The sequence below is a fragment of the Paenibacillus xylanexedens genome, assembly GCF_007680605.1.
Lineage (GTDB): Bacteria > Bacillota > Bacilli > Paenibacillales > Paenibacillaceae > Paenibacillus > Paenibacillus xylanexedens_B.
On record NZ_VEIO01000005.1, the window covers coordinates 173,015 to 230,685 of the forward strand.

General features: G+C 47.2%; 47 protein-coding genes and 1 pseudogene (1 of these 48 cut by a window edge). 36 read left to right on the forward strand and 12 right to left on the reverse strand.

Annotated features, from left to right (window positions below; translation table 11 throughout):
* Window positions 1–596 precede the first annotated feature (596 nt).
* The 20 genes and pseudogenes from FS818_RS29595 to FS818_RS21470 all read left to right on the forward strand — a co-directional run.
* A pseudogene (locus FS818_RS29595) lies at window positions 597–2,087 on the forward strand (helicase-related protein); the annotation flags it as partial.
* A gap of 453 nt (window positions 2,088–2,540) precedes the next feature.
* Complete coding sequence (locus tag FS818_RS21380) at window positions 2,541–3,128, forward strand: ComF family protein (protein WP_260989940.1); 588 nt, start codon at window positions 2,541–2,543, stop codon at window positions 3,126–3,128.
* Between the two features lie 228 nt (window positions 3,129–3,356).
* Entirely contained in the window at window positions 3,357–3,764 is a 408-nt protein-coding gene (locus FS818_RS21385; protein ID WP_123065335.1) for a TIGR03826 family flagellar region protein, read from the forward strand.
* A gap of 171 nt (window positions 3,765–3,935) precedes the next feature.
* Window positions 3,936–4,220: a flagellar biosynthesis anti-sigma factor FlgM gene (gene flgM / locus FS818_RS21390; RefSeq protein ID WP_123065336.1), complete on the forward strand. Its 285-nt coding sequence runs from the start codon at window positions 3,936–3,938 to the stop codon at window positions 4,218–4,220.
* An 11-nt stretch (window positions 4,221–4,231) separates the two neighbouring features.
* Window positions 4,232–4,735, forward strand: a complete 504-nt coding sequence (locus tag FS818_RS21395) for a flagellar protein FlgN (protein WP_145334503.1) — start codon at window positions 4,232–4,234, stop codon at window positions 4,733–4,735.
* Window positions 4,736–4,754: 19 nt separating this feature from the next.
* The gene (gene flgK / locus FS818_RS21400; RefSeq protein ID WP_145334505.1) at window positions 4,755–6,311 is read left to right on the forward strand and encodes a flagellar hook-associated protein FlgK; all 1,557 of its coding nucleotides are present in this window, start codon (window positions 4,755–4,757) and stop codon (window positions 6,309–6,311) included.
* A 24-nt stretch (window positions 6,312–6,335) separates the two neighbouring features.
* Window positions 6,336–7,256: a flagellar hook-associated protein FlgL gene (gene flgL, locus FS818_RS21405; RefSeq protein ID WP_145334507.1), complete on the forward strand. Its 921-nt coding sequence runs from the start codon at window positions 6,336–6,338 to the stop codon at window positions 7,254–7,256.
* A gap of 14 nt (window positions 7,257–7,270) precedes the next feature.
* The gene (locus FS818_RS21410) at window positions 7,271–7,840 is read left to right on the forward strand and encodes a DUF6470 family protein (protein WP_145334510.1); all 570 of its coding nucleotides are present in this window, start codon (window positions 7,271–7,273) and stop codon (window positions 7,838–7,840) included.
* A 104-nt stretch (window positions 7,841–7,944) separates the two neighbouring features.
* Complete coding sequence (gene fliW / locus FS818_RS21415; protein WP_145334512.1) at window positions 7,945–8,373, forward strand: flagellar assembly protein FliW; 429 nt, start codon at window positions 7,945–7,947, stop codon at window positions 8,371–8,373.
* Window positions 8,374–8,619, forward strand: a complete 246-nt coding sequence (csrA, locus tag FS818_RS21420) for a carbon storage regulator CsrA (protein ID WP_145334514.1) — start codon at window positions 8,374–8,376, stop codon at window positions 8,617–8,619.
* A 144-nt stretch (window positions 8,620–8,763) separates the two neighbouring features.
* Window positions 8,764–10,395 (forward strand): flagellin N-terminal helical domain-containing protein, encoded by a 1,632-nt coding sequence (locus FS818_RS21425; protein ID WP_145334516.1) that lies wholly within the window; start codon window positions 8,764–8,766, stop codon window positions 10,393–10,395.
* A gap of 130 nt (window positions 10,396–10,525) precedes the next feature.
* Window positions 10,526–10,912, forward strand: a complete 387-nt coding sequence (locus FS818_RS21430; protein WP_145334518.1) for a flagellar protein FlaG — start codon at window positions 10,526–10,528, stop codon at window positions 10,910–10,912.
* 17 nt (window positions 10,913–10,929) lie between these two features.
* Window positions 10,930–12,507, forward strand: coding sequence for a flagellar filament capping protein FliD (gene fliD, locus FS818_RS21435; RefSeq protein WP_145334520.1), 1,578 nt, complete (start codon window positions 10,930–10,932; stop codon window positions 12,505–12,507).
* A 32-nt stretch (window positions 12,508–12,539) separates the two neighbouring features.
* On the forward strand, window positions 12,540–12,932 hold the full coding sequence (gene fliS, locus FS818_RS21440; protein ID WP_145334522.1) for a flagellar export chaperone FliS: 393 nt from the start codon (window positions 12,540–12,542) through the stop codon (window positions 12,930–12,932).
* Window positions 12,925–13,260 (forward strand): flagellar protein FliT, encoded by a 336-nt coding sequence (gene fliT, locus FS818_RS21445; RefSeq protein WP_145414114.1) that lies wholly within the window; start codon window positions 12,925–12,927, stop codon window positions 13,258–13,260. The genes fliS and fliT overlap by 8 nt, the downstream gene beginning before the upstream one ends.
* Before the next feature lie 251 nt (window positions 13,261–13,511).
* Entirely contained in the window at window positions 13,512–13,709 is a 198-nt protein-coding gene (locus FS818_RS21450; RefSeq protein WP_024631599.1) for a cold shock domain-containing protein, read from the forward strand.
* A 417-nt stretch (window positions 13,710–14,126) separates the two neighbouring features.
* Window positions 14,127–14,690: a ribosome hibernation-promoting factor, HPF/YfiA family gene (hpf, locus tag FS818_RS21455; RefSeq protein WP_145334526.1), complete on the forward strand. Its 564-nt coding sequence runs from the start codon at window positions 14,127–14,129 to the stop codon at window positions 14,688–14,690.
* A 739-nt stretch (window positions 14,691–15,429) separates the two neighbouring features.
* Window positions 15,430–17,934: a preprotein translocase subunit SecA gene (secA, locus tag FS818_RS21460; protein WP_145334528.1), complete on the forward strand. Its 2,505-nt coding sequence runs from the start codon at window positions 15,430–15,432 to the stop codon at window positions 17,932–17,934.
* A gap of 331 nt (window positions 17,935–18,265) precedes the next feature.
* A protein-coding gene (gene prfB / locus FS818_RS21465; protein ID WP_145334530.1) for a peptide chain release factor 2 occupies window positions 18,266–19,379 on the forward strand; the annotation gives its coding sequence in 2 pieces (ribosomal slippage) (window positions 18,266–18,337 and window positions 18,339–19,379; 1,113 coding nt in all).
* Window positions 19,380–19,505: 126 nt separating this feature from the next.
* Window positions 19,506–20,414: a YitT family protein gene (locus FS818_RS21470; RefSeq protein ID WP_145334532.1), complete on the forward strand. Its 909-nt coding sequence runs from the start codon at window positions 19,506–19,508 to the stop codon at window positions 20,412–20,414.
* Window positions 20,415–20,754: 340 nt separating this feature from the next.
* Here the strand turns inward: FS818_RS21470 and cls are convergent, their stop codons facing one another.
* Entirely contained in the window at window positions 20,755–22,203 is a 1,449-nt protein-coding gene (gene cls, locus FS818_RS21475; RefSeq protein WP_145334534.1) for a cardiolipin synthase, read from the reverse strand.
* A gap of 377 nt (window positions 22,204–22,580) precedes the next feature.
* On the opposite strand from cls, the gene argC reads away from it, so the two are divergent.
* The 7 genes from argC (at window position 22,581) to argH (ending at window position 31,818) form a co-directional block, all read left to right on the forward strand.
* Window positions 22,581–23,630: an N-acetyl-gamma-glutamyl-phosphate reductase gene (gene argC / locus FS818_RS21480; RefSeq protein WP_145334536.1), complete on the forward strand. Its 1,050-nt coding sequence runs from the start codon at window positions 22,581–22,583 to the stop codon at window positions 23,628–23,630.
* Window positions 23,631–23,774: 144 nt separating this feature from the next.
* Entirely contained in the window at window positions 23,775–25,013 is a 1,239-nt protein-coding gene (gene argJ, locus FS818_RS21485) for a bifunctional glutamate N-acetyltransferase/amino-acid acetyltransferase ArgJ (RefSeq protein WP_145334538.1), read from the forward strand.
* Window positions 25,014–25,457: 444 nt separating this feature from the next.
* The gene (gene argB / locus FS818_RS21490; RefSeq protein WP_145334639.1) at window positions 25,458–26,240 is read left to right on the forward strand and encodes an acetylglutamate kinase; all 783 of its coding nucleotides are present in this window, start codon (window positions 25,458–25,460) and stop codon (window positions 26,238–26,240) included.
* Window positions 26,241–26,601: 361 nt separating this feature from the next.
* Entirely contained in the window at window positions 26,602–27,855 is a 1,254-nt protein-coding gene (locus FS818_RS21495) for an aspartate aminotransferase family protein (RefSeq protein ID WP_145334540.1), read from the forward strand.
* 161 nt (window positions 27,856–28,016) lie between these two features.
* Window positions 28,017–28,982 carry an ornithine carbamoyltransferase gene (gene argF / locus FS818_RS21500; RefSeq protein WP_145334542.1) on the forward strand — a complete coding sequence of 322 codons (966 nt, stop codon included), beginning with the start codon at window positions 28,017–28,019 and terminating at the stop codon, window positions 28,980–28,982.
* Window positions 28,983–29,072: 90 nt separating this feature from the next.
* Window positions 29,073–30,308: an argininosuccinate synthase gene (locus FS818_RS21505; protein ID WP_090922968.1), complete on the forward strand. Its 1,236-nt coding sequence runs from the start codon at window positions 29,073–29,075 to the stop codon at window positions 30,306–30,308.
* Window positions 30,309–30,414: 106 nt separating this feature from the next.
* Window positions 30,415–31,818 (forward strand): argininosuccinate lyase, encoded by a 1,404-nt coding sequence (gene argH / locus FS818_RS21510; RefSeq protein WP_111269132.1) that lies wholly within the window; start codon window positions 30,415–30,417, stop codon window positions 31,816–31,818.
* 116 nt (window positions 31,819–31,934) lie between these two features.
* Here the strand turns inward: argH and FS818_RS21515 are convergent, their stop codons facing one another.
* The 7 genes from FS818_RS21515 to allC all read right to left on the reverse strand — a co-directional run bounded on the left by FS818_RS21515 (window position 31,935) and on the right by allC (window position 41,300).
* Window positions 31,935–33,290, reverse strand: a complete 1,356-nt coding sequence (locus FS818_RS21515; RefSeq protein ID WP_145334545.1) for an allantoinase — start codon at window positions 33,288–33,290, stop codon at window positions 31,935–31,937.
* A gap of 65 nt (window positions 33,291–33,355) precedes the next feature.
* Window positions 33,356–34,750 (reverse strand): NCS1 family transporter, encoded by a 1,395-nt coding sequence (locus FS818_RS21520; RefSeq protein ID WP_145334547.1) that lies wholly within the window; start codon window positions 34,748–34,750, stop codon window positions 33,356–33,358.
* 325 nt (window positions 34,751–35,075) lie between these two features.
* Window positions 35,076–35,933, reverse strand: coding sequence for a fumarylacetoacetate hydrolase family protein (locus tag FS818_RS21525; protein ID WP_145334549.1), 858 nt, complete (start codon window positions 35,931–35,933; stop codon window positions 35,076–35,078).
* On the reverse strand, window positions 35,930–37,195 hold the full coding sequence (locus tag FS818_RS21530; RefSeq protein WP_145334641.1) for an amidase: 1,266 nt from the start codon (window positions 37,193–37,195) through the stop codon (window positions 35,930–35,932). Before FS818_RS21530 ends, FS818_RS21525 begins: the two co-directional genes overlap by 4 nt.
* Window positions 37,196–37,237: 42 nt before the next feature.
* Window positions 37,238–38,575: a uracil/xanthine transporter gene (locus FS818_RS21535; RefSeq protein ID WP_145334551.1), complete on the reverse strand. Its 1,338-nt coding sequence runs from the start codon at window positions 38,573–38,575 to the stop codon at window positions 37,238–37,240.
* Between the two features lie 217 nt (window positions 38,576–38,792).
* Window positions 38,793–40,022, reverse strand: coding sequence for a pyridoxal-phosphate-dependent aminotransferase family protein (locus tag FS818_RS21540; RefSeq protein ID WP_145334643.1), 1,230 nt, complete (start codon window positions 40,020–40,022; stop codon window positions 38,793–38,795).
* A gap of 33 nt (window positions 40,023–40,055) precedes the next feature.
* On the reverse strand, window positions 40,056–41,300 hold the full coding sequence (allC, locus tag FS818_RS21545; protein WP_145334553.1) for an allantoate deiminase: 1,245 nt from the start codon (window positions 41,298–41,300) through the stop codon (window positions 40,056–40,058).
* Window positions 41,301–41,471: 171 nt separating this feature from the next.
* On the opposite strand from allC, the gene FS818_RS21550 reads away from it, so the two are divergent.
* Window positions 41,472–43,103: a PucR family transcriptional regulator gene (locus FS818_RS21550; protein ID WP_145334555.1), complete on the forward strand. Its 1,632-nt coding sequence runs from the start codon at window positions 41,472–41,474 to the stop codon at window positions 43,101–43,103.
* 155 nt (window positions 43,104–43,258) lie between these two features.
* On the opposite strand, the gene FS818_RS21555 is transcribed toward FS818_RS21550, so the two are convergent.
* Window positions 43,259–44,047 (reverse strand): alpha/beta hydrolase, encoded by a 789-nt coding sequence (locus tag FS818_RS21555; RefSeq protein ID WP_145334557.1) that lies wholly within the window; start codon window positions 44,045–44,047, stop codon window positions 43,259–43,261.
* A gap of 304 nt (window positions 44,048–44,351) precedes the next feature.
* On the opposite strand from FS818_RS21555, the gene FS818_RS21560 reads away from it, so the two are divergent.
* The 3 genes from FS818_RS21560 (at window position 44,352) to FS818_RS21570 (ending at window position 47,574) form a co-directional block, all read left to right on the forward strand.
* The gene (locus FS818_RS21560) at window positions 44,352–44,975 is read left to right on the forward strand and encodes a YhbD family protein (RefSeq protein ID WP_145334559.1); all 624 of its coding nucleotides are present in this window, start codon (window positions 44,352–44,354) and stop codon (window positions 44,973–44,975) included.
* A gap of 14 nt (window positions 44,976–44,989) precedes the next feature.
* Complete coding sequence (locus FS818_RS21565; RefSeq protein WP_145334561.1) at window positions 44,990–45,817, forward strand: polymer-forming cytoskeletal protein; 828 nt, start codon at window positions 44,990–44,992, stop codon at window positions 45,815–45,817.
* A gap of 194 nt (window positions 45,818–46,011) precedes the next feature.
* On the forward strand, window positions 46,012–47,574 hold the full coding sequence (locus FS818_RS21570) for an MDR family MFS transporter (protein WP_145334645.1): 1,563 nt from the start codon (window positions 46,012–46,014) through the stop codon (window positions 47,572–47,574).
* Window positions 47,575–48,006: 432 nt separating this feature from the next.
* On the opposite strand, the gene FS818_RS21575 is transcribed toward FS818_RS21570, so the two are convergent.
* Complete coding sequence (locus tag FS818_RS21575) at window positions 48,007–49,440, reverse strand: VanW family protein (protein ID WP_145334563.1); 1,434 nt, start codon at window positions 49,438–49,440, stop codon at window positions 48,007–48,009.
* Window positions 49,441–49,693: 253 nt separating this feature from the next.
* Between FS818_RS21575 and ftsE the strand changes: the two genes are divergently transcribed.
* The 5 genes from ftsE to FS818_RS21600 all read left to right on the forward strand — a co-directional run bounded on the left by ftsE (window position 49,694) and on the right by FS818_RS21600 (window position 55,866).
* Window positions 49,694–50,380: a cell division ATP-binding protein FtsE gene (gene ftsE, locus FS818_RS21580; RefSeq protein WP_090922994.1), complete on the forward strand. Its 687-nt coding sequence runs from the start codon at window positions 49,694–49,696 to the stop codon at window positions 50,378–50,380.
* Window positions 50,370–51,287 (forward strand): permease-like cell division protein FtsX, encoded by a 918-nt coding sequence (gene ftsX, locus FS818_RS21585; RefSeq protein ID WP_145334565.1) that lies wholly within the window; start codon window positions 50,370–50,372, stop codon window positions 51,285–51,287. The genes ftsE and ftsX overlap by 11 nt, the downstream gene beginning before the upstream one ends.
* Before the next feature lie 163 nt (window positions 51,288–51,450).
* Window positions 51,451–52,731 carry a murein hydrolase activator EnvC family protein gene (locus FS818_RS21590; protein ID WP_145334647.1) on the forward strand — a complete coding sequence of 427 codons (1,281 nt, stop codon included), beginning with the start codon at window positions 51,451–51,453 and terminating at the stop codon, window positions 52,729–52,731.
* Between the two features lie 269 nt (window positions 52,732–53,000).
* Window positions 53,001–54,473 carry a S41 family peptidase gene (locus FS818_RS21595; RefSeq protein WP_145334568.1) on the forward strand — a complete coding sequence of 491 codons (1,473 nt, stop codon included), beginning with the start codon at window positions 53,001–53,003 and terminating at the stop codon, window positions 54,471–54,473.
* A 64-nt stretch (window positions 54,474–54,537) separates the two neighbouring features.
* A complete protein-coding gene (locus FS818_RS21600; RefSeq protein WP_145334571.1) occupies window positions 54,538–55,866 on the forward strand; it encodes a PDZ domain-containing protein in 1,329 nt (442 codons plus the stop codon).
* Window positions 55,867–55,918: 52 nt separating this feature from the next.
* On the opposite strand, the gene FS818_RS21605 is transcribed toward FS818_RS21600, so the two are convergent.
* Window positions 55,919–56,614: a response regulator transcription factor gene (locus tag FS818_RS21605; RefSeq protein ID WP_145334573.1), complete on the reverse strand. Its 696-nt coding sequence runs from the start codon at window positions 56,612–56,614 to the stop codon at window positions 55,919–55,921.
* A 19-nt stretch (window positions 56,615–56,633) separates the two neighbouring features.
* Window positions 56,634–57,671, reverse strand: partial view of a sensor histidine kinase gene (locus FS818_RS21610; protein ID WP_145334575.1) — the 3' portion only. It continues 180 nt past the right edge of the window; the window shows 1,038 of its 1,218 coding nt (coding positions 181–1,218); its start codon lies beyond the right edge, outside the window; it ends in the stop codon at window positions 56,634–56,636.

Consider the following 57,671-nt stretch of genomic DNA (forward strand, 5'->3'; position numbering starts at 1 on the left):
GGGTTTACGTGTACCGGGCGGAGGAAAAGTGGGATATGGTCATGTCTCTCGACATTCAGGTTGATGTCATGTGGTGGCTTGAGGGCATGAGTGGACGGCATGTGAAACAATGGTTGGTATTAAGCATGCTTCTTCCGTTAAGTCAGGCTTCTTGGCTGGTAGATCAATTCGTACCCGAGCCTAGCATGGATATGTGGCGTATGGAGGCGTGGCAAAGCTACTTGAATACAAAGCTGGACTTGTATGAGCATCTCTTGGGTGAAATAGAGGCAAGGAGAGCGTTGGCCGAACAGGCGGAAGCGGGAAGATGGAAGAATGGAAGTAGATTGGACATAGGGGGAAATGATAAAAGGGGAATAGGAATAGGAATAGGAATAGGAATAGGAGAGTGTACAGAACTAGAAACAGGGACGCGAAGAGGAATGGTGGCGGGAGCGTGTTCGGGACTAGATGAAGGGAGAGGGACAAGTACAGGAACTGGAATAGGGACGCGGAGAGGAACTGCGGCTACGCTTGAAGCTAGGGTGGGCGGGATGCCGAAGCCATATCCCGCCGAGTATTGGGCTCAGCTCGAGCAGTGCGCAGCTCTGCTGGCGGAGCGGATGAGTGGCCGCCAATTACTGGCGGCCGAGGCCGAGGCGCTGCTGGCGGCGGAGCCCGCCATGCCGCCAGGGGGCTGGCGCGCGGCTGCGCAGCTCGCGCGCTTGCAGGGGCGGCTGCAGATGACAGCCGCCCTCGAAGGGCCCGCCACGCGCCGCCGGCTCGCGTGGCTCGGCCGCGCGCGAAGCGCGCCCCGCTGCCACCGCTGTGGCAGCGAAGCCCGGCAGCGCGTGCCCTGCGCTGCCTGCGGCCTGGCGGCGTGCGCCTACTGCGAGGCATGCCTCGCGCTAGGGCGCAGCCGTGCTTGTGCGCTGCTGCTACGCAGTGCAGCGCAAGGGGCCGTGCCCGCACGCGGCGAAGCATCGCGTGGCACGGCCCTGGCCCCCACCGGCGGCGGACTCGCCCGGTGGGGGCTAAGCGCAGCGCAGAGCGCGGCAGCAGCCGCGGCGCTCGCGTTTTTGGCCCGGCCGCCCGCAGGGGATGGGCCGGGGCGGTTCTTGCTCTGGGCCGTGACCGGGGCCGGCAAGACGGAAATGATATTTCCACTAATCCAGCGCACATTGGATTATGGCGGACGAGCGCTGGTCGCTACACCACGCAGGGATGTCGTGCTGGAGCTGGCTCCGCGCCTTGCCAAAGCTTTCCCGGACACCTCGCTCGCAACGCTCTATGGCGGAAGTTCGGAGCGCTGGAAAGACGCCCAGCTCACTCTCGCGACCACACACCAGCTCATGCGTTTCTACCAAGGTTTTGATCTGGTGATCATCGACGAACTTGACGCGTTTCCATATCATAACGATCCCATGCTGGCTCATGCAGCAGCATCTTGTTGCAAACCGGAGGGGCATTTTATTTATTTGTCCGCTACGCCGCCAACCCGTTTGCAACGTGAGGTTGCTTTGGGCAAGCTTGCTCATGCCAAAGTGCCTGTCCGCTTCCATCGACATCCGCTACCTGTACCGCGGCTGATCAACATGCCTACTGTGGCGCAATGCATCAAACGCAAACAACTTCCAGCTACCATCGTGAAGAGCATTCGTACCTCCTTGCAACGTGATGCTCAGGTGTTTGTTTTTGTAACGCGTATCGCCCAGATTGAGGCCTTTGTGCACCTGATGCGCCGGAATTTTCCTGCGATCTCAATTGAAGGCACTTCATCGCAGGATGCGGAGCGGGCCGCCAAAGTCATTGCATTTCGGGAACGCTCCATCCGCCTGCTCGTGACAACCACCATCTTGGAGCGAGGCGTGACGATCCCGCGTAGCGATGTGTTTATTCTGGATGCAGACAACGGACTTTTCGACGAGGCTTCGCTCGTACAGATGGCAGGCCGGGCAGGGCGCTCCTTGGATGATCCGGCAGGCCGTGTCGTATTTGCCGCATCCCGCCGTACCCGATCCCAAGTGAAAGCTGTATCCCAGATCCGCAAAATGAACGCTATTGCCCGCCGCAAAGGTTACCTGCAACCGCCAGTTTCAAGATCATAATCATCATTACATCAACATCATCAGCTGAGCTTGAAAAGGATCACTGTAGACTAATCGTTTATGCGAACAATGATTTACGCCAGTATCTACCTTCAACCAAAACCATTACACTGCTTCACAAGAGCACTAGTGCTCGTCGCACATGCTAACCGAACGTGTATTACATACTTTATGCTTGATACGTCGTATTTTTATTCGTTAAGAAAGGAGAAGCGCCTTATGTTCAGTTATATTTCTCATCTCTTTGAGCGTATTCAGCGTTTAAGCGGACAACTCCATAAGTTACTTGGCCCGCCGGGTTCACCATGTTTGACCTGTGGAACCCGTGCGGTGTTGTCCTCACGTTATCCTGGGATATGCCCGCGTTGTGTACAGCAGATTCCATGGATTCGTTCGATCCGTTGCCAGCGCTGTGGGCGTGGTGTAGGGTGCCCTGACTGTGTGCGCCCGCATATGCAGCATCGCTCTTTCTTCTGCAATCGTAGCGCCGTCCAGTATAACGATTTAATGAAAGATTGGATAAGCATGTACAAATTTCGAGGCTATGAGCGCTACGCCCCGCTACTAACTGCTATGTTAACTCAAGCTTTTCAAGCGATGAGTGAAGAACTGACTCTGATATGTGAAAAAGAAACCAGGAATCCGCTATGGCGACCGGATGCGGTCACGTATGTGCCTGTGAGCGACGAGCGCCTGGCCGAACGCGGCTTTAATCAGGCGGAGCGTCTGGCAACAGGGCTTGCCATCGCCGCTGGTTTGCCCTGTGTTGATCTGTTGCAACGCCAGATCAACACAGGGAAACAAAGCTTCAAGTCTCGCGCGGAGCGGTTCGAGACGATGAAACATGCTTTTTCTATCAAGCTTGATGAATTTGATTTCAGTCTGCTCAGGAATTACAGCGAGCCGTTTAAATTACTTTTAATTGATGACATCTACACGACCGGAAGTACGTTAGACGCTTGTGGGCATGTCATTTTACATGCCGCAAATAAAGCCGACGTAACGTTGGAAATTTATACACTCACATTAGCGAGGTCTTGAGGTTTTCATGTTATTTCACCCTAAATAGTTAGGGGAAACTGTGAAGTAGATATCAGAAGCTAGGATAACCTTGTAAAATGGGGGGTTCAACTTTAAAATAGATTTCATATTTACGCAATCTAAACCATTTTATATTTGTAAATAAGCTATGGACTTCATATGAGAAAATAAGGTAATGTATAGATACTATCTAGTCGGAATAGGAAGTTTGAGAGGGGAGTTTTAGCGATGAATTTAGGGAATTGTCCTCGTTGCGGCAAATTGTATGCATTGAATTTTCGTGATGTGTGCTCGAACTGTATCAAGGAAATGGAGCAGGAATACCAGATCTGTGTAGACTATTTGCGCGAGAATAAAGGCGCCAACATACAGGAATTGTCGGATGCGACAGAAGTCTCAATCAAAACCATCACGAAGTTTATCCGAGAGGGACGGATTTCCATCGAAAACGCCCCGAATATGATGTATCCTTGTGAAGTGTGCGGAATGCTGATCCGTGAAGGCCATATGTGCGATTCCTGCCGTACTCGACTAACGAAAGACTTGGCTGGGGCAGCTCGTGAAGTAGGTCAGAAGGATAACAACCAAGTAGGCGGACGAACCTACAATGCCGTCGACAAACTGCGCAATTCATAGGAACGTGGTCTTAAATACGAATAATGCTATAACAAATGTTTTGAAACGTACCGATAAACTTATTAAAGATTATCGGTTTTTTTTATTATCCTACTCATTTCGAACACATAAAGATAAAGAAAGAAATACGTATATCAACGAAAAAAACAGGTGAAAGGAAGTGCACTTCGAATGAAAATCAATGAACCGAGTCGAATTGGAGCCATCAATTCATATCAGAGGAATGTTGAATCCAATCAGCAGGCTGAGACCAAGAAAAGCCGCCGCAAGGATGAAGTATCCATTTCTCCGGAGGCGATGAAGATGCTTGAAGAACAAGGACGTACGCAAGATGCAGGACGGTTGCAACGGATTCAGGAGTTGAAAGAGCAGGTAAGCTCGGGAACATATCAGGTAGACAGTAGCAAGCTTGCTGACAAGTTGCTACCGTATTTCAAGTCTTTTGATAAGGAATAGGTGATTATGTAATGGCAGCACTGGACAGATTAATTGCAGTTTTAGAGCAGATGGAGCAAAGTCACCGTGATATACTGGCGCTCAGTCAGGTTAAACGAGAAGTTATCGTCAAAAATGATGTAGACCAGCTTATCGCTATCATGAATAAGGAATCCAAGTTTATGAAGCAGCAGGAGCCGCTGGATACAGAGCGACTACATGCTGTTCACGAACTGCTTCAGGAGCGTGGCATCAAGTCGATGCTGAACCTGAATGTTACCGAGATTTCCAAGCTGATCTTTGATCCGGCTGACAAACAGCGGTTGTTTGAAGTCCAGAAGAAGCTGGCGGGAACATTACAAGAATTGAAAGATATTAATCAACTAAATCAGAAGCTGATTGAGCAATCGTTAATGTTTATTGATCTATCGATGGACATGTTTGCTTCGAGGCCTGAACAGGATGCAACTTATCAGCATCCTGCTGATAAGCACGGCAATCCAGGACGAATCGGTCTGTTCGACACGCGTGCCTGATTAAATAGGGGGAAACCAGGTGACATCTACATTTCATTCAATCGAAACGGCTAAACGCAGTTTGTTTACACAGACGGCCGCTCTTAGCACAACAGGTCATAACATAGCTAATGCTAATACAGAAGGGTACTCACGTCAGAAAGTAAATATGCAAGCATCCATACCAATGGAGCCGTTTGCATTTTTACATAGTACATCGCCAGGTCAACTTGGAACAGGGGTAGAGTTCGACTCGATTACCCGTGTTCGCGAGAAGTTTCTGGATGACCAATATCGTAACGAAAATACCAACTTCGGAAGTTGGTCGATTCAACGGGATACGCTGGAGAAACTCGAGGCAATTGTGAACGAACCCTCGGATACGGGCTTCCGGACGGTTATGGATAACTTCTATAAATCATGGTCTGATCTAAGCAAAAACCCGGAAGATGTTACGGCTCGCCGAATTGTTAAAGAAACTACACTGGCTCTCACCGACGCCATGAACCAGATTAGTCGCCAATTAGACTCTCTGAGTCAGGATCTGGACAGTAACATTGCGGTGAAAAGTAATGAAATTCAGGGTTACCTGGGTAACATTGCGAACCTGAACAGTGCAATCGTGAAGGTTGAATCCCTTGGCGATAACGCAAACGACCTGCGTGACCAACGTGACTTAATGGCAGACAAGCTGTCCAAGATTATGAATATCACCGTGACGGATTCACCACAAGGTTATCAGATTCAGATGAATGGACAAGAGCTTGTGACGGGTGGAGCGGTTCAAGCTACGGTAGATTCAGCATTTTTAAATAATGCTTATACAGCGGGTACGCTCACGAACGGTGAAGTTCACGGAATGATCAGATCCAGAGATACACTGGTAAGTGATTACCGTAAACAAATGGATGATTTAGCGAATACGCTGGCTAATGGTGACATTGAGATCACGATACCTGCTGGCTCTGTGCTACCAAATAATACTGTCTTGGATGGTGTTACATACACGGGAGCAGCACGGACATTGGCTAGTGATCTTAAGGTGACTGTCAAAGGTTTGAACGGGTTGCATCAGCTTGGTTATAGCATGGATGGAAGCAATACTGGAGGATTGCCGTTCTTTACAGCGGCCGGGGGCGGTACCGCGATTACAGCCGGGAATATCTCCTTAAATGCCGAATTATTGGCTGATCCGAACAAAATTGCAACATCGCTTCGAACAACAACCAATGCGTCTGGTACAGAGACCGTGATTAAAGGGAATAACACACTCGCTCTGATGCTAGCAAACTTGAAAGACACACCGATGAAATCAGCTGACGGTTTGCGCAACGCAACCATTGGTGCGCAATTCAGTGCTATTGTAGGACAGCTGGGCGTACAGTCACAGGAAGCTGCACGTCAGACATCCAACTCGGAGTTTTTGGTACAGCAAGTGGATACGCGTCGTCAATCCGTCAGCGGAGTATCTCTGGACGAAGAGATGGGAAATATGATCAAATACCAGCATGCCTACAGTGCATCAGCACGTTTTATGACCACATTCGATCAATTGCTTGATAAATTGATCAACTCTACGGGTACAGTGGGCAGATAATCGAAGGGAGTGACATAACAGATCATGAGAATTACAAATAACATGTTGGGTTCACAACTGCTAATGAACTTGAATCGGAATGCTCAGCAAATGAATACCACCCAGACTCAACTGGCAACAGGCCGCAAAATTAATAAACCTTCAGATGATCCGGTAGGTATCACGTACTCCCTCCGTTATCGTGCAGAGCTTTCGTCCAACGATCAGTACCAAAAAAATGTAGATAGTGCTATCTCTTGGCTGGAATTCAACGATACCGTAATGAATCAGGCAGGCAATGTAGTACAACGTCTACGTGAACTTACAGTCCAAGCCTCTACTGGAACGAACCCTCAGTCCGCAATGGATAGTATTAATGAAGAGGTTAAACAACTTAAGGAACAGCTTATTGATATCTCGAATAGTAAGCTTAACGGGAAGTACATTTTTAATGGCGAGACGTATGACGTCAAACCTTATGACTTTCCTTCTAATCCCGACGGTACTTTAGATACAACCAACGCTGCATCCGTCGTGACGGATAACGGGAAAATTAATTTCATTGTAGGCGAGAGCGTGCAATTGCCGATTAACGTAAGTGGAAATGAAGTTTTTGGTTCGGAAACAGAAGAGGACAACTTGTTCAAAATCGTGAACAATGTTATGAAAGCTCTAACTGAGGGGAATCAAAAAGAATTATCGAATCAGTTAGATCTTATCGACAGTCGTACAGACAAAATGCTGGCTATTCGTTCGGAGATCGGTGCCAAAACTAACCGTGTCGATCTGATGATGGGACGCTTGGATGATCTAGGTATTAATCTCACTGACTTGCAATCGAAGGTTGAAGACGCTGATATCGCAGAGTTGTCTATGAAAGCGAAAATTCAGGAAAATATCTATAATGCATCGTTGTCTGTAGGTGCTAAAATAATCTCGCCATCATTGGTAGATTTTCTGAGATAAAAGGGGAGTCATATATGAGTACTCTTCCAATCGTACAGATTCGTACTACACCTTCTCTGCTAAGTATTGATGCCAATCCTGGGCAGTTCTCCATTCGTCAACCGAAGGCAGATGTGCAACTGAATACGAGACCTGCGAAGTTATCCATAGAGAGTCATCCCATCAGACTGAGTGTAGATCAAAGCGAAGCCTTTTCTGCCTATACGGGTGGCAATATGATTGATATGAACGCACGAATCTATTCGGGAATTCAACAGATGTTTTTACAGAATTTGGGTGAACGAGTTCAACAAGGCAATGATTTGGCAGCTATCCATAAGCCCGGAAATACAATAGCTAATATAATAGGCGGAGATTGGCAAGCCAGACCCTTTCCGGAAACACGTACTCCTGCTTCTTCTGGGAACGTCAAAACGAGAGTTTATACGCAACCACCGGATATTAGCTTTACACCTGCAGTTTCCGAGATGAATGTAACTGTAAATAAACCGGAGATTGAGTACCAGCGGGGAAAGCTCGATATCTATGTTAAACAGTACGCATCCATACAGTATACACCGCCTGCCATAGATATCGGATTGTAGATACGATAGAGTAGAGCTGTAGACCGTCTTGAGTTTAGACATCTACAGCTTTTTTGCATAAAAATTTCGCCAAGGAGGCGTTTACGATTTATATTCAAACAAGTATGTGGGGATCACTGGAAGTTCAAGAGGAAGTAGTATATCAGTTTCCGAAAGGTTTGCCTGGTTTTGAAGAAGAGACAGAGTTCGCCATAGTTCCTTGGGAAGATACCCCGTTCAGCTATCTACAATCGACACGAGAGCCGGAACTGGCATTTCTTTTGGTGAGCCCATTCACGTTTGTGCCTGATTATAGTTTTGAACTGGCAGAGGTAGATAAAGAGGAGTTAGGAATCGTAGAACAAGTCTCGGTGTACTCTATGGTCACCATCCACTCACAAGCCAACAAATCAACCATGAATCTCCTTGCGCCGATCGTGCTTAATCCTGAACAACGTTTAGGTAAACAAGTCGTGCTACATCATTCAGACTACAATACACGCCACCTCATTTGGACAGAAGATGACGCTAAATCCGTGAAAGGTGGAGTGTAAATGCTGGTACTATCACGTAAAAAAGGCGAGTCTATCATTATCCAAGATCAGATAGAAGTCACTGTGTTATCCGTGGAGGGAGACACCGTACGTATAGGGATTTCCGCACCCAAACATATAGATATATTCCGCCAAGAAGTATATGCATCCATTCAAGAGGCCAATCGGGAATCAGCGACTCCGCTAGTTTCTAATATTGAAGCCTTTATGGAACGTCTGCGAAACACAGATATCAAAAAAGATTAAAAATATTCCAATTTGCTATAAACAGTTGCGCACCTTCCGACGATATATAATTTAGACGCTGCTTCGGCAGGGCGGCCGACCTTAATGTCGCGGCGTTTACCACAAGGATGTGGAACTAATTTATCTTCAGGGAGGAAATATCAAATGATTATCAACCACAATATTACGGCGTTGAACACTCACCGCCAACTGAGCGTAAACTCTGCTAACACTAGCAAAAATATCGAGAAATTGTCTTCCGGTCTTCGCATTAACCGTGCTGGTGACGATGCTGCAGGTTTGGCTATCTCCGAAAAAATGCGTGGTCAAATCCGTGGTTTGGATATGGCTTCCAAAAATGCTCAAGATGGTATCTCTTTGATTCAAACAGCTGAGGGTGCATTGAGCGAAACTCACTCCATCCTGCAACGTGTACGTGAACTTTCCGTTCAATCCGCTAACGGTACGAACACTGAAGAAGATCGTAAAGCATTGCAAGATGAAGTTAAACAATTGAAATCCGAAATCGACCGTATCGGCGATACTACAGAGTTCAATACAAAGAAATTGCTGAATGGTGCTTTGAAAACAGACGGCGCAGTAGTAGGAACAGATTCTACTAACGGTGCTAAAGTTTTGAATCAAACTGCTGCTAAACTTACAGGTCAAACAAACTTTAATGCAGTAGATGGTGCCGGTATCGCTTGGACAACAAAAGATAAAATCAAAATCGATACAGTAGAAATTGAGATCGATTGGGATAAAGGTCTGTCTGATGCAGAGAAAACTCTGATGAAAACAGACTATACTGGCGGAACAATGACAGCTTCCCAAAAATCAGATATTAAAGCAGCTATGGAGAGAGTAATCAACCAAGCTATCACAGACCACAACGCTGCTAACGGTACAAATGTAGCAAATGTGAAATTGTATGAAGCTGGCGGAAAACTTACGATTGAAAGTGGCTCTAATGGTCAAACTTCCGAGTTGGATACTACTAACGCAACAATCCTTGGTACATTTGTTGATGCAGCTGCTACAACAAATAAAGGTCAAGATCAGCTTGCTAAAACAGTACCAGCAGAAGCACTTTCCTTCGAAATCAATGGAGTGAAGCTTAAAACTGCAGCTTTGAATACATTAGCAGCTGGTTCTGATGCTACAACTGTCGCAACAGATATGCAAACTAAAATCAGAGCAGCAATCGACACTTATAACACAAGCGCTGGTCTTGTTAAAGGTCAAGATGGATTCATCGATAAAGATGCTGTCTTTGTTGAAGCAAAAGATGGTCGTTTCTCCATTACTAGTGCAAACGGACCAGTGAAGTTTAATGAAGCCGAAGGTTCAAGCCTTGTTAAAGATCTTGGTTTGACTCAAGCACAAACAGATGCTTCTGGTAATGGTGGAATGACGTTCCAAATTGGTGCGAACAAAGGTCAAAGTATCACTTTCGGTATTAATGACATGCGTTCTTCTGCACTGGGCATCTCCAGCGTGGATATCTCCACAACAGCTGGTGCTTCTGCATCCATCACTTCTTTGGACAAAGCAATCAGCTCCGTTTCCAGCGAGCGCGCTAAATTGGGTGCGGTTCAAAACCGTCTGGAACACACAATCAACAACTTGAACACATCTTCCGAGAACCTGACTGCAGCTGAGTCCCGTGTACGTGACGTTGACATGGCTAAAGAAATGATGGAGCAAACGAAGAACAACATCCTTGCACAAGCTGCACAAGCTATGTTGGCTCAAGCGAACCAACAACCACAAGGCGTTCTGCAATTGCTTCGTTAATTCTCAACTTCAAACGAAAAGCTCCGGATTATTCCGGGGCTTTTTTTTGTTTTGCTAGGATTTCCCTAAAATAACGATGAGCTATGACCGATATATATAATAAATCAAGCGTTCTTGGAGGGTCGAGTACATGAATGTTCAGTTTTCCTTCTCGGCAACCGGTTCAGTAAACGGACAGCCGCGACCAGAAGTAGCTCCTGTTCCAAATGCAAGTGAATTAACATCATCATCTGCTATTAAGAATTATAAGGAACTCAGTACCATGGAGAGTCAAGGTGCCAAAATCTCGGTTGCGGATGAGCAACTGATCAAAACGATTGAACGAGCTGTGCAATCCCTTCAGGGACCGGAGACGACTTTGGAAATTAGTGTTCACGAAAAGACTCATGATATTATGGTAAAAGTGATGAATAAGGATACCGGGGAACTGATTCGAGAGATTCCACGAGAACAAACATTAGATTTGGTAGCGAAAATGATGGAAATTGCAGGAATACTGGTTGATGAAAAAATATAACAATTAGGAGGGATTGAATGGTTACACGGATTAATGGTTTTTCCGGTATGGATGTAGACAGCATGGTGAAGAGTTTGATGACCGCCAAACGCATTCCGCTGGATAAACTGAATCAGGAAAAACAGCTTTTGGAATGGAAGCGGGATAGCTATAGAGAAATTAACAGCAAGTTTGTTGATTTTCGTACTAATAAATTGGTCGATAAATATGGTAAAAGTGCAGCCTTAAACACACAGAAAGCAGTTTTGAGTGGGAATACCGACGCTCTGAAAGCTGATGCGTCGGCTTCAGCCAACGGGATTGATATGAAGGTCAGTATCACGCAACTAGCAACGAAGAAAACAGTTGAAACGTTTGGCTTGGCGAATCCTGTGCCTAACACTAAAACACTTGGTGATTTAGAACTGATGAAGACTCCAGGTTTTGATCCAGCCACAATGACAGACGATGATCGTAAGGCATTAGCGGAAAAAGAGTTTAAACTCACCATTAACGGTGAAAGCTTTGTTGATAACAACGGTAAATCTTTATTTAATGGTGCAACTTCCATTGCTACGATGATCGCAACAATCAATGGTAATGCTAAAGCGAATGTAACCGCAAAATATGATGAAATTACGGGTAAATTAATTATTAATTCAAAAACAAGTGGCACGGATGGCAAAGCTGAGATTGTGGCTACAGATGACAATAGTGCCTTGGATCTGTTTAACCAAAAATATAACTCGGCTACCGATGGTCCGGACAAGTACAAAACTACGGCTGCTGTAGATGCCAAGTTTAATGTAAACGGTAGAGATTACACGGATAAAAGCAATACGGTTACCATTAACGGTGTACAACTTACTCTACAGAAAACAACTGCTGATCCAACGGACTCAACCAAAGATATTCCGGTGACGATTACAACATCAAGTGACACCGAAACCGCAGTGCAAACCATTAAAAGTTTTGTAGAGGATTATAATAACTTAATCTCATTATTAAATACAAAACTAGACGAAACCAAGTATCGTGATTTCAAGCCATTGTCGGATGAACAGAAAAAAGAGATGAAAGATACCGATATTACGAATTGGACGGATAAAGCCAAAAGCGGTTTGTTGAAAAATGATGATATCTTGCGATCTGCTCTCTCTAATATGAGGGAGATTATATCAGGTCAAGTAGTGGCATTAGCTGATCTAGGGATTACAATGGGACCATACAACTCCGGTGGTAAAATTATACTTGACGAGGTTGTACTAAAAAAGGCTTTAACAGAAAATCCTCAAAAAGCAGTTGATTTGTTCCAAGGGACTGGAAAAGAAGCTAACAATGGAATATTTGATAAATTGGCTGATAAGATTTCGACGTCATTAGATAGCCTGGTAACCCGTGTAGGTACAAGTAAATTTACTGCTGATCTTACGGTGAGTTATAAAGAAGAAAGTGTCATGGGTAAGAAACTGAAAGAGTACAATAGTCGTATTTCTAATATGCTTCGTATTTTGGAAGATACCGAGACACGTTATTACAAACAGTTTACTGCTATGGAAACAGCCATGAATAAACTTAGTTCACAGTCGTCTAGCCTATTCTCTACTGCCGGATAATAGAGAAATTCCATAATAGAAGGTGACCTAATTTGATTAAATCTCCTTACGAAAAATATCGTCAATCTTCGGTACAAACTTCTACACCAGCGCAATTGGTTATTATGTTATATGATGGAGCAATTCGCTTTGCGAAGATTGGACTTGAAGGTTTAAATAGTCAAGATATTGAAAAAGCCAATCTTCATCTGGGCAAAGCGCAGACGATTATAAGCGAATTAATGTCTACATTGGATCAGTCTTTCGATGTGTCCAAGAATTTGTTTGCTCTCTACGAATATACGAATTATTTGCTGATTGAAGCCAACATTCGCAAAAATCCAGAAAAAGCCGAAGAAGCAATCGGGTATTTGACAGAGCTGAGAGAGACTTGGGTGCAAGCATCTAAATTGGCCTCCGCACAGACTGAAAGTGCTCATGGATAATTTATTGGAGCAGTTGTCCACGATGACAGAACATATTATTGACCGGATTGAAGAAACCTCATATGAAGAATTGGAATCCTTTGTGGAGGAACGGCAACGTATCATAGATACTATACTTTTGAATAGTGAGAGCAGTCCTCTAAATGCTCGACAAAAGAATGAAGTTCATCGTATTTTGACTTATGACACAGTCCTGCTTCAACGCATGAATTTCCTTCGTCTGGAGGCTCAGGATTGGCTTCAAAAACGTAATCAGGCAAAGAAGCAGAGAAATGTTTACGAAGCTGCCTATGCGCCTGATAGTATGTTAATGGATCGTAGAAATTAATACTAAAAAAGGTACTAGTAAGTTATAATAGAATGCAGATATCTGAACGAGATATGTTGCATTCTTTTTTTATTTTTATAAAGATTATTCCTATTCGTTCAACATTTCTCCCTATAAATCTACAAAAAATACCAATAAAACATTTTCTTTACCAATTGACAATGGATAAGATTAGGTGATATCATCTGAGTTGTGGGCTAGGGTCTTGGCCAGAGCTTCACTTCATTTGATGACGAAGGGAATGTTAGTGCATGCAAGGTAAAGTAAAATGGTTCAACGCAGAAAAAGGTTACGGTTTCATTGAGACTGAAGACGGCGGCGACGTATTCGTACACTTCTCCGCAATTCAATCCGAAGGCTTCAAAACTTTGGAAGAAGGTCAATCCGTAGAATTCGACATCGTCGAAGGCGCACGTGGACCGCAAGCAGCTAACGTAATCAAATTATAATCATCCGGACAATCCGACCTACATATATGGTTAGATGGTTTCCAAATTGAATTATCGCTAGCATCAGACTCCGGTGATCCGGGGTCTTTTTTTGTGTTGATAGAGTTTAAAATATAGGCAAGTTGATCCCTCCATTACCGGACAAAACGGGGGCAACTTAAGGGTCAGCATAAGCTAGTTCTACATAACAGATTGAGTAACCTCAAAAACGGTTAAATAGATGATCAAGCGCCCGATGTACAATCCAGTTAAATCTGTGATTTTGCTCGAAAATGGCGAAAAATCACGAAATATGGCGTTAAACCTACATTGGTTGATGTGACTGGAGCAGATGTCATTATTCAGTCACCGGGAGTTTTTACATGGCGCTTACATTCGTGTTATAATGAAGTGGCAAAGATAAAGGAGGAGTGCCCTATGAATTTAAGTATTCGAGGTCAACAAATCGAGGTTACCGAAGCTTTGAAAGATTATGTCGACAAAAAGTTGAGTAGACTCGAGAAGTATTTCGATGCACCCCTTACCTCTGACGGTGCCGTTACACTGAGCACAACTAGAGGCTTGCATACAGTTGAGGTGACGATTCCTTTGAAGGGCTTTGTGCTCCGTGCCGAAGATGAGAGCGATGATATGTACGCATCCATTGACGCCGTTGTGGACAAGCTGGAGCGTCAAATTCGCAAACACAAAACGAAAATTAACCGTAAATTCCGTCAGGAAGGCAGCCTGAAGACCCTCTTCGTAGAAGATCCGTCAGGCACAGTGGCTACTGCCGAACCGGACACGGATACGGATGACGATGATTTGGAAGTTGTACGTACGAAACGTTTTATGTTAAAACCAATGGATGTGGAAGAGGCAATCCTCCAGATGAACATGGTTGGTCATAACTTCTTCGTATTTTCCAACATCGAGAATGAGGAAGTAAGCGTGGTTTACAAACGGAACGATGGCAAGTATGGCTTGATTGAGCAAGGTTAAGTATACTTATAGTATCGCTTCAATTGAATAGAACGCCCTAGTATTGAATATAAGCAGGAGCCTAAGCTTCCTGAATTGAACCTAACAAGAGCTTCCATCCTCCAAGGGATGGGGCTCTTTTGTGCTTAGCGACTTTATGGGAATATGGAAATAAAATGATGAAACTATTCGCTGTATTATTGCGTCTAATAGAATAGAAGTTAGCAGGAAAATCAAAATAAAAGTAGAATTATAAAATCTAAATGGAATTTTGATATTAAATTCCATATTTCCCACAAATGATTGATTGATCCTTGCAACATCTCGGGAAATAAAACACTCTGTTTGTCACTTCCGATAACGACTATGATTTTTTGCACTAAAACTCGGTTTATACGGGGATCGAAGTTCAAAGAAGTCTGCTATGGCGTGTTGCGGCGACCCTTACAAACTGTTACAATTTATGCAAAGAGAATCATTGTCCTGATGAGGAATTGTCAACGAATGATCGCTAATCATAATCAATGACAGACACAGCACCATGAACATGATTCAATAGCTCGAATTCTGGCATGTATTTCATAAACCAGAGACGGGTGAATACGATCAGCTTCATGAGTAACTGTGGCAAGCCTGGAGTTGATTCATCTCATATGTTTTTGTTTGTTACCCTCAGGGGGAAATGGATGAATAATCCATCCGATGGTGTCGCATGGCGGCAGCAGGGGGTCTATTCTGTTTTGCACGAAAGGGGTATACCATGTTAGGACTTGTCAAAAAGATCTTCGGAGACATGAACGAGCGTGATGTGAAACGTCTGATGAAGACGGTCGATGTGATCAATAAACTGGAACCACAATTTCAGGCATTGTCTGATGAGCAGTTGAAAGGCAAAACGGATGAATTCCGTGCCCGGATTGAAAAGGGAGAAACGACGGATGAACTTCTTCCTGAAGCATTTGCAACCGTACGTGAGGCATCACGCCGCGTACTGGGCAAACGTCATTATGATGTACAAATGCTGGGCGGGATTGCGCTGCACGAAGGCCGTATTTCTGAGATGAAAACGGGTGAAGGTAAAACGCTGGTAGGAACACTGCCGGTATATTTGAATGCATTGATGTCCAAAGGTGTACACGTAGTCACAGTCAATGACTATTTGGCGCAACGGGATAGCCAGGAGATGGGACAAATCTATGAATTCCTGGGCATGTCGGTTGGGGTTAACCTCAGCGGTATGGACCATGCATTGAAGCAGCATGCATATGCATGTGACATTACGTATGGTACAAACAATGAATTCGGGTTCGACTACCTTCGTGACAACATGGTGCTGTACAAAGAGCAAATGGTACAACGTCCATTGTTCTTCTGTATCATTGACGAAGTAGACTCGATCCTCGTCGATGAGGCACGTACACCTTTGATCATTTCGGGACAAGCACAGAAATCGACCGATCTGTATTATGCAGCGGACCGTTTTGTGAAACGACTTGTACCCGAAGAAGATTTTACAGTGGATATCAAAGTGAAATCCGTAGCGCTGACAGAGGGCGGCGTAGCGAAAGCAGAGAAAGCCTTTGGCATCGAAAACCTGTATGACCATGCCAACGTGACGCTGAACCACCACATTGTACAGGCGCTGAAAGCTAACGTGATTATGCGTCGTGATGTAGATTACGTCGTTACGGATGAAGAAGTCATGATCGTAGACGAGTTCACAGGCCGTCTGATGGCTGGTCGCCGTTACAGTGATGGATTGCACCAGGCGATCGAAGCGAAAGAAGGCATTGAGGTTCAGAACGAGAGCATGACGCTGGCAACAATCACATTCCAGAACTACTTCCGGATGTACCGCAAGCTTGCGGGTATGACAGGTACAGCGAAAACGGAAGAAGAAGAGTTCAAGAAAATCTATGGACTTGAAGTTCTACAGATTCCAACAAACCGTCCTAACAAACGGAATGATATGGCGGATGTGGTGTACAAGAGCATTGATGGCAAGTTCAAAGCGGTTGTAGAAGAAATCGTGGAACGTCACAGCAAAAACCAGCCGGTTCTGGTGGGTACGGTATCCATCGAGAACTCGGAGCGTCTATCGGATATGCTGAAACGTCGCGGCATCAGACACCAGGTCTTGAACGCGAAGTTCCATGCGGAAGAAGCTGAAATTATCTCCGGTGCGGGTCAAGCGGGTGCAGTAACGATTGCAACCAACATGGCCGGTCGGGGTACAGATATTATTTTGGGTGAAGGCGTGGCTGAAGTTGGCGGCCTTCATATCATCGGTACAGAGCGCCACGAATCACGCCGGATCGATAACCAGTTGCGTGGTCGTGCAGGACGTCAGGGTGACCCGGGTTCCACACAGTTTTACCTGTCGCTGGGCGATGAATTGATGAAACGTTTCGGTGCAGACAACGTGCTTAATATGATGGAGCGTCTTGGTTTTGAAGAAGATCAACCGATCGAGAGCCGCATGATTACGCGCGCTGTAGAATCTGCGCAGAAGCGGGTTGAAGGGAATAACTTTGACGTACGTAAAGTGGTACTCCAATATGATGATGTCATGAACCAACAACGTGAGATCATCTACAAACAGCGTCGTGAGGTACTGGAGTCTGAAAATATTAAACAAATCGTTATGGATATGATCAAACCTTCCATTGAACGCATCGTTGAAGCGCATTGCAGTGACGAGATTCCAGAGAACTGGGAGCTGCAAGAGGTTGCGGACTTCATGAACAGCAAATTGCTGGATGAAGGCTCCATCACCAAAGATGATCTGTGGGGCAAAGAAGCCGAAGAGATCATTGAGCAACTGTTCGAGAAAGTACAGAACAAGTACAATGCCCGTGAAGAACGTATCGGTGAAGAGATGGTTCGTGAGTTCGAAAAAGTGGTTGTGCTTCGTGCGGTAGACAGCAAGTGGATGGATCACATTGATGCGATGGATCAATTGCGCCAAGGTATCCACCTCCGTGCATACGGCGGTACAGACCCACTTCGTGAGTACCAGTTCGAAGGCTTCGAGATGTTCCATCAGATGATCGCTTCGATCCAGGAAGAAGTGGCGACGTATGTGATGAAAGCACAGATCGAAAGCAACCAGGAGCGTCAGGCCGTAGTGGACGAGAGTCAGATCTCGACAAGCGGTGAGCCTGCCGAGAAACGTCCGGTGAAAGTTTCTGACCAAATCGGCCGTAATGATCCATGTCCGTGTGGCAGTGGCAAAAAGTTTAAACACTGTCATGGTCAGGAGTAGTTTTCGTTCATTTCTTTTATCCAAGTGCCACAAGTAATATCAACTAGATAAGTGAGTGGATTGCGTAAAATTTTGAGTTCAGCTTATCTAGTTAAAATTATATCGTTTGACTTATACGGCTCCTTGCAGCCGGGGGTTCAATAAGATAAAGTGAAGGATGCATAACCGATCATCGGTGCATATGAATAATCATATGATGCTGATTGAGGACTGACGTGCCTGCTGGTAACAGTATGCGCAAGCCTCACGGTATATTGGTTCCCAGACTTGATCTTGATCATTGAACTTCCCGGAGGCGGGGAGCTTATCTTAATGAAAAGAGGAATTGCACATGATTGATCCAAGCGTGAAGCAGGACCTGCGTGAAATAGGCAAGAAATTAACAAACCTTAGGGGGTCTCTTTGACTTAGATCTCAAGCAAGAGATGATTGAGAACTTCGAAGAGAAGATGTCAGCTCCGGACTTCTGGGATGACAATGAAAAAGCGCAAGCCGTCATTGCGGAGATGAATGCAGTGAAAGGTTCGGTAGATCAGTATGCGAAGTTGCAACAGGATTATGACGATGCATTGATGATGGCTGAGCTGGCCGATGAAGAAGGCGACGAAGAGCTTGCTACCGAGATTGGCAACAGTGTCGTTGCAATTGTGGGCAAGCTGGAAGAGTTTGAATTGCAACTTCTCCTGAATCAGCCTTATGACAAGATGAATGCGATTCTGGAGCTTCATCCAGGTGCTGGTGGTACCGAGTCGCAAGACTGGGGTCAGATGCTGCTCCGTATGTACACGCGCTGGGCAGAGAAACGGGGCTTCAAGGTTGAGGTACTGGATTATCTTCCGGGTGATGAAGCGGGAATCAAGAGTGTGACGTTGTCCATCAAAGGGCATAACGCATACGGTTATCTGAAAGCAGAGAAAGGGGTTCACCGTCTGGTGCGGATCTCTCCTTTTGACTCATCAGGCCGCAGACATACATCCTTCGTATCTTGTGATGTGGTGCCGGAGATCGACGATACGATCGAGATCGACATTCGTACCGAAGACCTTAAGATCGATACGTATCGTGCGAGCGGTGCGGGTGGACAGCACATTAACACCACGGACTCGGCTGTACGGATTACACATATACCGACCGGAGTGGTAGTAACCTGTCAGAACGAACGTTCACAGATCAAAAACCGTGAGCGTGCGATGACGATGCTTCGTTCCAAATTGTATGAGCGCAAAATTGAAGAGCAGAAAAAAGAACTGGACGAAATCCGAGGGGATCAGTCGGATATTTCGTGGGGAAGCCAGATTCGCTCCTATGTATTCCATCCCTATAGTATGGTAAAGGATCACCGTACAAGCGTAGAGACAGGTAATACAGGAGCAGTGATGGACGGCGACCTCGATGCATTCATCGACGGTTATTTGCGTAGCCAAATTAAAGTAGAAAACGATTAATTCAAGTTCCTGTATGGACCCGTGCGCTGAGGCGCATGCTGGTGTATACAGGGGCTTTTTTTTGAACAATTTTAAGAAATGTAAAGAAGAGTATGGAACTGTTATATAAAAGGAGAGCGCGACAACATGCAAGAGCAACAACATTCATATCCTCATCGTAAAAAAAGGTTAACCACCTTCATTCCCCTGAATGGGCCGTGGCGGAACATCATCGATACCCTGTTTATTATTGTCGGTTCGTTTTTGATTGCCGTAGCCTTTAATTTATTTCTATTGCCCAATCAGATCGCTTCAGGCGGTGTATCGGGTTTATCTATCCTCGGAGACGAGTGGTTGGGCTGGGAACCGGCATATACCCAATGGGCGATTAACATCCCGTTATTAATTGCAGGTTTCCTGTTGATTGGTAAACAGTACGGCGTGCGTTCCATCCTTGGAAGCATTGTGTTGCCGCTCTTTGTATATTTGACGAGTCATTGGGAGATTCCAACGGCGAATCCGTTGCTCGGCTCTCTGTATGGGGGCATTGGTGTGGGGCTTGGGATTGGAATTGTGTACCGGGGGAGAGGCTCAACCGGGGGCATGAGTATTCTGGCTCGCATTGTGCAAAAATACAGTGGGTTCAGTTACTCGCTATGTGTTGTCATCATGGATGCAATCGTCATTATTTTGGCAGCCTTTGTGCTGTCGCTGGAGCAGTCTCTGTATGCGTTAATCGGGTTGTACGTTACGGGTAAAGTTATCGATGCCGTGGAGATGGGACTGGGATACTCGAAGGTGGCGTATATTATCTCTAACCAGACAGAACCGATTACCAAAGTCATTCTGGCCGATCTGGATCGCGGTCTGACCAAGCTGGAGGCCAAAGGTGGATATACGGATGACCAGCGAACCGTGCTGATGGTTGTCGTTGGGCAAAATGAAGTGCCGAGACTGAAAGCGCTGATCCGGTCTGTGGACCCGGGTGCGTTTGTCATCATTAGTAATGCGCATGAGGTGCTTGGTGAAGGTTTTAAGCGCGGTGAGCATATTTAAGTTAAGCTATAAAAGCTTGAGGTAGATATAAAAAAGGCAGAACCTCTCTTTACCCCGATTACGGGGAAGGAAGGTTCTGCTTTTATTTTTTAGGATATATGCTAGACTAGGCAGGCTTTCCTATATAAGCAAAACAACCAAACTAACTAAAATTTACACATCAACGGAGATGACAGAAAAAATCTGTAGAAGCGAAGCGGTCGCCTTTATCACCGGATTTTCCCCTTTAGTAAAGGGAATTTAAAAAATCTGGGGATAACAGCGATTGGAAGATTATTCTGTCATCGTAGTGTCTGTGTAGAGATCATGTTCTGTTATTTATATAGGTCCCTGCCTGAGTTTACAGGATTGGAGATAGCAGACGAGAAATCGCTTCTTTAAAACGAATCACCAGACTGCGGTTTTGATACTCCTCCAGCGTTAACTCTCGTGATACATGCAGGTCGTGCTCAAACGTGTGTACAAGCGCCGTTGCAATCGTCTCATCATACATAAAGGCATTAACTTCGAAGTTTAACCTGAAACTGCGGTAGTCAATATTAGCCGTGCCGACGGAAGCAACGAGACTGTCAATAATCAGCGTTTTGGCATGGATAAAACCATTATCGTAGATAAACGCTTTCGCCCCTACCTTTAACAACTCCCCGATATAAGACAATGTGGCCCAATAAACAAAGGCATGATCCGGTTTATTCGGAATCATAATTCGAACATCGATCCCTGACAGGCACGCGAGGCGAATAGCTTCGAATACACTGGCATCCGGGATAAAATATGGGGTTTGAATCATAATGGACTGTTTGGCGTCATTGATCATCTTGAGATAACTGTTTTTGATATGCTCAGTCTCGGCGTCAGGCCCACTGGATACGATCTGCATAGCGGTATGGCCTGTTCCCTCGATATGAGGGAAGTGAGCGGGAACGTAAGGTGTGTCATGCTGTTTGGATGCTTCATTCCAGTCGAGCAGGAAACGGGTTTGCAATGCATGCACGGCATTCCCTCTTATACGCAGGTGAGTATCGCGCCAATAGCCGAATTTGGAATTGAGCCCGAGATATTCATCCCCGACGTTGAACCCGCCAGTATAACCGAGATTACCATCAATGATAACGATCTTACGGTGGTTGCGGTAATTCATCCGCAGGTTAATCAGGCTGAATTTGGATGGGAAAAAGACTTCAACAAGTCCACCCGCTTCGCGTAGTTCTTTGAAAAAGCGATTTCTAACCCGCCGCGAGCCAAGCGCGTCATAGAGCAGGCGTACCTTCACGCCTTCGCGTGCTTTGCGGATCAGCGCATCCCGAATTCTTTTGCCAAGACTATCCCCACGGTAGATGTAATATTGCACATGCACATGATCTTGTGCCGCCTCGATGTCATCCAGAAGCCGCTGGAACTTATCTGTTCCATCGGTGATGATCTCAACGGCGTTATGCTCTGTCAGGAGGGCCCCGTTTTGTTTGAGGTTCATATAAATCATGTCCTGGCTGTTTTCTGTTGCCTTGTTGGAGAAAGGAGTACGATTATCCTGCAACTGGGCAAGCTGCGCCTCGATTCGTTCCTCCAAGCCAAGCTTCTTGCGCTCTTTCCATTGAAAGAGACGATAACGAGTCAGATTCTGACCCGTCAATAGATAAAGGATGAACCCGAAGACCGGAATAAAGTTCAGTACCAGCAGCCAAGCCCAGGAAGCACTGGCATCCTTGCGTTCAAAGAAAACGACTGCGGCAGCGAAGATAATATTCAGTCCCAGGAGCACAATAAGTAATATGGATTCGATATGCACTTTAGTCCCCCATGTCTCATAATGACCTTCGGAGTCCAGTTCAATGTAACCATTCAGAGAAGGTGTATGTATGAACGAGACTCTGTATGTAATGTTTCCTTCTACTATGTATTTTAACAGAAGAAACCTTGTTCGTCCCTAAGGTAAAAAGATATCGTTCGGAATTGTTGGAAATCCGTGTTAAATTCATGATAGATGGTTGTATTTATATAACTAGAGTCGTATAATAATACACAAATATGCATAGAAGCGACGGAATTGTCTGCTTGAGCTTTGATGATACGTATGAACGAGATGTTTGCACAATTTCTCGTCATCATTCAGAGAGCCTTGAGCATGGCACAAGTAGCGCATACAACAGGATTGGGGGAGCGAGAGTGAATAACAAATTAAGAGTGGCAATCGTCGGTTCCACCGGCTACGGCGGGGTGGAACTGATTCGTTTTTTCCAGAATCATCCGCAAGTTGAAATTACATCGGTAATCTCTTCATCGAGCAGCGGGGAGTCCATCGCCGATGGGTTTCCGCATTTGACGGACGTGATTCGCAGGCCACTCGACGGAGTCGATCCGGCAGAGATTGCAAGTCGTGCAGATCTCGTATTCACCGCGACCCCGTCTGGCGTAAGCGCGAAGCTCGTACCGAGTCTGCTGGAAGCAGGACTGAAAGTGATCGACCTGTCGGGTGATTTCCGTTTGAAAGACGGATCGGTGTATGAGCAATGGTATAAACACCCTGCACCGTCAGCAGAATTGCTGGAGAAGGCCGTATACGGTATGGCTGAGGTGTATGGAGATAAAGTGAAGGGTAAAGATTTTATATCCAACCCGGGCTGTTATCCGACAGCTACGCTGCTAGGTCTGATTCCTGCGGTGGAAGCGGGATGGATTGATCCATCGACCATCATTATTGATGCGAAATCAGGCGTATCGGGTGCAGGGCGCGGAACGAGTCTGACCAACCATTACGCAGAGATGAATGAAAATTTTAAAGCGTACAAGTTGAATAAACATCAGCATATCCCTGAGATCGAGCAAGTTCTCGGCAACATTACGGGAAGCCCGGTGACCGTGACTTTTACAACACAGCTTGTGCCTATGACACGCGGCATTATGAGTACGATGTATGCAAAGCTGACGGGTGACCATAGTGATCAGGAGATTGTGGACTTATATCGTAAGTATTATGAAAACAGACCTTTTGTACGTGTGCGTGAACCGGGCATTTGGCCATCGACGAAAGAAGTGGCTGGATCGAACTATTGTGACATCGGATTTTCGGTAGACCCGCGTACCGGGCGTTTGACGATTATTTCGGTGATCGACAACCTGGTGAAGGGTGCATCCGGGCAAGCGATTCAAAATATGAACCTGATGATGGGATGGGAGGAAAACCTCGGGCTGAACATGACACCAGTATATCCATAAGCGTGTGACGAATGAACATCGCAGGGGAAGCACGAAGAAGCGGGTTTCATTTGAAAGTCATAAAGTATGGGTAGCAGTTGGGGTAATCTCAGTTGAAGCAGGCGGTTCATCAGCATATGGCTGAACGCATACGGGGGATATGATATGGGAACAAAAGTGGAGCATCAAGCTTTTACCGTGGTTGAAAATGGAACCATTGTTACGCCGGGCGGATTCTCGGCAGGAGGACTGCACTGCGGTCTGAAAAAAACATCACGCAACGACATCGGAGCGATTCGTTGCGATATCCCTGCGACAGCTGCAGCGGTGTACACGACGAACGTGTTTCAGGCTGCGCCGCTCAAAGTCACTCGGGAAAGCCTGAGCAACGGACGTTTGCAGGCTGTGATTGTAAATAGCGGTAATGCCAATGCATGTACAGGACAGCAGGGTGAAGAGGATGCGTATGCGATGCGTGCGGCAGCGGCTCGTGAACTGGGCGTGGCTGAAGAGGACGTGGCTGTGGCATCCACAGGTGTCATCGGAGAACTGCTCAAGATGGATGCGGTGCATTCGGGCATCAAGGCGCTTCCTGAACAGCTCGGCAAAGAAACGAACGAAGCAGAACAATTTTCACAAGCGATTCTGACTACGGATTTGGTGAAAAAAGAAGCTTGCGTCTCCGTCGTTGTCGGCGGCAAGACGGTAACGATTGCGGGAGCGGCCAAAGGCTCGGGGATGATCCATCCGAATATGGCCACCATGCTGGCATTTATGACCTCGGACGCGGTCATCGGGGCAGAAGCGTTGCAGCGCCTGCTGCGCCAGGCAACCAACCATACGTTTAACATGATTACTGTAGACGGGGATACCAGCACAAACGATATGCTTGTAGCGATGTCCAGCGGTTATGCAGGCAATGAAGAGCTGACGATGGATCATCCGGATTGGGATGCATTTGCGGCTGGATTCACATATGTATGCCAAGTGCTTGCCAAAGCAATTGCTCGGGATGGTGAAGGAGCAACCAAGCTGGTGGAAGTGGAAGTGACGGGTGCGGTTAGCGATGAATCTGCACAAGCCATTGCCAAAACCGTAATCGGTTCAAGCCTGGTGAAATCCGCGATGTTTGGTGCTGACGCGAACTGGGGACGGATTATTGCTGCCGTAGGCCGTGCAGGCCAGCCAGTGAACCCGGATACGGTAGATATCCGTCTTGGAGACATCTCCGTGCTCGCTCAGTCTCGTCCTGTTGTGTTTGATGAAGAAGCGGCACTGGCATACTTGCAGACGGATACGGTACGCATTGTAGTGGACCTGCATCACGGTGAAGGCAAAGCTGTAGCGTGGGGATGCGACCTGACATATGACTATGTGCGCATTAACGCCGCGTATCGTACGTAATCGATGATATACCATGGGTATAAATTGACGTATTCCTGACCGGACACATTTGAAGTTTTAAAGTACCTGAACGGTATTACAGCTCTTGATCTTGCAGCGTCATCTTTTAGAAAGCTGCGTACCATCATAGATGTAAAAATGTTTATAAGGATTAAACTTTTAAATATAAAAATAAACGAATGTAGTGGAAGAGGCGGAATCGATTCTGTAGAAGCGGAGCGTTCGCATTTGTCTCCGGGTTTTCCCTTTGGAAAAGGGGAAACAGAAAAACCTGGAGACAACGGCGATCGAAAGAACGATCCGAATCTGGAACGGCCGGCGTTTATCTGCATCTTTTATGTGTAGGTGTTAATCCTCTATAACTCCATAAGGAAGGAGCCTTGCCTCGTGAATTCAACATTGCCTAACGGCACTACTGCAACGGAAGCAGGTACGGAAAAACAGATGTTTGTGATGAAATGTGGAGGCAGTACGCTGGCTGCATTGCCAGAGTCTTTCTTTGCGGATCTGCGTGATTTGCAGTCCTCGGGAAACGGCCCGGTCATCGTTCATGGCGGCGGCCCGGCAATCTCCGATAATTTGGCGAAGCTTGGGATCGAAACCGAATTTGTGAATGGTTTGCGTAAGACTACCGAACCTGTACTGGATGTTGTCGAAATGGTGCTGGCAGGTAGCATTAACAAACAGATCGTACGTCTGATCCAGCGTGTAGGTGGTCAGGCCTTGGGCGTATCCGGTGTGGATGGCGGTCTGATCCAAGCAAAACCCGTAGCAAACCATGCCGAAATCGGCTGGGTTGGTGATGTAACAAGCGTCAAAGCGGAGATTATTCAAGGCATCGTGAATATGGGTTATATGCCTGTTATTGCACCGGTAGGTGTAGATGCGGGCGGACAGCGCTACAATATTAATGCCGATACGGCTGCAGGAGCAGTGGCTTCTCATCTAGGCGTTAGTCGAATGATCGTTGTGACAGACGTACCGGGCATTATGAAGACGATGGGTGGCGAGAAAAAAGTACTGTCATCCGTATCCGTTCAGGAGATCGAGGATATGATTCAAACCGGCGAAATCTACGGTGGCATGATCCCGAAGGTTCGCGCAGCGATTGCGTGTATCCACGGCGAGGTGCGCGAGGTTATTATCGTGGACGGTAGCGAACCGCAGATCCTGAGCCGTGTGCTTGGCGGCGAGACGATCGGTACACGAATTATCCGAATGCAGTAGATGTAACACGAAGTTCAGATTTTAGTTTTTTTTAATTATAAAAAAAAGAATTTGTACACGGCGTTTTTATGAATCTTCATAACACAATAACGAAGAGTTCAGTACAGACCTGAAAGCGATAGAGCATAACGAAGAGGACAGAATTAAACCTGGAAAAGCGAAGCGCTCGCCTTTATCACCGGATTTTCCCTTTAGGAAAGGGAATCAAAAAAATCTGGGGATAACAGCGATTGAAAGGTTATTCTGTCATCGGAGTGGTTGGTGCGATAAGAGCTTGAAGATGATTTTGGAACCGGAGTGGCCAGTGTTATGTTCTGGATTCACCTTATGCGTGTACGAATCGACGAGGAGTGATATGGTCATGGCAAAAGGCAACGAACAGCCAGGTTCTGGCACAGCCGTAGCGGGGGCAACGGCAACAGGTGCAACGGCACAGACGGAAAGCTCACTTTTTCAAACGTATGCACGGTATCCCATTAGCTTGGTCAAAGGTAAAGGCAGCTGGTTATGGGACGATCAGGGGAACCGCTATCTCGATTTCATGTGTGGACTTGCTGTAACGAGCCTGGGCCATGCACCAGAGAAAGTCGGAGCGAAGTTGAAAGCTCAGATCGATGAGCTGTGGCACGTATCTAACCTGTTCCAGATTCCAGGACAGGAAAAGGCAGCAGCTTTGCTGACAGCCAACACCTGCGCGGACGCGGTCTTTTTCTGCAACAGCGGTGCTGAGGCGAACGAAGCGGCGATCAAAGTAGCACGTCGTTATCAGCAGAAGGTGAAAGGTGAAGATCGGTATGAAGTGATTACCTTTGCTCAATCGTTCCATGGACGGACATTGGCAACACTGACAGCAACCGGACAGGATAAGGTGAAAGAGGGATTTTTGCCACTGCCAGCTGGATTTGTAACGGTGCCATTGCATGATATTCCTGCGCTCGAAGCAGCGATTGGACCGAAGACCGCAGCGATTATGCTGGAGATGGTTCAGGCTGAGGGCGGAGTACATCCGGTGGAGCCGGAATTTGTGAAGCATGTGCGAAAACTGTGTGACGAACACGGATTGCTCATGATCGTGGACGAAGTGCAGACAGGCATGGGACGTACAGGCAAGTTGTTTGCTCACGAGCATTATGGTGTGGAACCGGACGTGTTCACCGTTGCGAAGGGCATTGGCAGTGGGTTCCCTGTTGGCGCAATGCTCGGTAAAGGGTTCCTGCGTGATGCATTTACACCGGGTAGCCATGCAACGACATTTGGTGGCACACCGCTTGCATCCTCCGTTGTTATTGCGACGATTGAGACGATGCTGGAAGATCGTTTGCCGGAGCGTGCAGCGGAGATGGGCGACTATCTGATGATGTCCTTGCGCAATCGTCTGGCTGGCAACTCGTTTGTGAAAGAAGTGCGCGGTATGGGCTTGTTGGTAGGTATTGAGTGCGCGGAGCCTATTGGTGATATCGTACTGGCAGGACAGAAACGCGGCATTTTGTTTGTATCGGCTGGGCCAAATGTGATTCGTTTGCTCCCTAACCTGTATGTAAGTAAAGAAGAGATCGATGAGGCTGTGTCCCTGGTGGCGACGTTGATTGAGGAGCATGTAGCGGCGAAAGCTTGATCCCTTGATGATAAAATAATGTACTGGACCGGGGCCATCACGGCCCCCGGCGCAGATTAAAGTGAAAGAATCCCTGTAGCCGCATGGTGCTCAAGCGCAGAAGTGGTGTAAAACTTCTGCCCATGCGGGTGCAGGGAACCGGAAATGAGGAGGAATCAACAATGGCAGTACAGCACACAGAAAAAGTTCAGAAAATTGATTTGAGAGGCCGGGATTTCATCGAATTCACGGATTATACAGCAGAAGAAATTCGTTACCTGCTGGATCTAGCGATTGAGATTAAAGGCAAGCAAAAAGGCGGTGTACCGTTCCAGCCCCTGAAGGGCAAAACGATCGGACTTATTTTTGAAAAATCATCCACACGTACGCGTGTATCCTTTGAAGTGGGTATGTTCCAATTGGGTGGACACGCGCTGTTCCTGAGCAAAAACGACATTCAGCTGGGACGCGGCGAAACGACGCATGATACAGCCAAAGTACTGTCTCGTTACCTCGACGGCATCATGATCCGTACGTTTGGACACCATAATGTGATTGAACTGGCAGAACATGCGGATGTTCCGGTGATTAACGGCCTTAGCGATGCAGCGCATCCATGTCAGGTATTAGCAGATTTCCAAACCGTGCTGGAGCATAAAGGCAAACTGGCGGGTCTGAAAATGGCTTATGTCGGCGATGGTAACAACATGGCACACTCTCTGATGCTGGGCGCAGCGAAAATGGGGATGCACGTTGCCGTGGCAACACCCGAAGGGTATGAGCCGGACAGCGCCGTGGTGGAGCAGGCCCGTGCGATTGCACAGGAGAGTGGCTCAGAAGTACTTGTGACCTACAGTGCGCAGGAAGCCGTGAAAGATGCCGATATTGTGTATACGGATGTATGGGCGAGCATGGGCTTTGAAGAAGAGCAAAAGATTCGTGAGCAGGCGTTTGCGGCATATCAAGTCGATGAGGAATTGATGAAAGGTGCCAAGCCTGACTACATGTTCCTGCACTGCCTGCCAGCACACCGCGGTGAAGAAGTGAGCGCAGGTGTCATTGACGGCCCGAACTCGCTGATCTTTGATCAGGCAGAGAACCGTCTGCATGCACAAAAAGCACTGATGGCCGCTTTGATGAGCGAATAGTCGCGATTTGCGGCAATGGGTTGATTTTACACGCCAATTTGGCGATGATAGATGCAATATAGTAATTGATCTTGGGGAGGACCATATCACATGGCTAAGGAAAAAATCGTACTCGCCTATTCCGGCGGATTAGACACATCTGTAATTTTGAAATGGCTGAAAGAAACGTATGATGCAGAGATTATCGCGTTTACCGCGGATATCGGTCAGAAGGATGAACTCGACGGACTCGAAGAAAAAGCACTCGCTACGGGCGCTTCCAAAGTATACATCGATGATCTGCGCGACGAATTCGCCAAAGATTTCATCTATCCCATGTTCCAGGCAGGTGCCCTTTATGAAGGTCAATACCTGCTCGGTACAAGTATCGCGCGTCCGCTTATTGCTAAACGTATGGTGGATATCGCGCGTGCAGAAGGTGCTACAGCGATCGCTCACGGCGCTACGGGTAAAGGAAATGACCAGGTTCGTTTTGAGTTGAACGCAGCTGCACTGACACCGGACATTCAAGTGATCGCGCCTTGGCGTCTGGAAGAGTTCCGCAATCAGTTCCCGGGACGTGCAGAAATGATCGCTTACGCTGAAAAACATGGCATTCCGGTTACCGCTTCTGCGGCGAAACCGTACTCTACAGATCGCAACCTGCTACATATCAGCTATGAGAGCGGTGTGCTTGAAGATCCTTGGTTCGATCCGAGCGCGGATGAGAACAAAGACATGTTCCTGCTGAGCAGCGCACCTGAGGATGCGCCAGATCAACCGGAATACCTTGAACTGGAGTTTGAACAAGGCGACTGTGTTGCCTTGAACGGCGAGCGTCTGAGCCCGTTGCAAGTGATGGAGCAATTGAATGAACTGGGCGGCAAACACGGTATTGGCCGTGTAGATATGGTAGAGAACCGTTTTGTCGGCATGAAGAGTCGCGGCGTATACGAAACACCAGGTGGAACAATCTTGTTCACTGCACATCGCAAAATGGAATCCATTACGATGGACCGTGAAGTGATGAACCTGCGTGACAGCTTGATTACACGTTACAGCACACTCGTATATAATGGGTTCTGGTTTGCACCGGAACGTCTGGCGTTGCAAGCCCTGGTAACGGAAAGCCAGAAGAACGTAACGGGTACGGTTCGTGTGAAGCTGTACAAAGGCAATGTCATCGGCGCAGGAGTGAAAAGTCCTGTCAGCCTGTACAATCCGGACATTGCTACCATGGAAGCTGATCCATCTGAAGCTTATGATCAAGGCGATGCAACAGGCTTTATCCGCCTGAATGCACTGCGTTTGAAAGTACATTCCGGTGTGGAGCAAAACAAAAAATAATTCACGGCGTGTGTGTCACGCTATATCATAATTACTGACAAGGCAGGCCGTTCTTGCACATTCTGGCAGGGGCGGCTTTGTCCATGAGCGAAAGGGGATACTCACTGTGAGCAAACTGTGGGGAGGACGTTTTACGAAGCAAACCAACCATCTGGTTGAAGAATATACCGCATCCATCAATTTTGACAAAGCATTGGCGGAAGAAGATATTCAAGGCAGTTTGGCCCATGTGACGATGCTGGGGAAATGCGGTATTTTGCCGGCAGAAGATGTGGAAACGATCAAAGAAGGCCTGATTACCGTTTTGCATAAAATCCGTGCAGGTGAAGTGGAATTCTCCGTATCGGATGAAGACATCCACATGAACATTGAGAAAAACCTGATTGAAACGATTGGCCCTGTCGGCGGTAAGTTGCATACAGGCCGCAGTCGGAATGACCAGGTGGCAACCGATATGCACTTGTATCTGCGTGAGCGTGTCGTTGGTTTTGTCGGCATGTTGCATGCTTTGCAGGAAGCGTTGATCGGACAAGCTAAAGACAATCTGGATACGATTGTACCGGGATATACCCATCTGCAACGTGCACAGCCAATTCTGTTTGCACACCACTTGATGGCATACGTATCGATGTTCCAGCGTGATGCGGAGCGTCTGATGGACAGCTACAAACGCATTAACGTACTGCCGCTTGGTGCAGGGGCGCTTGCAGGAACAACATTCCCGATTGATCGTCATTTTGTAGCGGAACAGCTTGGTTTTGATGGAGTGTACGAGAATAGTCTGGATGCGGTAAGTGACCGTGACTTCATCGTGGAGTTCCTGGCGGCCGCTTCCCTGATCATGACTCACTTGTCCCGTTTGAGCGAAGAATTGGTGCTATGGAGCAGCACGGAGTTTGGTTTTGTAGAGCTGGATGATGCGTTCTGCACAGGCAGCAGCATTATGCCACAAAAGAAAAATCCGGATGTGCCTGAGCTGGTTCGTGGTAAAACGGGACGTGTATACGGCAATCTGATCGGATTGCTGACCGTGCTGAAATCTCTTCCGCTGGCCTACAACAAGGATATGCAGGAAGACAAAGAAGGCATGTTTGATACGGTAGCAACACTTGAAGGGGCGCTTCAGTTATTTGCTCCGATGATCGCTACGATGAAAGTGAACAAGGATCGTATGCGTCAAGCGGTAAACCAGGACTTCTCCAATGCAACGGACATCGCGGATTTCCTCGTAGGTGAGGGTCTGCCTTTCCGTCAAGCCCATGAAGTGATTGGTAAAACCGTATTGTACTGCATCCAGAACGGCAAATATCTGCTTGATCTGACGATTGATGAATTCAAACAATTTTCACCGCTGTTTGATGACCGCATCTATGATGTATTGCAGCCCGAAGCGGTAGTCAATGCTCGTAACGTATATGGCGGTACGGCATCGGGTCAAGTAGCTGAGGCTATTGCTCGCAGCGAGAAGGTGCTCGGGGCAACCGAGCAGTGGATTGAAAATCGGGGTTAAGGCTTAGGCCACAATCCAGGGTTAGGACTCAAAAAGAAGAAAAAGAATAAAAAAGAAGCATGTTCGAGAGACGAATCTCTGACATGCTTCTTTTGTGTGCTTCCTATTATCTTAAATTAAGGCTTCAGCCAGCTACCTTCGTTTATAGAAGGTAGCACCTTGCCATCCTGCACAACCACATGTCCGCGGACGATTGTACCTGCCAGACTCGACGGGAAAGTATGTCCGATATAGAGGCTCTGTTTATGCTTGGCATAATAGTTTTCTTCCGTCACGGTGAATGCTTCATTCAGATTTACGATAGCAAGGTCTGCGTCCATTCCGATGGCGATAATGCCCTTGCGATCTGCAAGTTCAAAACGTCTTGCCGGATTCAAAGCTGTCCAAGCAGCGACGTGCTCTAATGGAATGTTGTGGGCTAACGCAAGTTCGAGTGCAGAGAGCAGTGTGAATTGTCCACCACTGATTCCACCCCATGCCTGAAATAGATTATAATCTTTCGGATCTTTCATATCGTAAGGGCATGGTGAATGATCGGAAGACAGCATATCGAATTTACCTTCTGCCAGGAGGGAGATCAGTCGCTGCTGTTCATCCGCCTCACGCAGGGGAGGAGCACATTTGGCGATAGTCCCTTTTTCACGCAGACTATCGTGGTTGAAGAGCAGGTAATGTGCGCAAGTTTCTACCGTGACATTCATGCCGCGGGCTTTTGCCGCCTCGATTTTAGCCACGGCTGCTGCGGAACTGATATGAACAAAATGCAGGGCGCATCCTGTAATTTCGGAATAGTAGAGTGCACGTTCAACCGCCTCGACTTCGGCGAGGATTGGCCTTGTCTCCAGATAGTCATCGGCACTGACGAGTCCTGCCGCTTCCTTTTCAGCTTTCAGCCAGTTCGTTATTGCCGCGCTTTCCGAATGCAGAGCCAGAATTTTGCCGAGAGCGGCAATCTTTTTCATACCTGTCAGCAGTGTCATGTCGTCTACAGCTTCGAATTCTTTATTACCAGTGGTAGATAAGAAGGCTTTGAAGCCAATTACGCCAGATTCAGCTAACGGTTGCAGATCATCTTCGTTACCAGGCACGAGTCCGCCCCAGAGGCCAAAATCAACGAGAGATTTTTCGTTACCGATGCGTGCCTTCTCCAGCAGTGCCTCTTCCGTGACTGTCGAGGGGATTCCGTTTAGCGGCATATCGAAAAAGGTCGTGCATCCACCTGCTGCCATCATCGCTGATCCGGTAGTAAAGCCTTCCCAGTGCTCTCTTCCTGGTTCGCTGAAATGCACGTGCACATCAATCATGCCTGGGAGTATATGCTGTCCGGTGGCATTCCATTCGTGTGTTGCTTCGCCTTCAAGTGCGGAGGCAATCGCCGCAATCTTGCCATCCTTCACGCCGATATCGACTTGTGCAACACCTTCTGGCAACACCGCGCTCCCGTTACGTATGATCAGATCATAATGTTCCATATTCATCCCTCTCTCTTTTTGGTGATGTTTAAATGGTTTGGCCCTTACAGTCAAGTCAGGCTCATTTATTCGTAGATGGTACCTTTCTTGAACGAGGAACCCTTAAAGGCGAATTTGCTGAGTAGCAGATAGGATAGGCCTGCTGTAATGAAGCCGATAATCCAGCCGATGTCAACGAGCAGGAAGGCTGCTCCAGCTCCGATGAGCATAGCTATCAAGGCACTTGGGTTATATCCTTTAAATGAGCCGTTATCGAGATATAATTCTGCTGTATCAACCTTCTGTTTCCGCAAGATGTAATATTCGACCAGCATAATCGATACGATAGGCCCCAGGAAAGCGGAATAGATTAGAATAAATGTATTCAAACCTTGAGCCGAGGAATCCTGTACGAGTACCCACGGGAACGAACAGAGGGCGAGCAAGCCAGTGATGACAACAGATGCTTTGTATTTAAGCTTGGTAACAAGCGAGATGACGTAAGCGGGTGGTACGATGTTAGCGACCATGTTAACAGCAACTGCACCAATGACAATGAAGGCTGAAACAAATACGGTGATGTATGGGTTGTCCACAATAACAGCAAATGCTTTGACTGGATTAGAGATGCCTGTTGCTGCAGCCATCATTGCACCAATCGTCAGAACGAATCCATAAGCGATAACGATCGGGAAGAAGTAGAGCATACTACGCTTTTTGTCACTCATGCCGCTCTTCAGCTCACGAGAATAATCACCTGCACTTAGAAAGATGGCTGCATAGTTGCCGAGGAATACCATGATGAAAGCAAAGAATGGAAGTCCCCATGTGCCTTTGGCATTCACCCAATTTTCAGTAATAGCTGTGCTGTGGGAGTTAAGTAATAAGGTGAATACATAGACGAGTGCAAGCATAATAACGACGGAGGCGAGGGTCTCCACCCACTTGATTGCGTGAAAGCCATAAAGTGACAGGACAATCTGAACGGCCTGTAGCAAGATAAAACAAACAGGAATGCTGTCTAAGCTGCCACCGCTTAATACTTTAACAATTTCATTCAAGGCCGTTGCTCCGACCCAGCTCTGGAAACCGTACCATACGATGGCAGGCACGCCACGTAAAAATGAGGAGATGATCGATCCCTTGATGCCAAAAGACATGCGCAGTTGAACGACATATGGGATACCTGTTCGATAACCAAACCGGTCATTTATTGCAAAGATTACGGAAATGATCGCAATGGCAATCATCGCAGCGACAAACGTCTGGAAGACATTGAGTGTAGCGACACCTGCAACGATGAGGCTTGCTCCGAGCGTCATGTTACCGAGGTTCACGCCATCCCCGATCCACATGAACATGTAGGGTACTGATCCGATCGTTCTGTCGCTCTCCTGTTTCGGTTTCAAGGAGTCGTCGATACTGATTTCTTCGTGTAGCTGGGTCTGTTCCAGTACTTGTCCTGCCAAATTCGTTGACATATCTGCCCCACTCCTCTTTGATATGGGATGCCGCAAGGCTGGTCGATCTCTGAATTAACGAGTCATTCCATCCATTCCTGTCTGCACACCACAGATGATATAAAACATGTAAGATAAAATAACTCAATAATGTTATGTATCCTTACCTGCTCTTTGTATCTCTTATTTTATCATCTTGTATGTACAATTCATTGACAAAAACGTAGATTGTTATCGTAATTTCTGTTGAATTTGCATGAAAAAATATGACGTTGTATGTTACATATGGGAGGAGTGGTGTGAAAATTGCATTTTTGTGTTCAAAAAAACCTTACATTGTTCGGGTTTAGCTCTCTACCGTATTATCTAGCTTCCTAAGCCCTTCAATCTGACAGCCAACGGAATCGCCTGGCTGAATGGTGACTGATCCCGGGGTGCCCGTCAAAATGACATCTCCCGGATGAAGTGTCATCACATTCGAAAGGAAAGAAATCAGGTACGCAGGTGAGAAGATCATGTGATCAACGGTATTGCGATGAGTAACCTCGCCATTGTGTATCGTTTGAATCTCAAGTTCGTTCAGATTGTCGTATTCATCAGGTGTCGAGAGGGAAGAGCCAAGACTCAGGAACGTGTCAAAGCTTTTGGCACGTTGCATGAACCGGGGGTTGCGGGCGTGAATTTCTTTGGCGGTCATGTCGAGTGATGTTGTGTAACCTGCTATGAAACTCATGGCTTGATCTTCGCGAATGGCTTTGCATGTTTGTCCGATGACAATTGCCAGTTCTGCCTCAGCAGTGACCTGTCCGGCCGAATCCGGTAGACGGATCGTTTCCCCGGAGCCAATCAGGGATGAATCAGGTTTGAGAAAAATAACGGGTTCATCCTCGGGTGGGCGTCCCGATAGTTCGATGGCTTTGTCCCAGTAGTTCATGCCTACACCAATGATTTTCCCAGGGCGGCGATACAGCGCACGATAGGATACGTCACTGGCCGGCAGAGAAGGCAGTGACGTAAGTTGTTCGTGTTCATTGCTGTACCAGCTACGCAGTACGGTGAGTTGATTATTTTGTAGCAAAGTAAACAGATCTGTATCCCAGCTCGTGCCGAATTGCTCGTTCAGCCAAGCCAGTGGAGTAATGCCCCGATCCGTCCAAAAAGCAACTTGCTCCCGCCCCTTATCTTCAATCGTTACAAGTTTCATCGGCACACTTCTTCCGCAAACTGTTTTGCTGTCCAATCTAATAACTTAAGATCCGTCTTCGTACCACCGATAAAAGATAGCCCTATGGGTAGTCCGTCAGGACGGAGAACAGGAACTGTAACCTGAGGCAGGCCGGAGAGCCCTGCGATACAGGAGAGTTGCATCGTTTTGGCGCGGTAAGCTTCTGCTTCAGGACCTTTCAATCCCAGAAGGGGAGCTGGGCCCGGTGCAGTTGGAATGGCTAGCAGACCATCTTCCCCTAACAAGTTAACGAGGTTACGTTGCACACGAGCGCGCAGCTCCGCTTCGGCCTCGCTAGCAGATTTCTCAAGAGAGCAAGCCCATTCGAAGCGTTCTGCGATTCCTGGGCCAAATGTCGGACGTTCTTTTGTAAGCCAGTCGCTGTGTTCGTTCGCAATTTCCAGCCCTTGAAGGACACGGAATGCCGCTGACCAGTCTGCCAAGCTCTCGGCAGGTTCGGTTAGGTTAATGGTTTGATAGCCTTCTGGTTGCCATTCCTCAATTTTGTGTAATGTTGAGAGCAAAAGCGAACAATCCTCAGCTTCAGGTAGCTCCCATGCTTCTGTCGCTATGAAGAACTGAGTGAACGGTTTCATATTTAAGTCAGTTGCAATTTGTGATCCATTTTCCTTCAAAAGAAGCCTTTCTTTCATTAGCACGTTGCCTACGTTACGTAAAATAGTGATATCCTTGCTCATCCAGCCGACAGTATCGAAGCTATGTGCAAGAGGAATGACCCCCTCTGCCGACACGGCACCATGCGTTGGGCGGAACCCGTACAGTCCGCAATACGAAGAGGGGATGCGTACGGACCCACCGGTATCGGTTCCAATGGCGAAATTGGCGAGCCCCGCTGCTGCTGCCACGGCTGAACCACTTGATGAACCGCCTGGAATCCGATCCGAAGCGAGGGGATTGGTTGGCGTACCGTAATGAGCATTTTCCCCATTCAGACTGTACATCAGTTCGTCCGTCTGTGTTGTGCCTTCTAGGTTTGCGCCATTCTCCAGCAGGGTAAGCAATGCAGGAGCAGTAGATGTGGCAGGCTCATGTGTGCGGAGCCAATCGGGATTGCCTGCTCCGCTTGTTTCTCCCTGAATATGGAAGACATCTTTGACTGCAAAGGTTAGTCCATTTAGTGGGCCAGACCGGGTAGCCGGAAGTTTGACTTCTACATTAACGTATGCCCCCCAGTGATTAGACCGGAGTGCATCTGTTGATTTTTTTGGACCTGTACTCATTGACCGTGTCTCTGTCTGTTCCTGATTAGAATGTTTCATTGGTTATTCCCCTTTCGTTCTTATACTAGGGCTTAGTGCACTCAGGGAGGGGCGGGAGTGGACTTGGTTCAACAACAAAGCCAGTAAAATGCCTACCAAAAGCCCGTTTCCGAGAAGTGGACGTAGCAATGGGGGTAATGTTGTAAAAATTTCCGAGGGTAATCCCATAACGATAATACCTATGAATAATGGCGCAGCCGTCCGGTAGAGGTTGGCTGCGTCCATATGAAGCTGTCCGAAATACTGGAGTGAAGAACCTAACAAGCGAAGGTACGTCACGAATAGTACAGCGCTTCCGATACTAAGCGGAAGTTGTGTCAATAAACCGGTGATAGCTGGAATCAGGCCGATGGTTGCAAACAGCAGACCCCCAATGACAAATGGAAGTCGTTTTCGCATACGGGTTTGTTGGAGAAAGCCGACAGAACTAACGTATGGAGCGTATGGAACAAGTCCAAGCAGACCTGAAATCACTGCAAGAATGCCGCTGATTGTAAAAGAACGTTTATACTGGCCGCTCGTCGCTTCGTGCTCATAAATAGCGTCGGTACCTTTCAAGGCGCCAAATGTGTTTGAAGTGTTGATTAAACCGGCAATCACGGCGATCGCGATTACGCCAGTGTTTAATCCACCCGCAGGTTCTCCGAGTGGAAACCAGCCTGCATCGAGTGTTCCGGAGTTGGATGTTCCCCCTGAGCTACCGAAGATAAATGCATGTAATGCCCAGCCGCCCAAAATACCAATCAGTAAAGCGTACTGTGCTATGGCTGACCGTGCTTTTATAGATAAGACAGAAACGAAAACAGCCACAGCTGCCGCCAGTAGAAAAACGGCAGGTTGGATTACGTTCGCTTTATCGGAAGAGCCGGATGAGATACCAAGCATACCTTCGAGAAAAATGATATTCAGTCGGCAGCCAAGTAAGAACATAAATACAGCCATGACTCCTGGCGTAAATAATTTCGACAAAGGCGTAGCGAGACCGCACAAGCCAATCAGAATTGTGATCACACCCGAGATCAGAATACCTACGGCGAGACTTCCCCCGAGTTCCGTCAAGGATATACCAAGGGAGGGGGCGGATGCGCTAAGGCTCAGAATGACACCCCACCATAACCCCGACTGTCCTTCCATGACGGATCTTTGATGTCCAAGCCATGCTTGTAAAGCACATGCGATTCCGGTGAGAATAAAAGAACACTGGATCAGAAATTGAATTCGTTCCTGAGGCAATGCAAATGCCGCCCCAACTGTAATAGGTATAACTACCGTATTGGTAAATAAAAAAAACAGCCATTGCAGCCCGCCCAGACCCGAGCGGAGCCAATTGATTTTAAGCATGTGTCACCTTCCGTGTGGATCTTCGTTGAAAATGTTTCCCATGCATTCAGGCAATCCGTGATGCAGTTGATATATCTTGAACGAAGTCTGAATTGTACAAAAGGATTCCGGCAGTTCCCGGAATCCTTTCAATATTGAAAAATAGCCTTGATCCTAATTGGAAAACAGCCCTGTTTCTATGCGATATTATAATGCCTCAGAGCTTTACAAGGTAGCTTTATTCTGCGTGCTCGTAAACGTCGAGGGCCTCTTGAACCCCGCGTCCAATCACAATCGGAGCTTTATGACGAATTAACACAGCTTCCAGTGCGGATAGGACGAATAGTACGTTTTCTTTCCGACAACTGTAACCCATGGTACCGATTCTCCAAATCTGCCCATGTAACGGTCCGAATGAGCTGGCGATCTCAATACCGAACTGGGTCAGAAGTGTAGTTCGTACAGACTCGCCATCAATGCCTGCAGGAATTTTTACACAGGTAACGACTGGAAGCTTCCATGCTTTATCGTTGAACAGCTCCAGACCCATGCCGCGTATACCTGCCATCAGTGCTTTTTCATGCAATCGATGACGTTCGAAGCGTGTTTCAAGTCCTTCCTCCAGCAGAATGCGCAATCCTTCACGCAGGGCGTAAAGCATAGACGTCGCCTCCGTATGATGGTTCAACCGGCGTGGCCCCCAGTAATCTTGTAGCTGGCTCAGATCAAAGTAGTTACTGCGGATGGGATGTGCAACATCACGGCGATCACTCTCAAGTGCAACACCGCGTTCTACCTTTTTTCGACTTGCCAGAATGCGTTCCACCCGCTCGTTGTATGTCACGGGAGCCATGCCAGAAGGGACGGATATGCACTTTTGGGTGCCGCCAATCACGGCATCGAGTTGCCATTCATCTACTTTGACGGGGGCGCCGCCGATGGAAGCAACAGCATCAACGACTGTTAATACACCAAGTTCCCGGCAAGCTGGACCGATCTGGTCCAGTGGCTGCATGCAACCTGTTGAAGTCTCGCCGTGTACGATGGCTAAAATTTTCGGCTGAACCCGTTTTACCTCATCAATTACTGCTTGTTGGTCGAATACTTCTCCCCATGGGCATTCCATGAGATGGAGTTCTGCGCCGTGGCGTTCGGCAATTTCAGTTAGCAAATGTCCGAAGCGTCCGAAGATAGGAACAAGCACTTTGTCCCCTGGCTCGATCAGGCTGCACAGCACGGCTTCCAGACCGGAACGTGAAGTGCCATCAACCGGAAAGGCCCACTGGTTCGTCGTTTGGAATGTCTGCCGCAACATGTCCATCGTTTCGTTCATCATTCGGGTGAATTCCGGATCGAACTGACCCAAAATGGGCGTTGCCATCGCTCTTAAAACTCTCGGGTCAACCTCGACCGGTCCTGGGGTCATAATAGTTCTCAAAGGTGCATGGATTTCCCGGTACTGTGTCATCTCGTCATCGCCTCCTGATTTCTGGTTGTTCATTCAGTATGCCAGCTTGTATAACAGGTCGATTAACAGGCGAACTCCGCGCTGTAAATCTTCCGTAGGGGTGAATTCAGCAGGGGAGTGGCTAATGCCGCCCTGGCTTGGTACGAATAATAATCCTGTTGGACAATATGTGCCGAAAATCTGTGAGTCATGTCCTGCTCCGCTGGTCATTCTTTTGTACGAAACACCTTCGCTTTCTAAAATCTCCTCGGCTGTCTGGTTTAACGTGCAATCCATCGCAACGGGAGGTTCATCCATCCACTTATGGCAAGCGACCGTTGTTCCGTGTTCAGAGGCGACAATCTCGAATTCACTGAAGCATGCCTCGCAAAATTGCTCAATGATCTTCGCATCACTGTGACGAACATCCAGGCTAAAGGTAACTTCTCGTGCAATGACATTGCCTACATTCGGTTTAACTTCCATACGTCCAACGGTGGCAACAAGTCCGGATTCATGGGCTTTGGCCCGATGCATCAATATTCGGATCAGCTCGGCTGAGGTGAACATCGCATCATGACGCCACTGCATAGGTGTTGTTCCGGCATGATTGCTTTCGCCGTATACCGTAATGTTATAGCGTCGTTGTCCCACGATGTGACTGACGATGCCGATCGATTTCTTTTCGCGTTCAAGGACTTGGCCTTGTTCGATGTGCAGTTCAATAAAACATTCCAGGTCTTTGCGTGTTGGCTGTGCGTGAAGCCCGAGTCCGAATCCTGCCTCGTGCATCGCCTGTTCGAAGGGGATTCCGTTTACATCGTTGATTTGGTGAACGGCCTCGCGTTCTTTAACCCCCGTTATGTTGCCTGAGCCCCAATAAGTCATTGGAAAACGACTACCTTCTTCTTCGCACAACGATACCACTTCGATAGGTTTGAGTGGCTGACCATAATGTGTGAGCAAATGTTCCACAGCAATGAGTGCTGCAATGATCCCATAGGCTCCGTCATATTTGCCGCCGCCGATCACAGTGTCGACATGAGATCCGGTTAACACTACGTTTGCTTCAGGATCACGTCCGGAAAGCCGACCAAACAAATTGCCGACATCGTCATAGCGTGCAGATAAACCAAGTTGTTCTATCTTAGCTTGAATCGCCTTCTGAGCTGCGCTCCAAGCCGGGTCATAGAGCAAACGGGTTACGCCGCCGTTACTGTCTTTTCCGTACGAAGCCAGCCATTCGACCATCTCTTCGATCTGCTTAGACAAGGCAGATGGTTTTGGTTGTTCAATCATCAAATGCAGTATCCCCCATTCCGGCAACGCTAGCTTTCCGACCGATGTTAGATTAATTAACTTGGCATTGCGTTTAATTCATCGTAAAATAAAAAAAGTTAAAAATCATTCACGAAAATGTAGAAGAATAGCCGAATTCGTTGTGCATGTTAACCATAGGGGTGGAGAAGGATGAAAATGAGTGACTTGCTGAAGCTGGCAGTATTCAACGGAGCAATCGTAGTAGGGGGGAGCGATGGTTTGAATAGAGAAGTTCATACCGTCAATATGATGGATGCTCCTGATATTATTCCGTACTTGAAAAGAAATGAGTTGCTGATTACGACGGCTTTTCACTTCAAGGATGACCTGCCGGCTCTGCTCGAGCTGATTCGTGAGATGGGACAACAGGAATGTGCAGGGCTGGGCATCAAAAGCAAAAGGTTTCTCGGCAGCATTCCTGAATCCGCAGTTCAGCTGGCAAACGAGTTGGGTCTGCCTCTGGTGGAACTTCCTGTTGATCCTTCGCTAGGTGATATTGTCAACAAATCTCTAAGCCATATCCTCGATGTGCGAACAATGGAGTTGCATAATGCGATACAGACCCATCGCCAGTTCACTCAACAAATTATGAGCGGTCAAGGTATACCTAAGCTGCTTGATCAATTATCTGATTTACTGCGATTTCCTGTTTATCTGCTCGGGCCATATCTACAGCCAATCTTCGGCCGAGTTCCTGCTAAAACAGCTGCACAACTGGAAATTTTATTATCTGGCGGCGGTCAGATTCATGTTGCGCCTTCCGTGTTCTCGGCATTTTCCTTGTTAGGTGAGGAACGTGAAACGTTAACATTATTTCCCGTATACACCCATAGGCAACTTCATTTCCTGTGTATTACCGGTTTCATATCACCTTCCGAACGTTCAAGCATTCTGACCATTGAACAGGCAACGAACGTGATTGCGTTTGAATTAATGAAGGATAATGCATTGAAGCAGAATCGGCGCCGGATCCAGAATGAGTTTTTTACAAACTTTATTGGAGGGGTCTTCTCAAGCAACGAGGAGATTGCAAACCGGGCAAGGGAGTTCGGACTGTCCAGCGATCAACGGTACCTTTGTGTGGTCGGCAAGCTGAATGGCAAGGATCGTTCGACATCATTCATGCAATACAAGGCAGAACAGGATCAGATTGCCGAACATCTTCAAGGAGAGCTAGCGCAATTCCGCCATCCCATATATTTGTTTACCCATGACCGCTCCTATGTGTTACTCATGCCGCTGGTTGAAGAGTGGGAGATGATCAAGCCGTCTTTGATCGAACTATTGGAACGTCTGCAACGTAAAATTGCCATGTATTATGAATCGGAACTGTCTTTTGGTCTTAGCAGTTATGCCCAGCCACTTAGCCAGATTCCTTTATCTTTTAAAGAGGCGAACGAAGCACTCTACTTCGGAAGTATATCGGGAAAAGTACGCTTCGTTGAATTGTATCAGCCGAAGGAAGTATCTGAAATTTTGCGTTTGATCCCCCATGATCATCTGAGAAAATTTTATGTGGATACGATGCAAGGATTCGAAGATGAGACACTTAAGGATCACCATATGTTGCTTCATACCTTGTCCGTATACCTGGAAACGCATTGTCATCTTGCCGAGACGGCAAAACGACTTTATATTCATCGGAATACCGTCATTTATCGGCTGGAAAAATGCGAGGAGATTATTGGCCGCAGCTTGAAAGACCCGGAAGAGACGTTACGTCTTCGGATGGCCTTTCGGATCAAAGCATTGTTGCCGGAAGAAGGGAAAGCGGAGTATTAAGAGGTTGAGCGAATATGATTAAAAGATGATTAAAAGCAGGCTGAGATAAACTGTACCTTCAGGTTAGTTATAGTAACCGAGGAGGCACAGTCCACTTTAAGCCTGCTTTTTAAGTGGGCTATTAATGCAGGAGAGGGAGGCCTCTCTTATGTGCCTTAGTCTCTTTTGGACAACGGTAACCACTTCAACACATTCTGGATTTTCATATCCCAGTAACCCCATTCATGTTCCCCGGGTTCTTCCTCATAAGTTAACTTGAAGTCTGTCTCGGCGCAGGCTTTACGGAATGTCTGATTATCTTCATACAGAAAATCCTCTGTTCCACAACATTGATAGAGGAGTGGTCTTGAAGCCGGGTTGTGTTTACTCTCCTGGAGCAAATGGATTAAATCGTTCTCTGAGCCTGCAAATTGAGGTCCGAAGATACGTAACAGTTCAGCCTGTCGTAAGGCAGATGGGACGTCGTTGTTCAAATGAGCGGCCATGTCAAGAGCACCCGAAAGACTTGCCGCCGCAGCGTACTGATCCGGTTTTCGTAGAGCCAGCTTGAATGCACCGTATCCGCCCATGGATAGGCCAGCAACGAAATTATCTTCGCGTTTCGGTGACAGCGGGAAGAAGGAGCGCGCAAGTTTAGGCAATTCCTCACTAATGAATGTCCAGTATTGTCCTCCCTCTGCCATGTCCGTGTAGAAGCTGCGATGAACCTGAGGCATAACGACCGCGATTCCGAGTGAAGCGACATAACGTTCAATCGAAGTGCGGCGTAGCCAGATGGAATCGTCATCCGACATCCCGTGAAGCAAATACAGGGTTGGGTGCAGACCAGAACCAGTGACGTTTTCCATTCCGATCTGATTGTGGGTCTGCTGTGGCAGAATCACATGCATGCTTGTACTTAATCCGAGGGCATCCGAGTAGAAATCACATTTAATGAGTGCCATACCAAAAAGTAACCCCTTTCATAGATGGAAGTTTAAAAGGATGTTTCTATGCAATGGATAAGGTAAGAAAGCTGAAGGATATCAGCTACTATTCAAGGTTATACCCAAAATAAAGTAAACGCAATGACAGGATATAAAACGTATTCGATACCTGGGCAAATATCCTTTGTATAATCCGTTTTCTGAAAAAAACAAAGAAATGATTAAACGAAGAATAGATTATTTTCATCACATATGATCCGCGCGTCTTTACAACGTAACAATGTTTTGTTACACTGGCTTTGATGAAAAGGGGGTCCTGAAATTGACGGATGATTTGATCTCCAAAAAAGAGCTACTTGACCTGACAGGCATTTCATACGGTCAACTATATCGCTGGAAACGAAAAAACCTGATTCCTGAGGAGTGGTTTATTCGAAAGTCTTCTTTTACGGGACAGGAAACATTTTTCCCTAAACAGCAGATTTTACAGCGGATCGACAAGATTATTCATATGAAAGACGGATTGTCACTGGATGAACTGGCAGATGTGTTCTCGCCAACACTTGGTGAGGTGGAGATGTCAGACCAACAGCTGCTGGATCGAAACATTGTTTCGTTAGCTTCACTTGATCTGTTAAACGAGGCTGGGCGCCAGCAGTCATTATATGGTCTCGAACAGATTATGATGCTTTATGTGCTTGAAAAGCTGCTTCTCAGCGGGGATATCACTCAACAGGAGGGGTTACTCCTGATTGATGTAATGTCTGAACACTATTACCGGTTTCGTGACCGTGCTAGTGAATTGATGCTTATTCGCAAGATGGGCGTACCTGCCTTTATGGTAGTGAACTCGGGAGCTGAACTTTATTTTGATCAAGGGGTAAAAGTGGTACTTCGCATTCCGCTTGCGACGTTCATGGAAGAATTGAAACTTAAATTGGGCTGAGGGGGATTTTACGAATGGAAGAACGTCACTTAAGAAATGATTTGAATGTCACAGGCTCTCGCAAAACAACAGGCGGTTCTTATCACCGAGTAAATATTGACGGTATGGCTAAACTGGACGGTGATCTGGATTGTTCCTCCCTAAGCGTTAACGGCACGCTGAAAATCTACGGTTCCCTCGTCTCCGAGAGCACAACGATCAACGGAATGGCTAAAGTGGAGGGAGAACTGCGGACTCAATCTCTCGATGTCAATGGAACATTGGGAGTTCATGGTGCGGCGCGTGCCGAGAGTACGATGGTTAATGGAATGTGTACCATTAATGGTCCACTGCTCAGCAATCGGGTACGTGTGGATGGGATGACCACGATTAATGGAGACCTGTCTACGCCTGAGTTTACGGTGAACGGAAAGTGTAACGTACGCGGTAGAGTGGACAGTGAACGTATTGATATCGGTGGTATGGCGACGATTGATGGAGATGTGCAGGGAGAGAGAATCAACGTTCAGGGCAATATTAAGGTGGGCGGACTTCTCAATGCGGACAGTGTGGAGATTCGTTTATATACGTCCTCTTCAGCAAGAGAAGTAGGCGGTGAGCGTATCGACATTCGGCGCAAGGAACGTAGCGGATTATGGAAAGCGCTCGGATTGGGCGGTGCGCCATCCTTCAGGGCTCAACTGATTGAGGGTGATGAGATTGTGCTTGAAGATACCGAAGCGGATACGGTTCGAGGGAATCGAGTCCATATTGGGCGCGGCTGTACTATCCGGTTTGTGGAGTACTCGGGCGAACTATCCGTTGATCCGGAGGCGAAGGTGGGCAACAGCGAGCGAATTTAGCTAGAAGGGAGCAGGGAAGAGGACAGATGGAAGACGACCCTTATCACCTTGTAACAGTAGAGCTGATGGTTATCCCCTCAAGGTAGAAGGTTTTGCCATAAAGCAATCGGTCCTTGGACTGATTGCTTGTTACTTCTTTTCGGATATACTAATGCAGTCATATGAATAGAACGGGAATGGAGAGATTAACAACAATGGCTGCACGCAACAATAAAATTGGATTTGTGCTGGCAGGTTTGCTGCTTAGCATCTTAATGGCCTCTATGGATAATACCATTGTGGCTACAGCTATGGGGGATATCGTGGGCAAGCTCGGCGGGCTCGACAAGTTCGTCTGGGTAACCTCTGCCTACATGGTGGCTGAGATGGCAGGTATGCCGATTTTCGGTAAACTGTCGGATATGTATGGACGTAAAAAGTTTTTTGTCTTCGGGATCATCGTATTTATGCTTGGCTCCGCTTTGTGTGGAACTGCGACATCCATCGTGGAACTGACCATGTACAGAGCGATTCAAGGGATTGGTGCAGGAGCACTGGTACCGATCGCGTTTACGATTATGTTCGATGTCGTTGCGCCTGAATCTCGGGGGAAGCTGGGTGGTTTGTTTGGAGCAGTGTTCGGTCTTTCCAGTGTATTCGGGCCGCTGCTAGGCGCGTACATTACAGAGTATGCCACATGGGAATGGGTGTTTTACATTAATCTGCCGCTCGGTTTGATTGCATTTTTGTTTATCGCATTTTTCTATAAGGAATCTCACCAGCATCAGTCGCAGCAGATTGACTGGCTGGGTGCCGTTACACTTATTGGTGCCGTGGTCTGTTTGATCTTTGCTCTGGAGCTGGGTGGTAAAACGTATGCCTGGGACTCCGCACAGATTCTAGGGCTGTTTGGTGGATTCGTGGTGCTGGCATTAATCTTTTTGTATGCAGAAACGAAGGCCAAAGAGCCGATTATTTCATTCGGTATGTTCCGCAAGCGGGTGTATTGGTCAAGTAACGTCATTGCCATGTTCAGTGGCGCTGCGTTTATTACGGCATCGGTATATATCCCGATTTTCATCCAGGGCGTACTCGGTGGCAAAGCGACCAACTCGGGTCTTGTGTTGTTGCCGATGATGCTAGGTTCCGTCGTGACAGCTTCCATGGGCGGTGTACTTATGACCAAAACGAAATACCGCAATATTATGATTCCAACGCTGGCTTTGCTTGTAGTGGGGCTAGGTTTATTAACGACATTGGATGAAGGTTCATCCCTATGGACCATTCGGGTATACATGGTCATGATTGGCCTTGGTGTCGGTGCTTCCTTCTCCGTACTTAGTAATGCGGCTATGAACGCCTTCGAACCGCAAAGACGCGGTGCCGCCAGTTCAACGCTGAACTTCCTGCGTTCCTTAGGCATGACGATGGGCATCACGATCTTTGGCATTGTACAGAGTCAAGTCTTTACGCGAAAAATGACAGACAGCATGGGTGGTGCCGCTGGAGAAGCTGGTGCAACGGCTGGAGCGCCTACAGGGGGTCTGCCTGCCGGGATGGATCTGACCGATCCGCATGCACTGCTATCGCCAGAGCTACGTCAAGGGATTCCTCCACAGGTACTGGAGTCCATCACGCATGCGTTATCCTCTTCCATTGTGCAGCTGTTTGCCTGGGCGGTTATTCCGGCAGCCCTTGCACTCATCGCTTCCTTTTTTATGGGAAACGAGAAAATGGTTGTAGGAGAAGAGCAACACGAGTATACGGCTGGGCACTAAATAGAAGGATAACGAAGCCAAGCCATCATTGACCGTGTATTTTAAAGAATCAATACAGTATGATCTTGGCTTATATCGTTTTCAAACTTTAAGCTAAGGAAACAAAAGGTCATGCAATAAACGGTTTTACAAATCCCTAAATCTAATACACCTGTCTCATATCCCTTACAAGGGTATAAGACAGGTGTATTTTTACTTTTGACGGATCATTCGTTAGGTGTTTTTAAGGCTTATATTTACTTTGAACTTTCATTTACACAATAACGGAGAGGACAGAAAAAACCAGGAGAAGCGAAGCGTTCGCCTTTATCCCCGGATTTTCCCCTTTGGAAAAGGGAATCCAAAAAATCCGGGGATAACAGCGATCGGAAGGTTATTCTGTCAGCGAAGTGTCAAGTGTAAATCTCTTTCGTTCTACTTGTACAATTAAAATTAAGGCTGATTCCCCTCACGAATGCCATCCTCCACCACGGAAGGTTGCTGTGGATCAGGCATGCTAATATGACCTGAGCGGGCAATCAGACGGCTTTGTGCTTTGTAGGTGTCACGTGAGATTGTTTTGGTTTCAACGACTTTGCCATCAACTCGCTTCGTGCGTACCGTCTCAACGATGTACCCGGGCTGTCCATTCTGAAGCACTTGCTGGGCCCCTTCGGGTAGCACGTTACTGGATACATATTTTACCGGAACACTCAGCGTTTCAATCGTACGGGACTCCAGCGCATAACTGACGTTCTCGGGGAAGGTGCCGAAAAATTTCACCACCATACGTCCGCCTTGCACTTTGGCATGAATTAACAGGGATTTCTCGGTGCTGTTTCGAAAACGAAAGTTAATGGCGCCCGAGGCAAAGGTGGCATCTAACCCTTTCGGTATATATTTGACTGGCAACGAGTGATTACGCCGTTCCACGATATCCAGACCCGTTAGCAGAGCGGCATTATATACAGTGCTGGATACCTGACAGATTCCTCCCCCTATACCGGGCATCAACCTGCCATTCACGATGACCGGTGCTTCCCGAAAACCATATTCCTTCTCCGCTTTGCGAATTACCTTTTCATAGTCGAACACACCTCCATGCGGCAAAATCATTCCGTTGATGGCCTGAGCAGCCGCGCTGACGTTATGTATCCGACCTTGACTGCTGTTTCCCAGTCCTGTGGAAAATTGAATGATTTTTCGCTCGATGCCTTCATCTTTCAATGAGTCGATCGTTACCTCGGGTTTCAAGGTGTAAAGAGGTATAAGAATCCTTATGGGTTCTGGTTTTACTCCATCCATTACGTCGCTGAGCTCTCTGTGCAGCTTGGTCTGCATGAGGTTGCTGAGTGTTTTCCAATCGATCCGGCGCACGCTTTTCTCCGGAATGTACTGCACTTGATCATTGGCGGTGATCCGGCGGACGGCTTCGGTCGGTGTACCGAAGGTTTCTTTTTCCCAGGCAGGGCTAAGCAATTGTTGAAAGGTTTGTTCGTTGTAGTTCATGTCCAAAGAGAAAGTCTGGGGAAATTGATACCGTGCATACGCGCGTTCCCACAGGTTCCCCTCATCCAGCTGTTGTACTGCGGCCTTGAAGCTGTCTGCACTGTAACTCACTCCTAGTTCGGCAGCAGTATGTGACATCGTTATCGGGTTTGGTTCAGCCACTTCCAGTGTGACAGGCCAGTCCTGCAATTGTTGAATGCGAGTGTGCAGTTCTGCCAGTACCTCTTTGCGATGTTTGCCATCGATGGCCCAGCCGCTAATCTGTACCCCTTTGGGCAAAGTGGGCTGGTTTACGTACATATAGAGCAATCCATAGGACGCGGAGCCGATCAAGAGCAGGGAGAACAGGGCGATGACCGTTACATGAATTTTTTTCATAACCGAACGCTCCTTTTGGCTTCTGTTGTTCCGGAATTCGTAACACTCTCTATCTATATGATCCAAGGGTGGAAAACTTTCGGGTACTCAATAGGTAACAAATTTGTTACAATAAACTTCATATGAATCCATGCTTCACCAGCAAAAGAGGGACAGAATGGATTTTTCCTGATGAATTTCAGGCCTTTTTAAAGGAAATGCCGGGATTGTGTCGAAATCATAATGGCTAACTAAGTGAGCAGGAAGTGATGATGTGATAGAAATGCAGGACGTGTGGAAGACCTACGCCAATGGTACCCACGCATTACAAGGGGTGTCGGTGAAGATCGACCGCAATGAGTTTGTCTATATCGTTGGTCCATCCGGTGCAGGCAAATCGACATTTATGAAGCTAATGTACAGAGAAGAAGTGCCAACCAAAGGGCAAATATCCATTAACGGATTTAATATTGGCAAGCTGAAACCACGAAAAATTCCTTATGTGCGCCGTAATATCGGCGTGGTATTTCAGGATTTCCGTCTGTTACCGAAGATGACAGCGTATGAGAACGTGGCATTTGCGATGGAAGTTATTGAAGCGCCGAAGCGTCACATCAAGAAACGGGTTATGGAAGTGCTCGATCTGGTGGGACTGCGCAACAAGGCCAACCGTGAACCTTCACAGCTCTCCGGCGGAGAACAGCAACGGATTGCGATTGCACGGGCGATCGTGAACAATCCTTCTGTAATCATTGCGGACGAGCCTACAGGGAATCTGGACCCCGAGACGTCATGGGGCATTATGCAGCTGCTGGACGAGATCAATTTCCGGGGAACAACGATTGTAATGGCAACACACAACAAAGATATTGTTAATACGATGCGTAAACGGGTTATCGCCATTGAACGCGGACAGATTGTACGGGATCAGATGAGAGGGGAATACGGTTATGAATTTTAGTACTCTCTTGCGACATCTGCGGGAGGGCTTCAAGAACGTATTCCGCAATGGCTGGATGTCAGTAGCCTCCGTCATGTCGATTATCGTCTCTCTGTTTATTCTTGGCGTGTTTATGTTGCTTGTGCTTAACGTGAACTCTATGGCCAATCAGGTAGACAGCCAGGTAGAAATCAGTACGTTTCTGGAGCTGAATGTGGACGAGAACCTGCGCAATGCCATTGGTCAGGAGATCAGTGCCATGCCTGAAGTCAGCGAAATTCGAATTGTTCCGAAGGACGAAGGATTAAAAGAATTCCGTGAACGTTTAGGCGAAAATGCCGATAATGTTCTCGGTGGTTTCGATGTAGATAACAATCCATTGCCGGATACGATTGAAGTTAAAGTAATTGAACCGGAAACGGTCAATTTTGTAGCCCAGAAGATTGAAGCATTGAACGAGAAACATCCCGAGAAGCCGATCATGAAAGTGAACTACGGCAAGGAAACGGTAGATGTGTTGTTCAAATTTACGAAGCTTGTTCGTAATATCGGATTTATTTTTGTCGGTGGACTGGGTCTGATGTCGATGTTCCTGATCTCGAATACGATTCGCGTAACGATTCTGGCTCGCCGCCGGGAGATTGGTATTATGAAGCTGGTGGGTGCGACCAACACCTTTATTCGCTGGCCTTTCTTTATTGAAGGGGCGTTAATTGGATTGATCGGTTCCGTGATTACGGTCGCCGTTCTGTTCTTCGGATACAGCCAGTTGATGTCAACGATTGGTCAGGATGTCTTTATGCAGATGCTGAATTTAATTCCACTCAGCGAGATTTGGCCACTGATGGGAACATTGCTGATTGGACTAGGGGTGCTTGTCGGAATTCTGGGTAGTACACTGTCCATTCGCAAGTCGCTCAAAGTGTAGAAAATGTCGAAAAGAATGCCAAAACAGGTTCATTATTGAACGCTGTTTGACGATATGTAGGAAAGACGCAACTGTTGTTTTGATGAAAGAAAGCAAAGAACATGCTGTTCACCACCTGTGCAGGTTGCTTTCTTGTGAATTCATAGGATGGGGGATCATCATTTTGAAAAAAACCGCTTCGCTGCTGGCCTTTATGTTACTGGCCGGTATGACGTTTCAACCTTCTGACGGATATGCCAAGAATAGCATCAGCGATATTGATCAACAGATTCAGCAACTGGAGAGCAAGGCGGCTTCCGCCAAGCAGGAGCAAAAAAAAGCTGCGGCCAACAAACAGGAAGCGCAGCATTACAAGAACAAAACCAATGCCTATCTGAAGGTTGTCTTGGAACAGATCAATGTCGTTAGTGATGAGCTGGCGAGTGTATCGTTGCAGATTGAAAATACGGAGGAAGATCTCCGTACAACGAAAAAAGATCTGCAAGCAGCAGAAGAACGGATCGTCGCAAGAGAAAAACTGCTAGAGTCACGTGTACGCCTGATGTATACAGATGGGGCAGTATCCTACCTTGATGTCCTTTTATCTTCTACCAGCTTTACCGATTTTCTGACCCGTGCGGACTCGCTTAAAACGATTGTGGATCAGGATCAGCACCTCTTGGATGAACATAAAAAGGACAAGCAGCTTGTGGTAGAGAAAAAGGCAGATTTGGACCGGCAATATGCGGAAGCCAAAAGCCTGTACTCACAGAAGAAACAGCGCAAGTCGCAGCTGAACGAGAAAGAGAAAGAAAAGCAGGTGCTTCTGGCTTCATATGATGCTAAAATTGAACAATCCGAAGAGTTGACGGCAGAGCAGGAAGCTGTGTTGATGCAAATCGCCGGCAAACGCTCGGCTCTGTTACAGGAGAAAAATAAATTGCGTGAGCAACAGGCTGCCGCAGCAGCTAAAGCTCGGGCCCAAGCTGCGGCTCGTGCCAAAGCAGCAGCCAAGGCGCCAACACGTGTAAGCTCCAGCGGCAACAGTGAAGTGACCTATTCGTCCGGCAACGGCATTTTTGCAAAACCGGTTTCCGGTGGACGCATTTCTTCACCGTTTGGTCCGCGGATTCACCCGATTACAGGAGAAGTAGGCAAACTGCATGCAGGTGTCGATTTTGCCGTTCCAGTAGGCACATCCGTTCATGCGGCTTCCGGCGGGATTGTCATTATGGCTGAGTGGTATAGTGGTTATGGATATACGGTTATTATTGATCATGGCGGAGGTCTGTGGTCATTGTACGGTCACTTGCGTGAAGGTGGATTCAAGGTCAGCAAGGGAGATACGGTAAGTAAAGGTGATACCATTGCCGAGTCTGGCAATACAGGGAACTCGACCGGGCCTCACTTGCACTTTGAAGTGCGGGATAACGGAACAGCCGTGAATCCGATGAACTATTTGTAGATTGTCTGATTTAATGCGATGCAACTTATATAAGTTGAACTATTCGTTTACACTCTGAATCAAAAATCAGGGGACAACAGCGATTGTAAGATTATTCTGTCATTGGAGTGGGCTGTGTAAAATTTTCAGTTCAAATGATATCGTTTAAACTTCGAATGGAAAAATCATAATCCGTACAAGCTAGACATATACTAAGCTGGCATGTTCAGGGAATGATTCGGGGCAGTCCGAATCGGATGCGCTTCAAAACTAAAGGCGGTGACATACGGATGATGAAAAAAAGATCGGCACTGCTGTTTGTTGTTCTGGGACTGCTTGGCGGAAGTCTATTAACGCTCGTGTTAATGACTTATCCGGGGATTACAAATCAAGTTAGACCCGGCGAAGGATTGCTGGCTAGTGTGACCGGTAGCTCACAGCAGAAGAACGAACTGAAGAAGATTGAAACCGCAATGGATTTGATCTCAAGCAACTATTATAAAGATGTCGACCGTACCAAGCTGATTGATGGTGCGATTAACGGCATGATGGAATCTTTGGGTGATCCTTACTCCAACTATATGGGACAGGAAACAGCTGCCCAGTTCGAAGAGTCCATCGAAGGATCATTTACCGGTATTGGTGCAGAGGTTTCCTCGCAAGACGGTAATGTCGTTGTCGTGTCCCCGATCAAAGGTTCACCTGCCGAAAAAGCAGGTATCCGTGCGAAAGACATCATTATGTCGGTTAACGGTGAATCGCTTCAAGGACTTGAGCTTAACAAAGCGGTTAACAAAATTAGGGGTCCAAAGGGTAGCGAAGCCAAAGTACAGGTGAAGCGTGCAGGATCGACAGAGCCGATTGAATTCACGATTGTCCGTGATGATATCGACCTGGAAACCGTCTACGCACATATGGAAGATGGCGGTATTGGTGTCATCAACATTACGCAATTCTCGCTGAATACAGGCGAAAGGTTCAAGGAAGAACTGGCGAAGCTGGAGAAGCAGAATATGAAAGGCCTGATTATCGATGTACGGAATGACCCGGGCGGTGTGCTGCAAGTCGTTATCGATATTGCAGAACAGTTCGTACCGAAAGGCAAAGTCATCGTTCAGGTTGAAGATAAAAATGGCAAGAAGGAACAAAGTAAATCAAATGGATCAGCCAAGCCTTATCCAATCACGGTGTTGATGAACAAAGGTAGCGCGAGTGCTTCCGAAATCCTGGCAGGGGCTTTGCAACAATCTGCTGGTGCTACACTCGTGGGCGAGAATTCATTCGGTAAAGGAACCGTGCAGACCAGCTACGACAAACAGATGGGTGACGGTAGCTTGCTGAAGATTACCATTGCCAAGTGGCTGACGCCAAACGGTACATGGATTCATGAAAAAGGGATCAAACCGGATATCGCAGTGAACCAGCCGGATTATTTCTCGGTTGCACCGATTAATAAAGAAAAGCTGCCTCTGAAATATGATAGCAATAGCACGGATGTGAAGAGTGCGCAGACGATGCTGAGAGGACTTGACTTCAAGCCGGATCGTGTGGACGGATACTACGACCAGAAGACCGAAGAAGCCGTCAAGGCGTTCCAGAAGAAAAAAGGCATTCAGGTTACTGGCCAAATCGATGAGAAAACGGCAGAATCTCTGGAGGCAACTCTGATTGAACGTATTGCCAATCCTCAATATGATGCACAGCTGAAACGCGCGATCGAAAATGTCTCAAAGGATATTTCGTCCGCTGTGTCGAAGCCATAAAGAAGGCTGATTTTCAGCCTTCTTTTTTTCTGAACCGGCTGAAGGAGAGGAGTGAAATGCTACAATGGAATGGGCATGGCCTTGGTTAACTGCATTAGGGGAAGCATTGTTACAGTTGTTGATTCAGCCGTTTTATTATATGGCAGTAATTCTGATCGTTTTGATGTATCATCGTCAGTTGCTCCAGGAACGGAAACTCTTCCATGTGCGTATGCAGAGTTCGATCACGCAGACGATTCGAGCTGTCCTTGGGGGAATTGTCATTGGAGTGATCGTGTCCATGATATCTCTTTTCCTTGGCACTTATCTTACGCTGGGTAGTGTAATCAGTATATGGATTGCAGCATTAATCTTGGCTCTTATTCGTATCCGTTATTTATGTTTTGCCTATGCAGCAGGGGCATTGGGTATATTGCAATTTGCTTTGAATGTGGCCTACAGCTGGCAGCCTTCCGGTATGCTTGGACAGGCTGTGGACACAGTTCGTGCATTGGACATGCCTGCATTGCTCGTGCTGGCTGCATTGCTGCATTTTGGCGAAGCTATACTGGCACGAATGCAGGGTGTATCTATGGCCTCACCGTTTCTGATGGAAGGTAAACGCGGGAAGCTGGTAGGCGGATATCAGATTCAACTCTATTGGGCGGTTCCGCTACTGATTCTTGTTCCGACAACCGGAGGCATCACAGAACTGGCGTGGACTCCGCTACTTCATGCAGGTCAGGGGTACACGCTAATGGCATTACCCATCTTGCTGGGATTTAGCGAAAATACACAAAGTATGCTACCTGGGCGTAAACTTCAGGTTTCAGCTAAACGTTTGATGCTGTATAGCTTGGCATTACTTGTATTCAGTCTGCTTGCCGTATGGTGGTCACCATTGACAGTGATTGCAGCCTTGGTAGCCTTTGCCGGACATGAACTCCTGGTGTGGTACAGCGCATTGGAAGAGCAGCAACTTAGTCCTGCATTTGTTCATCCTCAGCACGGGCTTAAGGTACTGAGTGTGCTTCCTGACAGTCCTGCAGCAGAGCTCGGAATCGAGGCAGGGGAGACACTGTATAAAGTGAACGGTATACTCGTTCATTCTCCCGAAGAGCTGCACCGGGCACTGCGGATGAATCCGGCTTTTTGCAAGCTGGAGGTGCGTAATCATCAGGGAGAGAGCAAGTTTATGCAGCGAGCAATTTACGAAGGCGAGCATCACCAGCTTGGCGTGATTATGGCACCGGATAAACATGAAGCATGGGCAGTTCAGCCGCGTCCGGTGACGTTATACCATGTGATTGCGCTCAAATTATTCACACGCCGGAAAGAGCAACGAATTGACGAGGCTTCACTGGCTTTGCCGCCAGCACCTGTAGTGAGTGACAAAGGGTCAGTTGAAATGTAATAAAAGGTACTTCCAAACGCCTTCGCTGGCGTGAGGAAGTACCTTTTTTGCTTTATTTTTTCAAAATAAAAATGGCGATTTGGGTGCGATCCCGCAGATGAAGCTTGCCCAGGATTTCAGTTACATAGTTTTTGACGGTACCCTCGCTGAGAAACAGCTTAGCGGCGATTTCTTTGTTGGATAGTCCTTCTGATATGGCTTCGGCGACGGAAAGCTCCATGCGGGTAAGACCGTGCGTTTCAAGGGGCTCGTTTACCGGAGGAGAAGCCGGCGTACGAAGCAAACCCGCGAGTTTGCGTGCAATATCCGGGTGGATCAGCATATCCCCGCTATGGACGGTTTTGATACCTTGTACGATTCGGGCAGGAGGGACATTTTTGAGCAGATAACCACTCGCTCCGTTCTGTAAAGCCTGAATGATATATTCATCGTCGTCAAAGGTGGTCAGCATCAATACCTGAACGTCGGGGAAACGGGTCTTGATCAGAAGAGTTCCTTCGACCCCGTCACATTCGGGCATACGAATATCCATGAGCACTACATCTGCTGGTGTTCCTGATTCAAGGCAGGCAAGTGCTTCCGTCCCATTGGAAGCTGTACCTGTAATGTGGATATCCGTATCCAGGCCGAGCACCACCTTCAGGCTTTCCCGGATGAAGGGATCGTCATCGACAAGAAGGACCTGAATGACTGAGGGAGGTTGCTCGGACAAAACTTCTTTCTGGCTACTATTGTTCGATTCTGGCATGAGCATATTCCTTTCCGTATTACAGTAAATTCATTTTGTTTGTAATGGGGATTCGAGTAATAACGGTATATGGGGCAATGGACTGAACCTCAATGATTCCTCCAATGAATTGTGTACGCTGACGCATACCCTCATGCCCAAGGCCTGTTGTTACACTTGTATCTAAAAGGGAGTGCGTGCTGCCATCATTACTGATGCTCATACGAATCTCCTGTTGCCCAAAAGCCAGTTGCAAACGAATGGAAGTGGCCTTTCCATGTTTAATGGCATTCGTTACAGCTTCTTTGGCGTTTTTGAATAACACAATCTGCATACTCGGATAGAGAGCGTGTGGCTGACCAATAATTTCGTAATGAGTCTGTATCCCCGTATCGCGACCGACTTCCTCTAATAGACGATCCAAAGCGTAGGCATCGGATGCATGAAAATCAGGACGAAGTTTATGAAGGGTGTTACGCATGTCATCCATACTTGCAGCCAGCTGATCTCGAATCTGCTTGACCAGCTCAGTACCTTGTTCGTTATTCAAGGGGAGCGTGAGCAAAGCAGCCTCTGACATCATTTTGGTGCGGATTAGACGATGTCCGATATCATCATGAAGCTGACGGGATATTCGTATACGCTCTTCCGCCTGAGCCGCGTCTTCTAATTGTTTGGAAAATAACAGCAGTTGAGCACGCGTCTCTTGCAGTTCATAATGCTTATGCCTTAGCTCGTCATATACATGCTCCAGTTTCTGACGACGGTGTGCTGCTTTGGCTCCTTGCCAGGAGAGAGCCGCTGTCATCCATAGGAGCAAGTTCACGCCAATGCTCAGCTTCACAGAGTCCGAGAACCAACTCATAGTATTCATCTGAACTTCTACGGTTCCAAGACTGAGCGTAGTTGGAGTTGCCACATGCCAATACAGTGCGAGATTCGTTGTAATCAGCTGAATCCCCAACATGAACCATCTTATAGATCCACCGAGCCGATACATATAAACATAGAGGACGGATAGAGAGACGAAAATCATAAAGGGGCCATACAGCGCCAACAACCAGCTGGCCCACATGAT

Excerpts from the sequence above, each read along its gene's own strand:
- FS818_RS21410 (WP_145334510.1), top strand. The coding sequence starts at position 7,271 with ATGAGTACTCTTCCAATCGTACAGATTCGTACTACACCTTCTCTGCTA.
- FS818_RS21380 (WP_260989940.1), top strand. The coding sequence starts at position 2,541 with ATGCAGCATCGCTCTTTCTTCTGCAATCGTAGCGCCGTCCAGTATAAC.
- FS818_RS21535 (WP_145334551.1), bottom strand. The coding sequence starts at position 38,575 with ATGCTTAAAATCAATTGGCTCCGCTCGGGTCTGGGCGGGCTGCAATGG.
- ftsX (WP_145334565.1), top strand. The coding sequence starts at position 50,370 with ATGAATTTTAGTACTCTCTTGCGACATCTGCGGGAGGGCTTCAAGAAC.
- argF (WP_145334542.1), top strand. The coding sequence starts at position 28,017 with ATGGCAGTACAGCACACAGAAAAAGTTCAGAAAATTGATTTGAGAGGC.
- FS818_RS21385 (WP_123065335.1), top strand. The coding sequence starts at position 3,357 with ATGAATTTAGGGAATTGTCCTCGTTGCGGCAAATTGTATGCATTGAAT.
- FS818_RS21530 (WP_145334641.1), bottom strand. The coding sequence starts at position 37,195 with ATGAGTACAGGTCCAAAAAAATCAACAGATGCACTCCGGTCTAATCAC.
- fliT (WP_145414114.1), top strand. The coding sequence starts at position 12,925 with ATGGATAATTTATTGGAGCAGTTGTCCACGATGACAGAACATATTATT.
- flgM (WP_123065336.1), top strand. The coding sequence starts at position 3,936 with ATGAAAATCAATGAACCGAGTCGAATTGGAGCCATCAATTCATATCAG.
- FS818_RS21575 (WP_145334563.1), bottom strand. The coding sequence starts at position 49,440 with ATGAAAAAAATTCATGTAACGGTCATCGCCCTGTTCTCCCTGCTCTTG.
- csrA (WP_145334514.1), top strand. The coding sequence starts at position 8,374 with ATGCTGGTACTATCACGTAAAAAAGGCGAGTCTATCATTATCCAAGAT.
- FS818_RS21570 (WP_145334645.1), top strand. The coding sequence starts at position 46,012 with ATGGCTGCACGCAACAATAAAATTGGATTTGTGCTGGCAGGTTTGCTG.
- FS818_RS21395 (WP_145334503.1), top strand. The coding sequence starts at position 4,232 with ATGGCAGCACTGGACAGATTAATTGCAGTTTTAGAGCAGATGGAGCAA.
- FS818_RS21425 (WP_145334516.1), top strand. The coding sequence starts at position 8,764 with ATGATTATCAACCACAATATTACGGCGTTGAACACTCACCGCCAACTG.
- FS818_RS21605 (WP_145334573.1), bottom strand. The coding sequence starts at position 56,614 with ATGCCAGAATCGAACAATAGTAGCCAGAAAGAAGTTTTGTCCGAGCAA.
- FS818_RS21470 (WP_145334532.1), top strand. The coding sequence starts at position 19,506 with ATGCAAGAGCAACAACATTCATATCCTCATCGTAAAAAAAGGTTAACC.
- argJ (WP_145334538.1), top strand. The coding sequence starts at position 23,775 with ATGGGAACAAAAGTGGAGCATCAAGCTTTTACCGTGGTTGAAAATGGA.
- FS818_RS21520 (WP_145334547.1), bottom strand. The coding sequence starts at position 34,750 with ATGTCAACGAATTTGGCAGGACAAGTACTGGAACAGACCCAGCTACAC.
- FS818_RS21600 (WP_145334571.1), top strand. The coding sequence starts at position 54,538 with ATGGAATGGGCATGGCCTTGGTTAACTGCATTAGGGGAAGCATTGTTA.
- argB (WP_145334639.1), top strand. The coding sequence starts at position 25,458 with ATGTTTGTGATGAAATGTGGAGGCAGTACGCTGGCTGCATTGCCAGAG.
- FS818_RS21565 (WP_145334561.1), top strand. The coding sequence starts at position 44,990 with ATGGAAGAACGTCACTTAAGAAATGATTTGAATGTCACAGGCTCTCGC.
- fliW (WP_145334512.1), top strand. The coding sequence starts at position 7,945 with ATGTGGGGATCACTGGAAGTTCAAGAGGAAGTAGTATATCAGTTTCCG.
- FS818_RS21525 (WP_145334549.1), bottom strand. The coding sequence starts at position 35,933 with ATGAAACTTGTAACGATTGAAGATAAGGGGCGGGAGCAAGTTGCTTTT.
- FS818_RS21555 (WP_145334557.1), bottom strand. The coding sequence starts at position 44,047 with ATGGCACTCATTAAATGTGATTTCTACTCGGATGCCCTCGGATTAAGT.
- FS818_RS21595 (WP_145334568.1), top strand. The coding sequence starts at position 53,001 with ATGATGAAAAAAAGATCGGCACTGCTGTTTGTTGTTCTGGGACTGCTT.
- allC (WP_145334553.1), bottom strand. The coding sequence starts at position 41,300 with ATGATTGAACAACCAAAACCATCTGCCTTGTCTAAGCAGATCGAAGAG.
- FS818_RS21515 (WP_145334545.1), bottom strand. The coding sequence starts at position 33,290 with ATGGAACATTATGATCTGATCATACGTAACGGGAGCGCGGTGTTGCCA.
- FS818_RS21540 (WP_145334643.1), bottom strand. The coding sequence starts at position 40,022 with ATGACACAGTACCGGGAAATCCATGCACCTTTGAGAACTATTATGACC.
- hpf (WP_145334526.1), top strand. The coding sequence starts at position 14,127 with ATGAATTTAAGTATTCGAGGTCAACAAATCGAGGTTACCGAAGCTTTG.
- fliD (WP_145334520.1), top strand. The coding sequence starts at position 10,930 with ATGGTTACACGGATTAATGGTTTTTCCGGTATGGATGTAGACAGCATG.
- FS818_RS21450 (WP_024631599.1), top strand. The coding sequence starts at position 13,512 with ATGCAAGGTAAAGTAAAATGGTTCAACGCAGAAAAAGGTTACGGTTTC.
- FS818_RS21495 (WP_145334540.1), top strand. The coding sequence starts at position 26,602 with ATGGCAAAAGGCAACGAACAGCCAGGTTCTGGCACAGCCGTAGCGGGG.
- FS818_RS21505 (WP_090922968.1), top strand. The coding sequence starts at position 29,073 with ATGGCTAAGGAAAAAATCGTACTCGCCTATTCCGGCGGATTAGACACA.
- flgL (WP_145334507.1), top strand. The coding sequence starts at position 6,336 with ATGAGAATTACAAATAACATGTTGGGTTCACAACTGCTAATGAACTTG.
- secA (WP_145334528.1), top strand. The coding sequence starts at position 15,430 with ATGTTAGGACTTGTCAAAAAGATCTTCGGAGACATGAACGAGCGTGAT.
- FS818_RS21550 (WP_145334555.1), top strand. The coding sequence starts at position 41,472 with ATGAAAATGAGTGACTTGCTGAAGCTGGCAGTATTCAACGGAGCAATC.
- FS818_RS21430 (WP_145334518.1), top strand. The coding sequence starts at position 10,526 with ATGAATGTTCAGTTTTCCTTCTCGGCAACCGGTTCAGTAAACGGACAG.